Annotated in this window: 51 protein-coding genes (1 of these 51 only partly in view); 25 read left to right on the top strand and 26 right to left on the bottom strand. The window is 60.0% G+C overall.

The genetic code is table 11. The annotated features are described in order from the left end of the window. The 3 genes from rpoD to rpsU form a co-directional block, all read right to left on the bottom strand. Positions 1 to 1,599, bottom strand: the 5' portion of a protein-coding gene (rpoD, locus tag CRO59_RS17035) for an RNA polymerase sigma factor RpoD (RefSeq protein ID WP_027610709.1). Its footprint begins 249 nt before the window's first position; 1,599 of the gene's 1,848 nt are visible here — the first part of the coding sequence; the start codon lies at positions 1,597 to 1,599; its stop codon lies off the left edge, out of view. Positions 1,600 to 1,666: 67 nt separating this feature from the next. Beyond that, positions 1,667 to 3,631, bottom strand: a complete 1,965-nt coding sequence (gene dnaG, locus CRO59_RS17030; RefSeq protein ID WP_007966496.1) for a DNA primase — start codon at positions 3,629 to 3,631, stop codon at positions 1,667 to 1,669. Positions 3,632 to 4,112: 481 nt separating this feature from the next. After that, complete coding sequence (gene rpsU / locus CRO59_RS17025; protein WP_002551877.1) at positions 4,113 to 4,328, bottom strand: 30S ribosomal protein S21; 216 nt, start codon at positions 4,326 to 4,328, stop codon at positions 4,113 to 4,115. Between the two features lie 199 nt (positions 4,329 to 4,527). Here rpsU and tsaD point away from each other — a divergent pair, with 199 nt between their 5' ends. Next, positions 4,528 to 5,553 carry a tRNA (adenosine(37)-N6)-threonylcarbamoyltransferase complex transferase subunit TsaD gene (tsaD, locus tag CRO59_RS17020; protein ID WP_097089121.1) on the top strand — a complete coding sequence of 342 codons (1,026 nt, stop codon included), beginning with the start codon at positions 4,528 to 4,530 and terminating at the stop codon, positions 5,551 to 5,553. A gap of 35 nt (positions 5,554 to 5,588) precedes the next feature. Here tsaD and plsY read toward each other — a convergent pair whose 3' ends face one another. Continuing rightward, complete coding sequence (plsY, locus tag CRO59_RS17015; RefSeq protein WP_097089123.1) at positions 5,589 to 6,158, bottom strand: glycerol-3-phosphate 1-O-acyltransferase PlsY; 570 nt, start codon at positions 6,156 to 6,158, stop codon at positions 5,589 to 5,591. Positions 6,159 to 6,232: 74 nt separating this feature from the next. On the opposite strand from plsY, the gene folB reads away from it, so the two are divergent. Together folB and folK are read left to right on the top strand one after the other, a co-directional pair. Further along, entirely contained in the window at positions 6,233 to 6,589 is a 357-nt protein-coding gene (gene folB, locus CRO59_RS17010) for a dihydroneopterin aldolase (protein ID WP_003228857.1), read from the top strand. Further along, positions 6,580 to 7,098, top strand: a complete 519-nt coding sequence (folK, locus tag CRO59_RS17005) for a 2-amino-4-hydroxy-6-hydroxymethyldihydropteridine diphosphokinase (protein WP_097089125.1) — start codon at positions 6,580 to 6,582, stop codon at positions 7,096 to 7,098. Before folB ends, folK begins: the two co-directional genes overlap by 10 nt. A gap of 80 nt (positions 7,099 to 7,178) precedes the next feature. Here folK and CRO59_RS17000 read toward each other — a convergent pair whose 3' ends face one another. The 11 genes from CRO59_RS17000 to CRO59_RS16950 all read right to left on the bottom strand — a co-directional run bounded on the left by CRO59_RS17000 (position 7,179) and on the right by CRO59_RS16950 (position 21,263). Further along, complete coding sequence (locus CRO59_RS17000; RefSeq protein WP_097089127.1) at positions 7,179 to 8,408, bottom strand: multifunctional CCA addition/repair protein; 1,230 nt, start codon at positions 8,406 to 8,408, stop codon at positions 7,179 to 7,181. Between the two features lie 64 nt (positions 8,409 to 8,472). After that, positions 8,473 to 10,035 carry a SpoVR family protein gene (locus tag CRO59_RS16995; protein WP_003228850.1) on the bottom strand — a complete coding sequence of 521 codons (1,563 nt, stop codon included), beginning with the start codon at positions 10,033 to 10,035 and terminating at the stop codon, positions 8,473 to 8,475. Then, positions 10,032 to 11,303, bottom strand: a complete 1,272-nt coding sequence (locus CRO59_RS16990) for a YeaH/YhbH family protein (RefSeq protein ID WP_003228849.1) — start codon at positions 11,301 to 11,303, stop codon at positions 10,032 to 10,034. Before CRO59_RS16990 ends, CRO59_RS16995 begins: the two co-directional genes overlap by 4 nt. 107 nt (positions 11,304 to 11,410) lie before the next feature. After that, the gene (locus CRO59_RS16985; protein WP_003228848.1) at positions 11,411 to 13,333 is read right to left on the bottom strand and encodes a PrkA family serine protein kinase; all 1,923 of its coding nucleotides are present in this window, start codon (positions 13,331 to 13,333) and stop codon (positions 11,411 to 11,413) included. A 294-nt stretch (positions 13,334 to 13,627) separates the two neighbouring features. Continuing rightward, on the bottom strand, positions 13,628 to 13,957 hold the full coding sequence (gene glpE / locus CRO59_RS16980; RefSeq protein WP_027610715.1) for a thiosulfate sulfurtransferase GlpE: 330 nt from the start codon (positions 13,955 to 13,957) through the stop codon (positions 13,628 to 13,630). A gap of 33 nt (positions 13,958 to 13,990) precedes the next feature. Further along, the gene (locus tag CRO59_RS16975) at positions 13,991 to 14,872 is read right to left on the bottom strand and encodes a symmetrical bis(5'-nucleosyl)-tetraphosphatase (RefSeq protein WP_097089129.1); all 882 of its coding nucleotides are present in this window, start codon (positions 14,870 to 14,872) and stop codon (positions 13,991 to 13,993) included. Beyond that, complete coding sequence (apaG, locus tag CRO59_RS16970; protein ID WP_027610717.1) at positions 14,872 to 15,252, bottom strand: Co2+/Mg2+ efflux protein ApaG; 381 nt, start codon at positions 15,250 to 15,252, stop codon at positions 14,872 to 14,874. Before apaG ends, CRO59_RS16975 begins: the two co-directional genes overlap by 1 nt. A gap of 114 nt (positions 15,253 to 15,366) precedes the next feature. After that, a complete protein-coding gene (gene rsmA, locus CRO59_RS16965; RefSeq protein WP_097089131.1) occupies positions 15,367 to 16,185 on the bottom strand; it encodes a 16S rRNA (adenine(1518)-N(6)/adenine(1519)-N(6))-dimethyltransferase RsmA in 819 nt (272 codons plus the stop codon). Beyond that, positions 16,182 to 17,171, bottom strand: coding sequence for a 4-hydroxythreonine-4-phosphate dehydrogenase PdxA (gene pdxA, locus CRO59_RS16960; RefSeq protein ID WP_097089133.1), 990 nt, complete (start codon positions 17,169 to 17,171; stop codon positions 16,182 to 16,184). The genes rsmA and pdxA overlap by 4 nt, the downstream gene beginning before the upstream one ends. Continuing rightward, positions 17,168 to 18,484, bottom strand: coding sequence for a peptidylprolyl isomerase SurA (gene surA / locus CRO59_RS16955; protein ID WP_097089135.1), 1,317 nt, complete (start codon positions 18,482 to 18,484; stop codon positions 17,168 to 17,170). The genes pdxA and surA overlap by 4 nt, the downstream gene beginning before the upstream one ends. Beyond that, positions 18,465 to 21,263, bottom strand: a complete 2,799-nt coding sequence (locus CRO59_RS16950) for an LPS-assembly protein LptD (protein ID WP_097089137.1) — start codon at positions 21,261 to 21,263, stop codon at positions 18,465 to 18,467. Before CRO59_RS16950 ends, surA begins: the two co-directional genes overlap by 20 nt. A 130-nt stretch (positions 21,264 to 21,393) precedes the next feature. On the opposite strand from CRO59_RS16950, the gene CRO59_RS16945 reads away from it, so the two are divergent. From CRO59_RS16945 to CRO59_RS16935, 3 genes are read left to right on the top strand one after another with little or no spacing between them, the layout of a single operon-like run. Continuing rightward, on the top strand, positions 21,394 to 22,413 hold the full coding sequence (locus CRO59_RS16945; protein WP_097089139.1) for an aminoglycoside phosphotransferase family protein: 1,020 nt from the start codon (positions 21,394 to 21,396) through the stop codon (positions 22,411 to 22,413). After that, positions 22,410 to 23,081: an N-acetylmuramate alpha-1-phosphate uridylyltransferase MurU gene (gene murU, locus CRO59_RS16940; protein WP_027610723.1), complete on the top strand. Its 672-nt coding sequence runs from the start codon at positions 22,410 to 22,412 to the stop codon at positions 23,079 to 23,081. The genes CRO59_RS16945 and murU overlap by 4 nt, the downstream gene beginning before the upstream one ends. Before the next feature lies 1 nt (position 23,082). Continuing rightward, positions 23,083 to 23,850 (top strand): TerB family tellurite resistance protein, encoded by a 768-nt coding sequence (locus CRO59_RS16935; protein ID WP_097089141.1) that lies wholly within the window; start codon positions 23,083 to 23,085, stop codon positions 23,848 to 23,850. Positions 23,851 to 23,980: 130 nt separating this feature from the next. On the opposite strand, the gene CRO59_RS16930 is transcribed toward CRO59_RS16935, so the two are convergent. Continuing rightward, positions 23,981 to 24,970 carry an alpha/beta hydrolase family protein gene (locus CRO59_RS16930; RefSeq protein ID WP_097089142.1) on the bottom strand — a complete coding sequence of 330 codons (990 nt, stop codon included), beginning with the start codon at positions 24,968 to 24,970 and terminating at the stop codon, positions 23,981 to 23,983. A 74-nt stretch (positions 24,971 to 25,044) separates the two neighbouring features. Between CRO59_RS16930 and CRO59_RS16925 the strand changes: the two genes are divergently transcribed. The 10 genes from CRO59_RS16925 (at position 25,045) to trpE (ending at position 37,600) form a co-directional block, all read left to right on the top strand. Beyond that, entirely contained in the window at positions 25,045 to 27,441 is a 2,397-nt protein-coding gene (locus CRO59_RS16925) for a PAS domain S-box protein (RefSeq protein WP_097089144.1), read from the top strand. A gap of 113 nt (positions 27,442 to 27,554) precedes the next feature. Continuing rightward, positions 27,555 to 28,196 carry a response regulator transcription factor gene (locus CRO59_RS16920; RefSeq protein WP_177327384.1) on the top strand — a complete coding sequence of 214 codons (642 nt, stop codon included), beginning with the start codon at positions 27,555 to 27,557 and terminating at the stop codon, positions 28,194 to 28,196. Between the two features lie 351 nt (positions 28,197 to 28,547). Then, on the top strand, positions 28,548 to 29,672 hold the full coding sequence (locus tag CRO59_RS16915) for an ABC transporter ATP-binding protein (RefSeq protein WP_097089146.1): 1,125 nt from the start codon (positions 28,548 to 28,550) through the stop codon (positions 29,670 to 29,672). Between the two features lie 48 nt (positions 29,673 to 29,720). Then, positions 29,721 to 30,764: an ABC transporter substrate-binding protein gene (locus CRO59_RS16910; protein WP_097089148.1), complete on the top strand. Its 1,044-nt coding sequence runs from the start codon at positions 29,721 to 29,723 to the stop codon at positions 30,762 to 30,764. 258 nt (positions 30,765 to 31,022) lie between these two features. Beyond that, positions 31,023 to 32,270: an ABC transporter permease gene (locus CRO59_RS16905; RefSeq protein WP_027610728.1), complete on the top strand. Its 1,248-nt coding sequence runs from the start codon at positions 31,023 to 31,025 to the stop codon at positions 32,268 to 32,270. Between the two features lie 12 nt (positions 32,271 to 32,282). Then, positions 32,283 to 33,107: an ABC transporter permease gene (locus CRO59_RS16900; RefSeq protein WP_041070101.1), complete on the top strand. Its 825-nt coding sequence runs from the start codon at positions 32,283 to 32,285 to the stop codon at positions 33,105 to 33,107. A gap of 221 nt (positions 33,108 to 33,328) precedes the next feature. Continuing rightward, positions 33,329 to 34,477, top strand: a complete 1,149-nt coding sequence (locus CRO59_RS16895) for an iron-containing alcohol dehydrogenase (protein ID WP_097089150.1) — start codon at positions 33,329 to 33,331, stop codon at positions 34,475 to 34,477. 80 nt (positions 34,478 to 34,557) lie between these two features. Continuing rightward, positions 34,558 to 35,232: a ribulose-phosphate 3-epimerase gene (gene rpe, locus CRO59_RS16890; RefSeq protein ID WP_003228808.1), complete on the top strand. Its 675-nt coding sequence runs from the start codon at positions 34,558 to 34,560 to the stop codon at positions 35,230 to 35,232. Beyond that, positions 35,229 to 36,047 carry a phosphoglycolate phosphatase gene (locus CRO59_RS16885; protein ID WP_097089151.1) on the top strand — a complete coding sequence of 273 codons (819 nt, stop codon included), beginning with the start codon at positions 35,229 to 35,231 and terminating at the stop codon, positions 36,045 to 36,047. Before rpe ends, CRO59_RS16885 begins: the two co-directional genes overlap by 4 nt. A 71-nt stretch (positions 36,048 to 36,118) precedes the next feature. Further along, positions 36,119 to 37,600 (top strand): anthranilate synthase component I, encoded by a 1,482-nt coding sequence (trpE, locus tag CRO59_RS16880; RefSeq protein ID WP_097089153.1) that lies wholly within the window; start codon positions 36,119 to 36,121, stop codon positions 37,598 to 37,600. A gap of 174 nt (positions 37,601 to 37,774) precedes the next feature. On the opposite strand, the gene estP is transcribed toward trpE, so the two are convergent. Beyond that, positions 37,775 to 39,685, bottom strand: a complete 1,911-nt coding sequence (estP, locus tag CRO59_RS16875) for an esterase EstP (RefSeq protein WP_097089155.1) — start codon at positions 39,683 to 39,685, stop codon at positions 37,775 to 37,777. Between the two features lie 407 nt (positions 39,686 to 40,092). On the opposite strand from estP, the gene CRO59_RS16870 reads away from it, so the two are divergent. The 4 genes from CRO59_RS16870 (at position 40,093) to CRO59_RS16855 (ending at position 43,417) form a co-directional block, all read left to right on the top strand. Next, positions 40,093 to 40,686 (top strand): aminodeoxychorismate/anthranilate synthase component II, encoded by a 594-nt coding sequence (locus tag CRO59_RS16870; RefSeq protein WP_047596412.1) that lies wholly within the window; start codon positions 40,093 to 40,095, stop codon positions 40,684 to 40,686. A 9-nt stretch (positions 40,687 to 40,695) separates the two neighbouring features. Beyond that, positions 40,696 to 41,745, top strand: coding sequence for an anthranilate phosphoribosyltransferase (gene trpD / locus CRO59_RS16865; protein ID WP_003228800.1), 1,050 nt, complete (start codon positions 40,696 to 40,698; stop codon positions 41,743 to 41,745). Continuing rightward, a complete protein-coding gene (gene trpC, locus CRO59_RS16860) occupies positions 41,742 to 42,578 on the top strand; it encodes an indole-3-glycerol phosphate synthase TrpC (RefSeq protein WP_097089157.1) in 837 nt (278 codons plus the stop codon). Before trpD ends, trpC begins: the two co-directional genes overlap by 4 nt. A 137-nt stretch (positions 42,579 to 42,715) precedes the next feature. Next, on the top strand, positions 42,716 to 43,417 hold the full coding sequence (locus CRO59_RS16855) for a lipoate--protein ligase family protein (protein WP_097089159.1): 702 nt from the start codon (positions 42,716 to 42,718) through the stop codon (positions 43,415 to 43,417). A gap of 10 nt (positions 43,418 to 43,427) precedes the next feature. On the opposite strand, the gene crp is transcribed toward CRO59_RS16855, so the two are convergent. Beyond that, a complete protein-coding gene (crp, locus tag CRO59_RS16850; RefSeq protein WP_007966430.1) occupies positions 43,428 to 44,072 on the bottom strand; it encodes a cAMP-activated global transcriptional regulator CRP in 645 nt (214 codons plus the stop codon). 239 nt (positions 44,073 to 44,311) lie between these two features. Here crp and CRO59_RS16845 point away from each other — a divergent pair, with 239 nt between their 5' ends. Next, entirely contained in the window at positions 44,312 to 44,734 is a 423-nt protein-coding gene (locus CRO59_RS16845) for an OsmC family protein (RefSeq protein WP_003228794.1), read from the top strand. A gap of 237 nt (positions 44,735 to 44,971) precedes the next feature. Beyond that, positions 44,972 to 45,766, top strand: coding sequence for an adenosylmethionine decarboxylase (speD, locus tag CRO59_RS16840; protein ID WP_027610737.1), 795 nt, complete (start codon positions 44,972 to 44,974; stop codon positions 45,764 to 45,766). A 116-nt stretch (positions 45,767 to 45,882) separates the two neighbouring features. Here the strand turns inward: speD and coq7 are convergent, their stop codons facing one another. From coq7 to hemJ, 6 genes are all read right to left on the bottom strand, one after another. Then, the gene (coq7, locus tag CRO59_RS16835; RefSeq protein ID WP_027610738.1) at positions 45,883 to 46,530 is read right to left on the bottom strand and encodes a 2-polyprenyl-3-methyl-6-methoxy-1,4-benzoquinone monooxygenase; all 648 of its coding nucleotides are present in this window, start codon (positions 46,528 to 46,530) and stop codon (positions 45,883 to 45,885) included. Positions 46,531 to 46,727: 197 nt separating this feature from the next. Further along, positions 46,728 to 47,066 carry a histidine triad nucleotide-binding protein gene (locus CRO59_RS16830; protein WP_003228789.1) on the bottom strand — a complete coding sequence of 113 codons (339 nt, stop codon included), beginning with the start codon at positions 47,064 to 47,066 and terminating at the stop codon, positions 46,728 to 46,730. 80 nt (positions 47,067 to 47,146) lie between these two features. Then, complete coding sequence (locus tag CRO59_RS16825; protein WP_097089161.1) at positions 47,147 to 47,935, bottom strand: SDR family oxidoreductase; 789 nt, start codon at positions 47,933 to 47,935, stop codon at positions 47,147 to 47,149. Positions 47,936 to 47,996: 61 nt separating this feature from the next. Beyond that, a complete protein-coding gene (locus tag CRO59_RS16820) occupies positions 47,997 to 48,944 on the bottom strand; it encodes a DUF805 domain-containing protein (RefSeq protein WP_027610740.1) in 948 nt (315 codons plus the stop codon). A gap of 79 nt (positions 48,945 to 49,023) precedes the next feature. Next, positions 49,024 to 49,992, bottom strand: a complete 969-nt coding sequence (locus CRO59_RS16815) for a nitronate monooxygenase family protein (RefSeq protein WP_027610741.1) — start codon at positions 49,990 to 49,992, stop codon at positions 49,024 to 49,026. A 34-nt stretch (positions 49,993 to 50,026) separates the two neighbouring features. After that, entirely contained in the window at positions 50,027 to 50,455 is a 429-nt protein-coding gene (hemJ, locus tag CRO59_RS16810) for a protoporphyrinogen oxidase HemJ (protein ID WP_027610742.1), read from the bottom strand. A gap of 135 nt (positions 50,456 to 50,590) precedes the next feature. Between hemJ and argC the strand changes: the two genes are divergently transcribed. Together argC and erpA are read left to right on the top strand one after the other, a co-directional pair. Next, positions 50,591 to 51,625, top strand: a complete 1,035-nt coding sequence (argC, locus tag CRO59_RS16805; protein WP_064589472.1) for an N-acetyl-gamma-glutamyl-phosphate reductase — start codon at positions 50,591 to 50,593, stop codon at positions 51,623 to 51,625. Positions 51,626 to 51,793: 168 nt separating this feature from the next. Next, positions 51,794 to 52,144 (top strand): iron-sulfur cluster insertion protein ErpA, encoded by a 351-nt coding sequence (erpA, locus tag CRO59_RS16800; protein WP_003228776.1) that lies wholly within the window; start codon positions 51,794 to 51,796, stop codon positions 52,142 to 52,144. Positions 52,145 to 52,219: 75 nt separating this feature from the next. Here erpA and CRO59_RS16795 read toward each other — a convergent pair whose 3' ends face one another. Then, on the bottom strand, positions 52,220 to 53,311 hold the full coding sequence (locus CRO59_RS16795; RefSeq protein WP_027610743.1) for an anhydro-N-acetylmuramic acid kinase: 1,092 nt from the start codon (positions 53,309 to 53,311) through the stop codon (positions 52,220 to 52,222). 3 nt (positions 53,312 to 53,314) lie between these two features. Next, on the bottom strand, positions 53,315 to 54,739 hold the full coding sequence (locus CRO59_RS16790; RefSeq protein WP_097089163.1) for a peptidoglycan DD-metalloendopeptidase family protein: 1,425 nt from the start codon (positions 54,737 to 54,739) through the stop codon (positions 53,315 to 53,317). A 212-nt stretch (positions 54,740 to 54,951) separates the two neighbouring features. Between CRO59_RS16790 and tyrS the strand changes: the two genes are divergently transcribed. Beyond that, the gene (tyrS, locus tag CRO59_RS16785) at positions 54,952 to 56,151 is read left to right on the top strand and encodes a tyrosine--tRNA ligase (protein ID WP_097089165.1); all 1,200 of its coding nucleotides are present in this window, start codon (positions 54,952 to 54,954) and stop codon (positions 56,149 to 56,151) included. Positions 56,152 to 56,571 lie beyond the last annotated feature (420 nt).

Below are 56,571 nucleotides of genomic sequence, written 5' to 3'. Positions count from 1 at the left end.
TGGCGACTGCATGGTCGAGTCTTCGATGAAGTCACCCAGATGAGAGTCTTCGTCATCACCGATCGGGGTTTCCATGGAGATCGGCTCTTTAGCGATCTTCAATACCTTGCGGATCTTGTCCTCAGGCATTTCCATGCGTTCGCCCAGCTCTTCCGGGGTCGGTTCGCGACCCATTTCCTGCAGCATCTGGCGGGAAATGCGGTTGAGCTTGTTGATCGTCTCGATCATGTGCACCGGAATACGGATGGTGCGGGCCTGGTCGGCGATCGAGCGAGTGATCGCCTGACGGATCCACCAGGTGGCATAAGTCGAGAATTTGTAACCACGACGGTATTCGAACTTGTCCACCGCTTTCATCAGACCGATGTTGCCTTCCTGGATCAGATCGAGGAATTGCAGGCCGCGGTTGGTGTACTTCTTGGCGATCGAGATCACCAGACGCAAGTTGGCTTCAACCATCTCTTTCTTCGCGCGGCGGGCCTTGGCCTCACCGATCGACATGCGACGGTTGATGTCCTTGATTTCAGCGATGGTCAGGCCGGTCTCGGTTTCCAGCGCGATCAGTTTCTGCTGGCAACGGATGATGTCCGGCTGGACGCGACCAATGGCTTCGGCGTATTTGCTCTTGCCTTTGGCCAGGGCGTCGGACCAGCTTTCGTCGACTTCATTGCCCGGGAACTGACGCAGGAAATCGGCGCGTGGCATACGTGCATCACGTACACACAGCTGCATGATCGCGCGCTCTTGCTGACGCAGACGATCCAGGGCGCTGCGAACACGCTCGACCAGGGCTTCGAATTGCTTCGGCACCAGTTTGATCGGCATGAACAGCTCGGCCAGGGCCAGCAACTCGGCAATCGCTGCCTTGTTGTGACGACCGTGCTTTTTCAAGGCCTTGCGGGTGATTTCCATCTGATCGGACACAGCGCCAAAACGCTGGGCCGCGATGACCGGATCCGGACCGCTTTCGGCTTCTTCTTCGTCATCCGAAGATTCGGCGTCATCGTCGTCGGTATCGTCGTCAGCCTTGGCGGCTTTCGCGTCGATCGGCGGTGGCACTTCGGCGGCCGGCGGCGCAATGCCGTCGTCCGGGTCGATGTAACCGCTCAGAACGTCGGACAGGCGACCACCCTCGGTGGTGACGCGAGTGTACTCGGAGAGAATGTGGTCAACCGTGCCAGGGAAGTGCGCGATCGCGCTCATCACTTCACGGATGCCTTCTTCGATACGTTTGGCGATTTCGATTTCGCCTTCACGAGTCAGAAGCTCGACCGTACCCATTTCACGCATGTACATGCGCACCGGGTCAGTGGTGCGACCGATATCGGTCTCCACCGCTGCCAACGCAGCGGCTGCTTCTTCCGCAGCGGCCTCGTCGGTATCGGCGTCGGCCAACATAAGGGCGTCCGCATCCGGAGCACTCTCGTGTACGGGGATCCCCATGTCGTTAATCATGCGGATGATGTCTTCCACCTGCTCCGGATCTGAAATATCCTCGGGCAGGTGGTCGTTGACCTCGGCGTAAGTCAGATACTTCTGCTCACGACCCAGTTTGATCAACTCAATAATACGAGACTGCTGTTGCGCTTTTCCGGACATAACACCCTATCCACTGAAGGTCTTGGCGGGCAAAAAACAAGCCGAGGATTATACCTGAGCTATGACCTCACGCGCCAGTTGAGGTCGGGTTTGATGCGGAAACATTGCGACTTAAAAGGTCGCGCAGTTGATTTTTCTCTTCGGCGCTCAGTTCGCTTTGACGCGCTTTCCTGAGCAACTGTTCCAGATTTCGCTCGCGTTGGCGGGCTGACAAGCTAGTAATGGTGTCGAAAAACTGTTGTTCAAGGTTTTCTCCGTCAATCAGCCACTCCTTTTCCGCCAGCGCTTTCAACAAGCGACCCTGTTCAGTGCCGTGCCATCGCGCGATCAACTGAAATGAGTTTAGCTTGGGATTCTTCTGTACGGCTTCGAGCAGCGCCACAAGCAACTGTGCGTTGGTCTGATTTTCGTCCGCAATGTGCCCGGCGTCCTCGACGCGCTCGGCCAGTTGCGGGTGATGCAGCAATGTTCGCAGGGCGGTCAGGGTTGGCGATTCGACGCCAATCGGCGTGCGCGGGCGTTGTTGATCGCGATCGCCGCCACGCTTGCCGTTCTTGTCCCAGGGTTTCTTGTCCCATTTCTTGCCGCCGGCGCCGGGTTTCTTCGGCGTCCACTCCTGCTGCGGCACATACATGTCTTGTGCCTGCGGCTGATGGTAGTCGCTGTAATCCGGCATTGCGTCGTAATCGATGCCCGGATCGTAGGCGGGCGGCGCTTCCTGGGGCGCGCTTTGCGCAAGCTGGCTGACGGTTTCGCTGCTCAGGCCGGTAATTTCGGTCAGGCGCTGGCGCATCAGGATACGCAGGTTGGCGCCCGGCACTTTGTCGATCAGCGGCGCGGCAAGGGTGGCCATGTGGGCCTTGCCTTCGAGCGAGCGTGGATCGGCTTCCTCGGTCAGTTGCTGGAAGAAATAATCGGCCAGCGGTTGCGCATGTTGGTTGATTCGGGCCTTGAAGGCATCAGTGCCTTCGGCGCGAACCAGGGTGTCCGGGTCTTCGCCTTCGGGCAGAAACAGAAAGCGCGCGCGGCGCCCGTCCTGCAGGCACGGCAATGTTGCTTCCAGTGCGCGCCAGGCGGCGTTGCGGCCGGCCTGGTCACCGTCGAAGCAGAACAAAACGTTCGGCACTACCCGAAACAGACGCTTGAGGTGTTCTTCGCTGGTTGCAGTGCCCAGGGTCGCGACGGCATTGCGCAAACCTTGCTGGGCGAGGGCGATGACGTCCATGTAACCCTCGACGACGATGATTTCGTCGAGGTTGCGGTTGTTCTTGCGTGCTTCATAGAGGCCGTAGAGCTCCTGGCCTTTATGAAATACCGGGGTTTCCGGCGAGTTCAGGTATTTCGGCTTGTCGTCGCCGAGTACCCGGCCACCGAAAGCGATGATGCGGCCGCGGGTATCACGAATCGGGAACATCACGCGATCGCGGAAGCGGTCATAGCGTTTGCCGGTTTCGGCGTTCTCGATCAGCAGGCCGGCGTCGATCATGGCCTTCTGCTGCAAAGTGTCGCTGCTCAAATGCTTGAACAAGTTGTCCCAGCCCGGCGGCGCGAAGCCGAGACCGAAGTCCCGGGCGATCTCGCCGGTCAGTCCGCGGCCCTTGAGATAATCCACCGCAGCCTTGCGCGCCGGATGACTCTTGAGCGCCTGGCGGTAGAAATCGGCGGCGGCGGTGAGCAGCGGGTACAGCGGCGAATCGGTTGGCTGCCGCGGTTTGTGCGGGCGGCCACTTTCTTCGCGGGGGATTTCCATGCCGGCGGCTTTAGCCAGGTCCTCAACCGCCTGGGGAAAATCCAGGTTGTCGTGGTCCATGAGAAAGCCGAGGGCGTTGCCACCGGCGCCGCAACCGAAGCAGTAATAGAACTGCTTGTCCGGGCTGACGCTGAACGATGGGGTTTTCTCTTTATGGAACGGGCAGCAGGCGGTGTAGTTCTTGCCGGCCTTTTTCAGTTGCACGCGCGAGCTGACCACGTCGACGATGTCGGTGCGGTTCAGGAGGTCGTCAATAAAGCTCTGGGGAATCAGCCCGGCCATGGCGTTCTCGTCTGCGCTGTAATGAGTCCGATGCGAAGGGCGGCCGGACGCAGGTCTTGAGTAAGGCGCACAAAGTGGGCGGCTCGACCGGGTTCGGTTGCGTGATCGCTGTCGGGAAGTGTATCTGCCGAAAAACCACTGACGTTAGTACTCATCAGTTTTCGACTATTTGAAAGTGTTGCGCTGAATCCGCTGACGGCCGATAAATGGCCCCGGATAGCTCAATAAAACGGGCACGCATGCAGGTGCCTTGGGCTGATCGTCGTAAGAGGAATCAGTGGGTGTGCTCGTCAGTAGCCTTGAAAGGCTCGTCAGAAAAGACGTGCACCGCTGGCAAAAGAGCCAGGTCTGACGCGTGAAGCAGATTTGTCTCGGTCGCGTGTGCGGCTTCGACGGTGAAGCATCAAGCGTTTTACGCAAATGCCATTAGCCCGGCTGAGGGCCGGGCTTAGGCAAGAAGCTTGCTACGATCGTCTGTGTATTAGTACAGACGAACGGCGCGGCGCTGTTCGCGCTGAACTTTCTTGGCGTGACGCTTAACAGCGGCTGCTGCTTTGCGCTTACGCTCAGAAGTTGGCTTCTCGTAAAATTCGCGGCTACGAACTTCAGCCAGTACACCGGCTTTTTCGCAGGAGCGCTTGAAACGACGCAGAGCTACGTCGAAGGGTTCGTTCTCTTTAACTTTGACGGCTGGCATCCAGAGCTACCTTCATTCATTACCGGGGTCAACATCCTCGCGGCAAAAGAGCACTTGAAGACGTCGGTTTTTAAGGGTTGCGGATGTTAACCCCTCATCGCTCGGAATGCAAAGCCTCTGATCGAAAACCGCTAGTCGGGGCATCGCATGGCGACTATTATGCGCGCCTTCGAATTCAGCCTAAACAAGGCGCAAACCCATGCTAGTACTGGGATTAGAAACCTCCTGCGACGAAACCGGCGTCGCATTATACGACAGTGAACGCGGCCTGCTGGCCGACGCGCTGTTCAGCCAGATCGACCTGCACCGCGTCTATGGCGGCGTGGTGCCGGAGCTGGCCTCGCGTGACCATGTCAAACGCATGCTGCCCTTGATTCGTCAGGTGTTGGCCGAGGCTGACTGCGTGCCGACCGAGATTGATGCGATCGCCTACACCGCGGGCCCGGGCCTGGTCGGGGCGTTGCTGGTGGGTGCCTCGTGCGCTCAGGCGCTGGCGTTTGCCTGGGGCATTCCGGCACTCGGTGTGCACCATATGGAGGGCCACCTGCTGGCGCCGATGCTGGAGCCAAAACCGCCGGAATTCCCGTTCGTCGCTTTGTTGGTTTCCGGGGGGCATACGCAACTGGTTCAGGTCGATGGTATTGGCCAATACAGCCTGCTCGGCGAGACCCTCGACGATGCCGCCGGCGAAGCGTTCGACAAAACCGCGAAAATGATGGGCCTCAATTATCCGGGCGGGCCGGAAATCGCCAAGCTGGCCGAGAAGGGCGTCGTAGGACGTTTCACCTTCCCGCGTCCGATGTGTGATCGCCCGGGCCTGGATTTCAGCTTCAGCGGCTTGAAGACCTTTGCTCTCAATACCTGGCAGCAATGCGTCAACGCCGGGGACGACAGCGAGCAAGCCCGTTGCGACATCGCGCTGGCGTTCCAGCAGGCCGTGGTGGAGACTTTGACCATCAAGTGCAAGCGCGCCCTGAAACACGCGGGCATGACGCGTCTGGTGATCGCTGGCGGCGTCAGCGCCAACAAGGCCTTGCGCGCTTCGCTGGAAAAGATGCTCGGCGATATGCAGGGCGATGTGTTCTACGCCCGCCCGGAGTTCTGCACCGACAATGGCGCGATGATCGCGTTTGCCGGTTGTCAGCGTTTGCAGGCCGGTCAGCAGGAAAGTCTGGCGATCAGCGTGCAGGCGCGCTGGCCGATGGAGCAGTTGTCGGCACTGTGATTGGCGGTGCGATTGGCGGTGAGGCTGAGCGGTATTTAAAAATGCCGTTCGCGCCCGGCAAACAGGTCGCGTAGATTGCCGCGGTGGCGCCAGACGATCAGCAATGTCAACGCGCTCATCGGCAGCAGCGCCTCCGGTTCTTGCCACGCCAGTAAGGGCAAGGTCAGGGGCGTGGCGATCAACGCCGCCAGCGAGCTGGTACGGGTCAGGTAGAACGTCAGCAGCCAGGCGCACACCGCCAGCAGCGCGGCGGGTGGATACAGGCCCAGCAGCATGCCGGCGGCCGTGGCGACGCCTTTGCCGCCGCGAAAACGGAAATACAGCGGGAACAGGTGACCGATCACGGCGCACACGCCGATCCAGGCCTGATCCTGCAACGAAAGGCCAGCGGCCGCTGCGATCAGCACCGGTACCAGGCCTTTGCACAGATCACCGAGCAGGGTCAGGATCGCCAGTTTGCGACCGGCCAGGCGCAGCATGTTGGTGGCGCCGGCATTACCCGAGCCACTCATTCGCGGATCCGGGTTTCCGGTCAGGCGGCTGAGCAAAATGGCGAAGGACAGAGAGCCGAGCAGGTAGGCGAGAGTCGCCAGTAACCAAAACATGCTAACTATTCCGGGCGAGGACGCCCTGATTCTAACGGCGCATTGCGCCCTTGTCGTGCAGCGGAGAAAAGTGCTTGGACAGAGTGTTTATCGAGGGCCTGGAAGTCGACACCGTGATCGGTGCTTACGACTGGGAGCGGGGCATTCGACAGTGCCTGCGTCTTGATCTGAGCTTCGCCTGGGACAATCGCCCGGCCGCCGCCGGTGACGACCTGACCCTGGCGCTCGATTACGCCAGCGTTTCCACGCGCATCCAGGCCTTTGCCGAGCAATCCCAATATCAACTGGTCGAGACCTTTGCCGAGCGCCTGGTCGAAGTGCTGATGGCCGAATTCAAGATCACCTGGGTTCGTCTGAAGCTGACCAAGCCGGGCGCCGTGCCGGCCGCCAAGGGTGGCGTGGGTGTGGAGATCGAGCGCGGATGTCGCTGACTCAGGTGTACCTCGGGCTCGGTAGCAATATCGAGCGCGAAACCCATTTGCGCGCCGGGCTCGACGCTTTGGCGACGTTTCTGGTGGATATCCGCTGTTCGGCGGTGTTCGAGAGTCAGCCGGTGGGGATCAAGAGCGGGCCTTTCTTCAACTTCGTGGTCTCGGCGTTTACCGATCTGCCCTTGATGGAGCTGGATCGGCGCCTGAAATTCATCGAAGCCGATAACGGTCGCTATGCGCCGGATCGCAAGGGGCTGCCGCTGGATATCGACGTGCTGTTATACGGCGATCTGACCGGTAACTTCGACGGCTTGATCCTGCCGCGTGCCGAAATCCTGAAAAACGCCTTTGTGCTGTGGCCGCTGTCGCTGATTGCGCCGGATCGAGTGCATCCGGGTGTGGGAAAAAGCTTCGCGACGTTGTGGGCCGAGGCGCAGATTGATCAGGTGTTGGCGCCGGTGGCCTTTGAGTGGCGTGGGCAGCAACTGACGTCTTCGGATTTACGTTGAATTAACGGCCGCTTTCGCGAGCAAGCCCACACATTTGGAATGCATTCCCCTTGTGGGAGCGGGCTTGCTCGCGAAGCTTTTCAGGCTGACGCCTTGTCTTTGTAGGCTTTTAGCGCCTTCAGTCGTTCTCGCTTCAGCGCTTCGCCCAGTTCCGGGCCTTTGAATCCCTTCTCCAGCAACGGCTGCACCGCGACTTCCCGCGCAGCCTGGGCAGCGCCGCGTAAATAATCGGCCTGTGGATAACTTCTCTGCTCCAGCCCTTTACGGCCTCGGGCGTCCATTTCGCATGCGCCGATAAACTCTTCAAACCGCTGCGGTCGTCGATACACATCAAAGCTCTGCAACAGCTCCAGCAATGTTGAGGCCTTCAATTCCAGCGCCCGGTGACAGTGGGTGTGGTACTTGCCGACAAGCAAGGCCAACTCCTGACAATCCTTCGGTGCCTTGAAGCGTTCGTTGACCGCTTTGATAAGCTTCAACCCAGTGTGTTCATGGGCGATATGTCGTGGCCACTCTTCTTCTGGCGTCAGGCCTTTGCCGAGGTCATGCAGCAGGCAAGCCCAGCGTACCGTCAGCGGTTGTTTGTGCAGCGCTGATTGCTCCAGAACGCTGAGAGTGTGCAGGCCGGTGTCGATTTCCGGGTGATGCACTTCCGGTTGTGGCACGCCAAACAGCGCGTCGACTTCCGGCATCAGTTCTTTCAGTGCGCCGCAATCGCGCAGCACCTGGATGAATACCTGCGGCTGATCTTCCATCAGTGCGCGGGAGATTTCTTTCCAGCTGCGTTCGGCGGTCAGCGCCTGCAGTTCGCCGGACTCGCTGAGCTGGCGCATCAGTTCCAGTGTTTCTGGTGCGACAGTGAAGCCAAGACTGGCATAACGGGCAGCAAAGCGCGCAACGCGCAGCACGCGGAGCGGATCTTCGGCGAATGCGGGGGAAACGTGGCGCAGGATCCGCGCTTCGAGATCGCGTTGCCCATGATAGGGATCGGTGAGGTTCTGCTGGTCGTCCTCAGCTATCGCATTGATGGTCAGATCACGACGGATCAGGTCTTCTTCCAGAGTGACTTCGGGGCTTGCGTGAAAAGTGAACCCGCCATAACCGCGACCGCTTTTGCGTTCGGTACGGGCAAGCGCGTATTCCTCGCCGGTATTCGGGTGAAGGAATACCGGAAAATCCGCACCCACGGGGCGAAACCCTTGGGCGAGCATTTCCTCAGTGGTCGCGCCCACCACCACCCGATCAACGTCGGTGACCGGTATACCCAGCAAGCGATCGCGTACCGCACCGCCAACCTTGAAAATCTGCATAAAAAACCTCCGTTAGCCCGACAGGATAACCCTTGTGTCGGACTTTCGGAGGTCAGAACCGCATCTAGAGATGAATCACGGCCAGGTCGAGTCGACCGTAATCACCCTCGCTGTGTTCACTTCGCGGCGGTACGTGGTGAGTTTTCATGATCTGGTCGCCCTGAAGGGTTTCCAGGTGAATGTCGAAGCCCCACAACCGGTGCAGATGTTTCAGTACCTCGTCGGTGGAATCGCCCAAGGGTTTGCGGTCATGTTGCTGGTGACGCAGGGTCAGCGAGCGGTCGCCGCGGCGGTCGATGCTGTAGATCTGCACGTTCGGTTCGCGGTTGCCGAGGTTGTACTGCGCGGCCAGGGTTTCGCGGATGATCCGGTAACCGGTTTCGTCGTGGATCGCCGGCACCAGCAAATCGTCCTTCTGGTCGTCATCGAGGATGCTGAACAGCTTCAGGTCGCGGATCACTTTCGGTGACAGGTACTGGAGGATGAAGCTCTCATCCTTGAAACTGCTCATGGCGAATTTGATGCTCGACAGCCAGTCGGAACCGGCGATGTCCGGAAACCAGCGCCGGTCTTCCTCGGTGGGGTTTTCGCACATGCGGCGGATGTCGCGATACATCGCGAAGCCCAGTGCGTAAGGGTTGATCCCGTTGTAGTAAGGGCTGTCGAAGCCTGGCTGGAACACCACGCTGGTATGCGAGGTGAGGAATTCCATCATGAACCCGTCGGTCACCAGGCCCTCGTCGTACAGGTCGTTCATCAGGGTGTAGTGCCAGAAGGTGGCCCAGCCTTCGTTCATCACCTGCGTCTGACGCTGTGGATAAAAATACTGGGCGATCTTGCGCACGATCCGCACGATCTCCCGTTGCCACGGCTCCAGCAACGGCGCGTGCTTCTCGATGAAATACAGGATGTTTTCCTGCGGTTCGGCGGGGAACCTGGCGTTGTCCTTGTCGCTGTACTTGTCCGCGCCTTTGGGGATGGTGCGCCACAGATCGTTGATCTGCTTCTGCATGTGTTCTTCGCGATCCTTCTGCCGCCGGCGTTCTTCCTCGGCGGAAATCGGGTAGGGACGTTTGTAGCGGTCGACCCCGTAATTCATCAGCGCATGGCAGGAGTCGAGCAGGTCTTCCACCGCATCGATACCGTGGCGCTCCTCGCATTGCATGATGTACTGCTTGGCGAACACCAGGTAGTCGATGATCGAACTGGCATCGGTCCAGGTGCGGAACAGGTAATTGCCCTTGAAGAAGCTGTTGTGGCCATAGCACGCGTGCGCCACCACCAGCGCCTGCATGCAGATGGTGTTTTCCTCCATCAGGTAGGCGATGCACGGATCCGAGTTGATCACGATCTCGTAGGCCAGCCCCATCTGGCCGCGGCTGTAGGATTTCTCGGTGCTGAGGAAGTGTTTGCCGTAGGACCAGTGGTGATAGCCCAGTGGCATGCCGACCGAGGCATAGGCGTCCATCATCTGTTCGGCGGTGATCACTTCGATCTGGTTGGGATAGGTGTCCAGGGCATAGCCGGCCGCAATCCGGGCGATTTCGCGGTCGTAGGCCTGGATCAGCTCGAACGTCCATTCGGAGCCGGTGGAAATGGGTTGGCGTTTCTGCTCTTTGGCGGTCATGTCACTAACCTGCGCTGGAAGAGTTCACGGAAGACCGGATAGATATCCCCGGCCGAGACCAGTTGCTGCTGGGCAAACGTGTCGGAAAAGGCTTCGGCGATGCGTTCGTATTCGTACCAGAGGGCCTGGTGTTCGCGCGGGGTGATCTCCACATAAGTGTAGTACTGCACAAACGGCATGATCTGATTGATCAGGATGTCGCGGCAGATCGGCGAGTCATCGTTCCAGTTGTCGCCGTCGGAAGCCTGAGCGGCGTAGATGTTCCATTCGTTGCTCGGGTAGCGCTCGGCCATGATCTCCTGCATCAGCTTCAGGGCGCTGGAGACGATGGTGCCGCCGGTTTCCCGCGAGTAGAAGAACTCTTCCTCGTCCACTTCCCGGGCGCTGGTGTGATGGCGGATGAACACTACGTCGATCTTGTCGTAGTTCCGCTTGAGGAACAGGTACAGCAGGATGAAAAAGCGTTTGGCGATGTCCTTGGTCGCCTGGGTCATCGAGCCGGACACGTCCATCAGGCAGAACATCACCGCTTTCGAGCTGGGGTTGGGTTGCTTGATCAGCAGGTTGTATTTCAAGTCGAAAGTATCGAGGAATGGCACGCGGTGAATGCGCGCGCTGAGTTTCTCGATTTCTGCTTCCAGTTCCTGAATATCGCCGAAGTTGTCCGGCTCTTCGCGCTTTAATCGCGCCAGTTCCTCTTTGGCCTCGCGCAGTTTGGCACGGCTGCTGCCGGACAGCGCAATGCGTCGGGCGTGGGCCGAGCGCAGGGTGCGGATGATATTGATCCGTGACGGGTTGCCCTCGTTGCTGATCCCCGCGCGCACGGTCTTGAAGGTGTCGGTACCGCTCAGGTTGCGTTTCACCAGATTCGGCAGTTCAAGGTCCTCGAACATGAACTCGAGGAATTCCTCCTGGGTGATCTGGAAAACGAATTCGTCCATGCCCTCGCCGGAATTGCCAGCCTTGCCGGGACCGCGTCCACCGCCGCCCCCCGGAGGCCTGGCGATGTGTTCGCCAGCAGTGAATTCCTTGTTGCCGGGATGAACCACGGTCTGCTTGCCGCCGCGACCGTGGTGAAGCACCGGTTCGTCGATATCGCGACCGGGAATGCTGATCTGTTCGCCGTGCTCCATGTCAGTGATGGAACGGCGGCTGACTGCCTCTTCGACAGCCTTCTTGATGTGATCACGGTAACGCCGCAGGAAGCGCTGGCGGTTAACCGTGCTCTTGTTCTTGCCATTGAGACGTCGGTCGATCACATAGCTCATACGTGGCCCTCCGGGCAGCTTCAAGTTGTGAGCTGCGAGCCGCAAGTAGAAGCACAGCGTTCACATGCTTTTTTCTTGCAGCTCGTAGCTTGAAGCTTGTAGCTGTTTTACTGCGATTTCCGGACCCGTAGGTACCATTCGGACAGAAGTCTTACCTGTTTGTCGGTGTAGCCGCGTTCGACCATTCGAGTAACGAAGTCGTTGTGTTTCTGTTGATCCTCTTTGCTCGCCTTGGCATTGAAGCTGATGACTGGCAGCAGGTCTTCGGTGTTCGAGAACATTTTCTTCTCGATGACCACCCGCAGTTTCTCGTAGCTGAGCCAGGTCGGGTTCTTGCCGTTATTGTTGGCCCGAGCGCGCAATACGAAGTTGACGATCTCGTTGCGGAAATCCTTCGGATTGCTGATGCCCGCCGGTTTTTCGATTTTCTCCAGCTCTTCGTTCAGGGCGACACGGTTGAGAATCTCGCCGGTCTCCGGATCGCGGTATTCCTGATCCTGGATCCAGAAGTCCGCATACAGCACGTAGCGGTCGAAGATGTTCTGCCCGTATTCGCTGTAAGACTCCAGATAAGCGGTCTGGATCTCTTTGCCGATGAATTCGATATAACGCGGCGCCAGGTACTCCTTGAGGTAGCGCAGGTAGCGTTCGCGGGTCTCGGCCTGGAACTGTTCCTGCTCGATCTGTTGTTCCAGTACATACAACAGGTGCACCGGGTTGGCGGCGATTTCATGCGGATCGAAGTTGAACACCTTGGACAGAATCTTGAACGCGAAGCGGGTCGAGAGACCGTTCATGCCTTCGTCGACGCCCGCCGAATCGCGGTATTCCTGGATCGACTTGGCCTTTGGATCGGTGTCCTTGAGGTTTTCCCCGTCGTAGACACGCATCTTCGAATAGATGTTGGAGTTTTCCGGTTCCTTGAGGCGCGACAGCACGGTGAACTGCGCCAGCATCTTCAGGGTGTCGGGGGCGCAGTGGGCCTTGGCCAGAGAGCTGTTGAACAACAATTTGTCGTAGATTTTCACCTCGTCACTGACCCGTAGGCAGTACGGTACTTTGACGATGTAGATCCGGTCGATGAAGGCTTCGTTGTTCTTGTTGTTGCGGAAGGTGTGCCACTCCGATTCGTTGGAGTGCGCGAGCAGGATCCCGGTGAACGGAATCGCCCCCAGCCCTTCGGTACTGTTGTAGTTGCCTTCCTGCGTGGCGGTCAGCAATGGGTGCAGCACCTTGATCGGTGCCTTGAACATTTCGACGAATTCCATCAGGCCCTGGTTGGCCCGGCACAGCGCACCGGAGTAGCTGTAGGCGTCGGCGTCGTTCTGTGGGTATTCCTCGAGTTTGCGGATGTCGACCTTGCCCACCAGCGCCGAGATGTCCTGGTTGTTTTCGTCGCCCGGTTCGGTCTTGGCCACGGCGATCTGGTTGAGGATCGACGGATACAGTTTGACCACACGGAACTGGCTGATGTCGCCACCGAATTCGGCCAGGCGTTTGGTCGCCCACGGCGACATGATGGTGTTCAGGTAGCGCCGCGGGATGCCGAAGTCTTCCTCGAGGATCGCGCCATCTTCGGTGGCGTTGAACAGACCCAGAGGCGATTCGAATACCGGCGAGCCCTTGATCGCGTAGAAGGGCACTTTTTCCATCAGCTGTTTCAGCTTCTCGGCCAGGGACGATTTACCGCCACCGACGGGGCCGAGCAGGTAGAGGATTTGTTTCTTCTCTTCCAGGCCTTGGGCGGCATGGCGGAAATACGAGACGATCTGGTCGATGCATTCTTCCATCCCGTGGAAGTCTTCAAAGGCCGGATAGCGACGAATCACCTTGTTGGAGAAGATCCGCGACAGCCGCGAGTTGGTCGACGTGTCGAGCAGCTCGGGTTCGCCGATGGCCATCAATAGACGCTCGGCGGCGGAAACGTAAGCGCTGCGGTCCTTTTTGCACAGCTCCAGGTACTCCTGCAGCGAGAGTTCTTCCTGGCGTGTGGACTCGAAGCGTTGTTGGAAGTGGCTAAAGATACTCATGACGTCACCTCGCTCGATACGTGGAGCCGACGCCGGATCACTCAGTCGATGCTGGCAAGCAGCCGTGGTGGCCGCTTGTTTACCCCCCAGAACACTTTCGCGGTCGACAACCTTGAAAGTCACTCCCGATGACCCGTGCGCCGGTGTACCGGCTCTCCCCTGTTTTGGATGGCCTGGGCTTAAGGATAGTTGGGAATTCGAGAGGTAAAGGCGAGATACGTAATTAGTTGTGGCAGACCGTTCGTCTGCCGCGCGCAGGCCCACGGCAGCCGGGGCCTGCGCGTGACAAAAAAATTATTCGGCGGTGCCTTGCGCGGTTTCCGACGGATAAGTCGCACGCCACAGCTCGAAGCCGCCGTCCATGCTGTAGACGTCGGAGAAGCCCTGGCTGATCAGGTAGGCGGCCGCGCCCTGGCTGGAATTGCCGTGGTAGCAGACGACAACGGTCGGTGCATCGAGGTCGGCGCCTTGAATGAAGGCGTGCAGCGAGTGGTTGTCCAGATGCTTCGAACCGCTGATATGCAGGGCGGCAAAAGTTGCAGGATCACGGACATCGACCACGACTGCGCCTTGCTCACGCAGGGCATGGGCCTGTTCCGGGGGGATTCGTTTGAATTCGCTCATGGCGGGTTCCTGTAGCTCGGCAGAGTGCGCAGTCTAACGCGGGGCGCTGACTGGCGGAGTTTCGCGGATAAGTGGTGCGACTGATGGCGCAAGCCCGCCGTGTTCATCGCATTTGCATGACACGCGCTCGCCGCTGTCGACGTTCATCAGGGTCAGGCTGCCGCCCCAGACACAACCGGTGTCCAGTGCCGAGATGCCCGGTTCACGGACATCGCCTTCCAGCGCGGCCCAGTGGCCGAAAATGATGCGCAGACCGCGGGTCTTGCGCTCTTTGTGCTGGAACCATGGCTTATAGCCGGGCGGGGCAGTGTCGAGACCTTCCTTGCTCTTGAGGTCGAGCTTGCCCTCGGCGGTGCAGAAGCGCATGCGGGTGAAATAGTTGGTGATGACGCGCAGGCGGGTCACGCCCGTGAGCTCGCTGTCCCACTTCGCCGGCTCATTGCCGTACATGCCATCGAGATACAGCGGAAACAGGTTGTCGTCACGCAGTGCCGCTTCGGCCTCGGCCGCGTACTTCAGGGCCTTGCGCAAGGACCACTGCGGTGGGATGCCTGCGTGCACCATGGCTACTTCGCGTTGTTCGTCGTAGTGCATGAGTTTCTGCTGGCGCAGCCACTCGAGCAGATCGGCTGCGTCGGGGGCTTCAATGATCTCGCGCAGGGTATCGGACTTCTTCAGGCGCTCAATGTTGTTGGCCGCAGCGAGCAGGTGCAGGTCATGGTTACCCAGTACGCAAACCAGCGAATCGCGCATGCCGTAGAGAAAACGCAGGGTCTCCAGCGATTGCGGGCCGCGGTTGACCAGGTCGCCGACCAGCCACAGCCGATCGAGCTTCGGGTCGAAAGCCACTTGCTTGAGCAGACATTTGAGCGGTTCGAGGCAGCCTTGCAGGTCGCCGACGGCGTACGTCGTCATCAGTGCAGGGCTCCGGGGACGGCGAGGCGGAAAGGTTTGATGATCGCGTCGAAATGCTTGCCGTCATCGGCGACCATTTCGTAAGTGCCCTCCATGGTGCCGACCTTGGTGGTCATCACCGTGCCGCTGCTGTAGGTGTGGCTTTTGCCAGCCTCGATCAGCGGTTGCTGGCCGACGACGCCAGCGCCGCGAACCTCTTCGACATGCCCGTCACCGTCGGTAATCACCCAATGTCGTGACATCAGCTGGGCAGGGCGCTCGCCATTGTTCTGCACGGTGATGGTGTAGGCGAAGGCGAAGCGGTTGTGCTCGGGTTGCGATTGTTCTGCCAGGTAGCGGGTAACGACACTGACGTCGACCTGATAACGAGAATCGGACATGCAAAAGGGCCTTAAGCAAAGCGGAACGCGAGGCGTAGCTGATGGGGAATCAGTCTAGGCAAGTATCGGGCAGTAAACCAGAGTGGCGGCCTGCCCGATAGCGTTCATCGCCGGTCAGTCGGCGGCGGGGGCGGCAGGAACCTGCTCGGCGAGCTTGTCGGCCAGGCGCACGAATGCGGCCAGGTCCAGTTGCTCGGGGCGCAGGCTGCCATCGACACTGGCGGCTTCGATCTCGGCAGCGGTCATCAATTGCTTGAGGGTGTTGCGCAGGGTCTTGCGACGCTGGTTGAAGGCTTCGCGCACCACACGCTCGAGCAGGCGATGATCCTTGGCCGGATGCGGCAGTACCGCGTGCGGCACCAGACGGACGATGGCCGAGTCGACCTTCGGCGGCGGGTTGAACGCGCCCGGGCCGACGTTGAACAGGTGTTCCACACGGCAATGGTACTGAACCATAATCGACAGGCGACCCCAGTCGCCGCCACCCGGGCCAGCCGCCAGACGCTCGACCACTTCCTTCTGCAGCATGAAGTGCATGTCGCGAATGATGCCGGCGTTGTTCAGCAGGTGGAAAATCAGCGGCGTCGAGATGTTGTACGGCAGGTTGCCGACCACGCGCAGGCTGTTCGGTGCGGCGTTCAGTGTGTTGAAGTCGAACTTCAGCGCATCGCCCTGATGCAGGTTGAAGTTGCTCTTGCCGGCAAACTGCTGGTTGAGGATCGGGATCAGGTCCTTGTCCAGTTCCACCACGTCGAGCTGCGCACCGGAGTTGAGCAGGCCAGCGGTCAGCGCGCCTTGCCCCGGGCCGATTTCCAGCATGCGGTCGCCGGATTTGGCACTGATGGAGCGCAGGATGCGGTCGATGACGCCGGCGTCGTGCAGGAAGTTCTGGCCAAAGCGTTTGCGCGCCTTGTGTTGGTATTGCTCGGTCATAAACGGGTCTCGGCCATCTGGTAGGCGGTTTCCAGCGCGACCTGCAGGCTGCCGCTGTCGATCTTGCCGCTGCCGGCCAGATCCAGGGCGGTGCCGTGATCGACCGAGGTGCGGATGATCGGCAGGCCAAGGGTAATGTTGACTGCGGCGCCGAAGCCTTTGTACTTCAGCACGGGCAGGCCCTGGTCGTGGTACATCGCCAGCACTGCGTCGCAGTGCTCCAGATATTTGGGGGTAAACAGAGTGTCGGCAGGCAGCGGGCCACGAAGGTCCATGCCCTCGCCGCGCAGGCGCTCTAAGGTAGGTTCGATGATGTCGATTTCTTCATGGCCCAGGTGTCCGCCTTCACCGGCGTGCGGGTTGAGTCCGCAGACCAGGATGCGTGGCCGGGCGATGCCGAATTTGTCTTGCAGGTCGGCGTGCAGAATCCGCGTGACCCGCTCCAGCCGTTCCGGCGTGATCGCATCGGCGATCTCGCGCAACGGCAGGTGGGTGGTGACCAGTGCCACGCGCAAGCCGCGGGTGGCGAGCATCATGACCACTTGGGCGGTATGAGTCAGGTCGGCGAGAAATTCCGTGTGTCCGGAGAACGGGATGCCGGATTCGTTGATCACGCCCTTGTGTACAGGGGCGGTGATCATCCCGGCGAAGTCGCCGTTCAGGCAGCCGTTGCCGGCACGGGTCAGCGTTTCCAGAACGAAGGCAGCGTTAGCCTTGTCCAGTTGCCCGGCAACCACGGGTGCGCTGAGCGGGGTCTCCCAGACGTACAGGCTGCCGGCGGGTGCCGGCATATCCGGCCATTGGCCGGGTGCCACCTCCAGCAAAGAGACGGCCAGCCCCAGCTGCGCGGCCCGCTCGGTGAGCAGGTCGCGGCTGGTGATGGCAATCAGGGGGTGTGGCTGGGCTTGCGAGGCGAGCAGCAGGCACAGGTCGGGACCGATGCCGGCTGGTTCGCCGGGTGTCAGCGCGAAACGCTTGGGTTTCACTGCGCTGCCTGGTCTGCACCAGGGAGTTTGATTTCTACGTAGGCTTCTTCACGAATCTGACGCAGCCAGTTTTGCAGCTCTTCATCGTATTTTTTGTTACGCAGAACGGTCATTGCTTGTTGCTCGCGAGCCTGCTCGGTGCTGTCGGTGGCGCGGCGGCCAAGGACTTCCAGTACGTGCCAGCCGTACTGAGTCTGGAACGGCTTGGACAGCTGACCTTGTGGGGTCTTGGCCATCACTTCGCGGAATTCCGGTACCAGTGCGTTCGGGTCGATCCAGTTCAGGTCGCCACCGTTGAGCGCCGAACCCGGGTCTTCGGAGTAGTTCTTCGCCAGTTCAGCGAAGTCTTCACCGGCCAGGATGCGCTCGTACAGCGACTGCACCAGGGCCTTGGTCTTGGCTTCGTCACGGATCGGGCTTGGCTTGACCAGGATGTGGCGCACATGCACCTCATCACGCATCTGCGCTTCGCCACCACGTTTGGCCAGCAACTTGAGGATGATGAAACCACCCGGGGTACGTGCAGGCTGAGTGATGTCGCCAACGGCCATGCTGCTCAGCTCACGATCGAACGGCGGTGGCAGTTGCGCAGCTTTACGCCAGCCCATGTCGCCGCCTTCCAGGGCGTTGTCGCTGCCGGATTTGGCAACGGCCATCTGACCGAAGTCAGCACCTTTCTTGAGCTGCTGGTAAACGTCCATTGCCTGACGGTAAGCGCTCTGAATCGCTTCAGAATTGGCGCTTTCCGGCGTAGGAATCAGGATGTTGGCCAGGTGCAGCTCTTCGGACAGTTGCATCTTGCCCAGGTCGGAGGCGAGGAAGTTCTTCACTTCCTGCTCGGAGACCTGGATGCGCTCTGCCACACGGCGCTGACGCACACGGCTGATGATCATTTCGCGCTTGATCTGGTCACGGGCGTCGTCGTAGGACAGGCCATCGTGAGCCAGAGCCGCGCGGAATTGATCCACAGTCATGTTGTTACGCTGAGCGATAGTGCCAACAGCCTGGTTCAGTTCTTCATCGGTAATGCGGATCCCGGAACGCTCGCCGATCTGCAGTTGCAGGTTTTCGACGATCAGGCGCTCGAGCACCTGCTGATCCAGCACGCTTGGAGGCGGCATGCCGCCGCCACGTTTGGCGATGGTCTGCTGAACTTCGTGGACGCGCTGGTCCAGTTGGCTCTGCATGACCACGTCGTTATCAACGATCGCGACCACTTTATCGATGGACTGTACTGCGGCGTTGGCCGCAGTACCCAGGAACAGCGCGCCCAGCAGCAGCGGGCGCAGAGAATCAGAAAGCTTGGTCTTCACGTTGACGATAACCTTGGATGCCTTTGTCGAGGAAGCTCTCTACCTTGGCGCCAGTCAGGCCGCCGAGTCCCTTCAGAACAATTTGGAGGAAGACGCCGTGGTCGCCTTTTTCGTTTTGCGGAGCTTCCTGACTGAATTCGTCGTAGGAAACCCAGTAACGGTTGATCAGGCGCAGTTTCCAGCAGCAGTTGTCGTATTCGAAACCACCGAAGGCTTCCAGCGTACGGTTGCGGTTGTAGTCGTACTGCCAGCGGCTGATCGCGCTCCACTGCGGAACGATCGGCCAGATGACCGAGAAGTCATGCTGCTGGATCTTGTAGTAGTCCTTCACGTAGCCAGGCTGACCAGGCGTGCCGTAGTCGCCACCACCCACCGACCATTTACCGGTGTTCTGATCGTAACGAACCTGGTCGTTGCGATAGCGATAACCGACGTTGACCACCTTGTTCGGGTTGTCTTCAGGCTGGTAATGGAACATCGCGCTGCCGGAACGAGGGCTGCGGCTGTCCGGATCCCAGTTGTAGTCGGCAGTGGTGCGCCAATCGCGGTTCCAGCGGTATTCGTATTCCAGCGCGTATGGCGATACGTCGGACTGGGCGTCCTTGCGATCCTTGAACGCGATGCCTGGCAGTTGTACTTCACGATCCTTGAAGTAGTAGGCCTGACCGACGCTGATACGCTGGCGCTCGAAACCGTCGTCTTCGATCCAGCGGCTGGTCACGCCCAGCGACAGCTTGTTCTCGTCGCCGACACGGTCGGAGCCTGAGAAGCGGTTGTCACGGAACAGCGACGCGTAGTTGAAGGTGTATTCACTGGTGTCGAATACCGGAATGTCTTCCTGATCAACCTTGGGTACATACAGGTAGAACAGCCGCGGTTCCAGGGTCTGGCGATAGTTCTTGCCGAAGTACGACGTGTTGCGGTCGAAGTACAGACCGCTGTCGACGCTGGCGATCGGTACGCCACGGTTCTGGTTGCTGTCGAACTTGCCATTGAGCTTCTGGTTTTCCGGCGACATTGCAGCAATCTGCGATTTGCCAGTGCCATCCAGATCCAGTTGATACTGGGTGTACTGGTACTTGAGCGATGGCTTCAGGAAACCATATGTCCAGTTCATCGGCAGGCTGACGCCCGGCTTCAGGTTCAGACGATCGCCGTTGGCGCGCGCCAGGCCCTGAACGTTTGTATCCAGGCGAGGCGAGATGGTGCCGTCTTCATTGGTAAAGTTGCCGTTTTGCAGATCACGATCGAACCGAACAATCTCGGTCTCGTAATCGAAGTTCAAACCTTCCGGATGATACGGCAGTTGCCCGTTAAAAGTGATCTGCGGCAGACGGCCGTAAGGCGTGATGTTCGAAACGGTTGCCAATTGGTACTGCTGCGCATTCAGGCGAGCGGTGTAGCTGTCGCCACGATAGGTCACCGAACCTTGCTGATTCACGAAGTCCTGGCTCTTCACACCGATCTGATCAGTGGTCAGGTCCTGGAAGTAGTACGGATCGCTGATCTTGGTGTAGTCGACCTGAGTCATCACACGGGAGTCGAGACCGCCCTTGTGCTGCCAGTTGTACATGTAGCGATTTTTTTCGTAATCGGACTGCTTGCTGCGATCGGTATCTTCGTCGTTCAGATACGCCGCACCAAACTGGCCTTCGCTGGACTTGGTCAGGTAACGGAACTCGCCTTCGACCAGCATGCCGCGCTTGCTCATGTAACGCGGGTACAACGTGGCATCGTAGTTCGGCGCCAGGTTGAAGTAGTACGGGGTCACCAGCATGAAGCCGGTATCGCTGCCGGTGCCGATGGTCGGCGGCAGGAAGCCCGATTGACGACGATCGTCGATCGGGAAGTAGATGTACGGCGTGTACAGGATCGGAATGTCCTTGACCCGCAGTGTCACGTTGGTCGCGGTACCGAAGCCGGTGGCAGGGTTCAGGGTGATGTTGTTGCCCTTGAGCTGCCAGGCGTTGCTGTTCGGTTCGCACGTGGTGTAGGTGCCGTCCTTCAAGCGGATGATCGCGTTCTCGGCACGCTTGGCGTACAGCGCGTTACCGCGGATGCGCGATTTGTGCATCACGTATTCGGCGTTGTCGACCTTGGCTTCACCGGTGTCGAGCTGCACATCGGCGTGGTCGCCGACGATCAGTGCGCCGTTGTCGCGGATGCGCACGTCGCCGTTGAGTTCGGCGCGGCTCTCGGCCTGATACAGGCTGGCCTCGTCGGACTCGACCTGCATGCTGCCCTGACGCAGGACCACGTCGCCGGCCAGCGTACCCACCTGATCTTCGGTGTTGTAGCGCGAGGCTTTGGCGCCGATAAAGGTCGGTGCGTCACTTTTATTCGTCTTGTCATTCATGCCAGGACGAATCGGTTCGATATAGGAACCAGAGCAGTAAGGACCGGTCTCGGCCAATTGGGCGGCGGTGAGCTTCTCGCGCGGAACCCAGTCGAGGTGACTGTAGTCTTCGCTACGGGATTTCAGGCCGCGGCCTTTGGCTTCGGTGACCAGCACAGGCTTGGCGCCGGTGTCGGATGTGGAACCGTTCTGGGTCGGGGCTTCGCCGGCGGCGCTGACAGCGCTGCCGTCATGCACCGGACGCGGCGGCAATGCAGCTGCCGGCGTCTTGGGCGCACACGCCCAGCCACCCGTTGCCGAGACGGCGCAGTCATACTGCTCGGCGGCAACAACGAATTGACTGGCCAGAGGTTGCATAGCCAGCAGACTGCCGGTTACCAACAACGGAAATTTTTTACGAAACGCGGGGGATTTCAATGCCATCTTATTAGTCCGGGCTTCCTGCGTGCCATCTGCCCGCGGTGTGGGCCGCACGCCTCTCGATGGTCTGAAAAAGATGCTGGATAATAAAGCATGACCCGCTTGACGGCTAGCGCCGTCGGAGACCCTTGCAATGCCTGACCAAGATGTACGCTTGCAACACCTGAAAGTTTGGCTCGATGAGCAGTTGGCAATCCTGTTTGCAGATCAGGGCTGGGGCGCCGTGCCCCCGGCCACGTTGACCGCGGCCAGCAGCGACGCGAGTTTCCGCCGGTATTTCCGCTGGGAAGGCGCGGGTCGCAGTTTCGTCGTGATGGACGCGCCACCGCCCCAGGAAAACTGCAAACCGTTCGTGGATATCGCCTTTTTGCTGGCGAAATCCGGAATTAACGTGCCGAAAATTTATGCAGAAGACCTCGAACGCGGATTTCTTTTGCTCAATGATCTGGGCAACAAGACCTATCTGGACGTAATCGACAGCGAAAATGCCGACGCTTTGTTCAGCGATGCCCTGCAGGCGCTGTTGGCTTTTCAGCAATTGCCGATGGTCGCACCGCTGCCGAGTTACGACGTGGCACTGTTGCGCCGTGAGCTGGAGCTGTTCCCCGAGTGGTACGTGAAGCGCGAACTCGGCATCGAGTTCGACGCGGCACAGCAGCAACAATGGCAAGCCGTCAGCGATCTGCTGATCGACAGCGCCCTGGCCCAGCCGAAAGTGCTGGTGCACCGCGACTACATGCCGCGCAACCTGATGCTCAGCGAGCCAAATCCCGGCGTACTGGACTTTCAGGATGCGGTCTACGGCCCGGTCACCTACGACGTGACCTGCCTGTTCAAGGACGCCTTCCTCAGTTGGCCTGAAGAGCGCGTGCGTGGCTGGCTGGAAAGCTACTGGCAGCAAGCCTCGGCGCTGGACATCCCGGTGCAAGCGGATTTCGAAGACTTCCTGCGTGCCAGCGACCTGATGGGCGTACAACGCCACCTGAAAGTCATCGGCATCTTCGCCCGCATCTGCCATCGCGATGGCAAGCCGCGCTACCTGGCCGACGTGCCGCGTTTCTTCGCCTATATAGAAGCGGTGCTTGCGCGTCGTCCTGAACTGGCGGATCTGCAGGCGTTGCTCGCCAGTCTGCGTGGCGGAGCGACTGCATGAAGGCGATGATTCTGGCGGCAGGCAAGGGCGAGCGCATGCGCCCGCTGACCCTGACCACCCCCAAGCCGCTGGTGCGTGCCGGCGGCGTGCCGTTGATCGAATATCACCTGCGCGCGCTGGCGGCGGCTGGTTTCAGCGAGATCGTGATCAACCATGCCTGGCTCGGTCAGCAGATCGAAGATTACCTGGGCGACGGTTCGCAGTTCGGTGTGAGCATCCAGTACTCGCCGGAAGGTGAGCCGCTGGAAACCGGCGGCGGCATTTTCCGCGCCTTGCCGTTACTCGGTGACGATGCGTTCCTGGTGGTCAACGGCGATATCTGGACCGATTACGACTTCAGCGTGCTGCATCAACCGATCAACGGTTTGGCGCATCTCGTACTGGCGGACAACCCGGCTCATCATCCGACGGGCGATTTCACCCTGACTGACGGCCGGGTACAGGATGGTCAGCAAGGCGCGCAAACCCTGACCTACAGCGGCATCGCCGTGCTCCATCCGCAGTTGTTCGATGGCTGCGCGGACGGCGCATTCAAGCTCGCACCACTGCTGCGCAAAGCCATGGCTGACGGACAGGTCAGCGGTGAGCGTCTGAAAGGTCACTGGGTGGATGTCGGTACGCATGAGCGTCTGGCCGAAGCTGAAGCATTGATAGAAGCGAGTCGTTGATATGTTGTGGCCAGGGACTCTGATTGGAGCCGGAGCGGGTTTTGCGATTGCCAGCATTCCGGGGGCCATGCTTGGGGCATTGTTGGGACAGGCGCTGGATCGGCGCCTGCACCTGCAAAGCTGGGGGCACTTGCGGGAAAAACTCGGCGGACGGCCGATGTTGCGCAACGACGAATTGCTGTTCGTGTTGCTCGGGCGTCTGGCCAAGAGTGACGGGCGAGTGACGGACGGCCATATCCAGCAGGCGCGCAATGAAATGAACTCCCTGGAAATGAGCGAACCGGCACGGCGACGGGCGATTGCTGCGTTCAATCGCGGCAAGGCCGGCGGCGACCGCCTGCGCGGTTATCTGCGCCGCCTGAGTGCTCAGCCACACGCCGCCGAGGGCGTGTTGCGCGCCTGCTGGCGGATGGTCTGGGCCGACGGTCGTGCGGGCGTCAGTGAGCGTGAATTGTTGGCGCAGTGGGGCAAGTGGCTGGGTTGGACAACCCACCAGATTCAGGCGCTGGCCAATGATTACGAGCCCAATAAACGGCCGATTGTCAGTGCCGCGGTGAGTTATCAGGAAGCGATGCGCCTGCTCGGGGTGTCGGCGACCAGCGAGCCGGCGCAGATCAAGCGCGCCTATCGCCGGCTGCTCAGTCGTCATCACCCGGACAAGATCGCCGGCAGCGGCGCGACGCCGGAGCAGGTGCGTGACGCGACCGAGAAAACCCGCGAGCTGCACAACGCGTTTACCCTGATTCGGGCGCGGCGGGATTTTCGCTGATCGTTAGAGGTTAGTTGTTGATGAGGGCCTCTTCGCGAGCAGGCACGCTCCCATACTGATCGCATTCCTACAGATGGAATGCATTCAAATGTGGGAGCGAGCCTGCTCGCGAATGGGGCGACTCGGTTTATCAGTCCGTCTTCTGCGGATTCAACCAGCCACGCACCCGCCGGAACAGCTGTTCCTGCTCAGCCTTTTTATCCGGTAACGCCTTGAGCGCCACCTGGCTGAAGGTCGAAGTCTTCAAGCGCTTGCTGGCCTGCATGCGTTCCTGCGCCGCGTTGCGATCCAGCGCCTTGTCCATGTAGAAAATGTCGGCGGTCGGCAACTTCAGGGTCGGCGTCAGCTCGGCCAGTTGCGGCTTGGCCTTGCTCGGCGTTTGCGCATCGACCATCACCAGTTTCTCGACCTGCGAACTCTGCCGCTCGCTGAGGAAACGCGCCGCCCAGTACGCGCCCGTGCCGTGACCGAGGACCACGACCCGGCGTGCGCTTTGCTGCTCGGCGTAGGCGATCGCCGCATCGATCCGCGCAAAGATCCGTTCGGCATCCGCCTTGGATTGTTCTTCAGTCGTTTCGGCAACCACCTGATCCGCCACTTCCGCTTCACCGCCCGCCGCCTGTTCGATCGGTTGCGCAGTGGTGGAATCCTTGCTGCCAGTTTCCGGGGCTTTCGGCGCGGCGGCGGGCGCAATCACCCGCGGTGCGATGACATCGCTTTGCAGATCCGGCAGGGTGATACTCAGGCTGCTCCACTCGACATCGGGCAATTTGCTGCGCAGTGGGCCGATCACTTGCGGCCAGTCAGCGGTTTCGCCGGCGCCGGGGACGATAATCACCGCACCTTTGGGCTCGGCAGTGTTGGCCGGTTTCCACAGGGCGAGGAAAGTATCGGCGCCGGCCTGCAATTGCTGCTGTTCTTGTGCCGGGACTTTGCGTTCCAGTGCTGCGGCTTCTTCCTGACTACGCTCAAGCAGTGGCTGGCGTTCGGCCGGTTTTTCGGCGGCCGGTTGCTCGGCGGTGGAGGCGGGCGCCGGATCGGCGGCTTCGACGGAAAACGCACAAGGCAGGATCAGCGACAGGCACAATGCTGGCATTGCCAGGCGGTAGACAGAGGGCATCGGTTATTCCAGGCCAGAAAAGTATCCCGGCAGCCTAATGGGTTGGTCAGAATTTGTCAGTGCAAGAGACTTCAATGATGCGTTTTTGCTGCCTGTGGGTTATCGGCTGGTTGTGTTTTCCCTTGATGGGCTGGGCGGCGTCTGCGCCGGCGGCGCATGCAGCGCTGTTGACGCCCGGCGAGCAGCAATGGCTGGCGCAGCACCGTGAGCTGCGTGTTGGCCTGGTATTGCAGGCGCCGTACGCGCAATACGACCGGCGCTTGCAGCGACTGTCCGGGGCCAATGTCGAATTGATGAAGGCGCTGGCCAAAACCCTGAACGTCGAGCTGAGCTGGCGCAATTTTCAGGACCTGGCGCAACTGGAAGACGCCGCCCGCGAAGGTGAAATCGACATCGCCCCGGGCCTGACCCAGACCCCGGGTGCGCTGCGCCTGTGGCTGTTTTCCGATCCTTACATGCGTGTGCCGCAACTGGTGGTCAGCGACCAGAAGAGCGGCGGCGTGGTCGAGCTGGAAAAGCTCGACAGCCTGTCCCGCGTCGCGGTGCGCATGCCCAGCGTCACCGCCGATTATTTGCGCAGCAATTATCCGCACCTGAATCTGCAAGGCGTGCCGCTGGAGCGTCAGGCGCTGCAACTGTTGTTGACTCAACAAGCGTCCTACGCCGTGATAGATGAAGCGCAACTCGGGCGTTTGTCCGCCGAACCTGAGTTCGCCGGGTTGGTGGTGGTCGGCGATATCGGCTTGCCGCAGCTGTTGCGGGTTGCCACGCGGCGCGACTGGCCGCAATTGGCCGGGATCATCGAAAGCGCCTTGCGAGCGATCCCGGCCAAGGATCTGGAGCGCCTGCACAACCAATGGCTGCAACCCAAGTACCCACGGCTGACGGAATCGCCGGGGTTCTGGCAGAACCTCAGCCTGTTGTTTGCGGTGTTGTTGCTCAGTTGCCTGGCCATCGTGGTCTGGCAACGACGCCAGCAACACAGCCTCGAACAGCGTCTGCTGGCTGCACGTGAAGACATCGCCCTGCGCGCGGCCAGCGAAGAAGCCTTGCGCCTGACCCAGTTTTCCATCGATCAAAGCACCGTCGGCATTCTCTGGGTCAACTGGGACAGCCATGTGCGCTACGCCAACCGCGCGGCGGAACACATGCTCGGTTATCCACAGGGCGCGCTGATCGAACGGCCGCTGATCGACTTCGAACCCGGCCTGCACATGGATCGCTGGCTCAACCTGTGGAAACGCGCGCGGGCCAGTGAAGAAGGGCCGCTGAGTTTTGAAACCAGTTGCGTGCGCGCCGATGGCAGCATCCTGCCGGCGGACGTCTCGCTGAGTTTTCTGCGTTTTCGCGACAGCGAGTATCTGGTGGTTTATCTCACCGACGTCACTGAGCGTCGCCGCGCCCTGGCCGCGTTGCAGGAAAGTGAAGCGCGCCTGCAAGGCATCGCCGCCAACGTACCGGGGCTGGTGTTTCGCCTGGAGCGGGCGCCGGTGACCGGGCAGATCGATTTCGCCTACATCAGCGAGGGCAGCGAGAGTCTGGTCGGCTACGCGCCAGCCGCCATCGCCCATCGCGACATGGGCTTGCGCAGTCTGGTGCACCCGGACGACAGGGCCAGTTACCACCAGACTCAGGATCAAGCGCTGGACACTGACAGTGACTGGTCGTGGCAGGGTCGCATCCTCACCCGTCAGGGCGAGCAGCGCTGGGCCGAGATCAAGGCAATCACCCGACAGCTGGAGGATGGCGCCTATGTCTGGGACGGCATCGTCTGGGACATCAGCGAAAGCAAACGTATCGAGCTGGAGCTGGCCGCCTCCCGCGAGCAACTGCGCGAATTGTCGGCGCACCTGGAAAGCGTGCGCGAAGAAGAAAAGGCACGCATCGCCCGAGAAGTGCACGATGAGCTGGGGCAGATGCTCACGGTGCTGAAGCTGGAAACATCGATGTGCGAACTGGCCTATGCGCAGCTCGACCCGGGGCTGCACGAGCGCTTGAACAGCATGAAACGCCTGATCGCCCAGTTGTTCCAGCTGGTGCGTGATGTGGCGACGGCGTTGCGCCCGCCGATTCTCGATGCCGGGATTGCTTCAGCGATCGAGTGGCAGGCGCGGCGCTTCGAGGCGCGTACGCAGATTCCGTGTCTGGTGCAGGTGCCGGACAATCTGCCGGCGCTCAGCGATGCCAAGGCGATCGGGCTGTTCCGCATCCTGCAGGAGGCGCTGACCAACGTCATGCGCCATGCTCAGGCGCATACTGTGGAGCTGACACTGGCGCTGGAAGGCGACGAGTTGTGTCTGACGGTCAGCGACGATGGCGTAGGCTTTGTCGCTGCGGCGGATCGGCCGACGTCCTTTGGTTTGGTCGGTATGCGCGAGCGGGTGCTGATCATGGGCGGACGCTTGTTGCTTGAGAGTGAGCCGGGGGAGGGCACCAGTCTGAATGTGTGGGTGCCGGTGAATGAGGTTTGAAGGTTGTGGTGTTTGAGCTGACGCTATCGCGAGCAGGCTCGCTCCCACATTGGAATGCACTTCCCTGTGGGAGCGAGCCTGCTCGCGAATGACCTTGGCGCTGAATAAGAATAATGGAGAAGAACGTGATCCGTGTATTGGTAGCCGAAGACCACACCATCGTCCGTGAAGGCATCAAGCAATTGATCGGCCTGGCCAAGGACCTGCAAGTGGTGGGGGAGGCGAGCAATGGCGAGCAGCTCCTCGAAACCCTACGCAGCGTGCCGTGTGAAGTGGTGTTGCTGGACATCTCGATGCCTGGCGTCAATGGGTTGGAGGCGATTCCGCGGATTCGCGCGCTGAACAATCCACCGGCGATTCTGGTGCTGTCGATGCACGACGAGGCCCAAATGGCCGCCCGTGCGCTGAAGGTCGGCGCCGCGGGCTACGCGACCAAGGACAGCGATCCGGCGCTATTGCTGACGGCGATTCGCAAAGTGGCGGCCGGCGGGCGCTACATCGACCCGGAACTGGCCGACCGCATGGTCTTCGAAGTCGGCCTGACCGACACGCGTCCGTTGCATTCGCTGCTGTCCGAGCGTGAGTTCTCGGTGTTCGAGCGCCTGGCCCAAGGCGCCAACGTCAACGACATCGCCCAGCAACTGGCGCTGAGCAGCAAGACCATCAGCACCCACAAGGCGCGACTGATGCAGAAGCTCAATATCACCTCGCTGGCCGAACTGGTGAAATACGCGATGGAACACAAACTCCTCTAAAGATTACCGCAATCAAAATTGTGGGAGCGGGCTTGCTCGCGAATGCGGTGGGTCATCCACTCATTCATTGACTGACACACCGCATTCGCGAGCAAGCCCGCTCCCACAGGGAATCTCAATCTGGCCTGCCATTGCGGGCATATCCATTAGCGACAGGCGCTTTTGCCTGTTCTTGCGGCTCGCAGCATGGCGCTCGTCGCTCGCTTGCCAAAACGCGCCATCCTTGTAGGGCAATCCCTACCCCCAACCTTCCATCCGGCTGAGGCGATTCTCTCCTGCGCCCCGATTTGCGTGGCTGGCGCCAGCCACTAGGCTTAATCCACAGCAGTTACCAATAACAAAGGTGTGGGTATGAGCCAGGTCGATTCAAACGCAGGGGCCAGTGACGTGCTGGTCAGCTTTCGTGGAGTGCAGAAGAGCTACGACGGCGAGAACCTGATCGTCAAAGACCTCAACCTGGACATTCGCAAAGGCGAGTTCCTGACTCTGCTCGGACCGTCCGGCTCGGGCAAGACCACCAGCCTGATGATGCTCGCCGGGTTCGAAACCCCGACCGCCGGCGAAATCCTCCTGGCCGGCCGTGCAATCAACAACGTGCCGCCGCACAAGCGCGACATCGGCATGGTGTTCCAGAACTACGCGCTGTTCCCGCACATGACCGTGGCCGAGAATCTGGCCTTCCCGCTGACCGTACGTGGCCTGAACAAGAGCGACGTCAGCGACAAGGTCAAGAAGGTCCTGAGCATGGTCCAGCTCGACGCGTTCGCTTCGCGCTATCCGGCACAACTCTCCGGCGGTCAGCAACAGCGTGTGGCGCTGGCCCGGGCGCTGGTGTTCGAACCGCAACTGGTGCTGATGGACGAACCGCTGGGCGCACTCGACAAGCAACTGCGCGAACACATGCAGATGGAGATCAAGCACCTGCACCAGCGTCTCGGCGTGACCGTGGTCTACGTGACCCACGACCAGGGTGAAGCCCTGACCATGTCTGACCGCGTCGCCGTGTTTCATCAGGGCGAGATCCAGCAGATCGCGCCACCGCGCACGCTCTACGAAGAGCCGAAAAACACCTTCGTCGCCAACTTCATCGGCGAGAACAACCGTCTCAACGGCCGTCTGCTCAGCCAGAGCGGCGAGCGTTGCGTGGTCGAGTTGGGTCGCGGCGAGAAGGTCGAGGCACTGGCGGTCAACGTCGGCCAGACCGGCGAACCGGTGACCCTGTCGATCCGCCCGGAGCGCGTCAGCCTCAACGGTTCGAGCGACCAATGCGTCAACCGCTTCTCAGGGAGGGTGGCGGAATTCATCTATCTGGGCGACCACGTCCGGGTGCGCCTGGAAGTCTGCGGCAAGACCGACTTCTTCGTGAAACAGCCGATTGCCGAGCTCGATCCAGCGCTCGCGGTCGGCGACGTGGTTCCGCTTGGCTGGCAGGTCGAGCACGTTCGCGCGCTTGATCCTCTTCTAGAGGTGCACTAAGCGCCCCGGCAATACCAACACCAACCCTGCACGTGGAGAGAACAATAAATGTTGAGATCCCTGAAGTTCACCGCCCTGACTCTGGGCCTGATGGGTGCGACCGGCGCAATGGCCGCCGGCCCGGACTTGACCGTGGTGTCGTTTGGCGGGGCGAACAAGGCGGCGCAAGTCAAAGCCTTCTACGCACCGTGGGAAGCGGCGGGCAACGGCAAGATCGTTGCCGGTGAGTACAACGGCGAAATGGCCAAGGTCAAAGCCATGGTCGACACCAAGAGCGTGTCGTGGGATCTGGTGGAAGTCGAATCGCCAGAGCTGTCCCGTGGTTGCGATGAAGACATGTTCGAACAGCTCGACCCGGCCCTGTTCGGCAAAACCGAGGATTACGTCAAAGGCGCAATTCAGCCGTGCGGCGTGGGCTTCTTCGTCTGGTCGACCGTGCTCGCGTACAACGCCGACAAGCTGAAAACCGCGCCAACCAGTTGGGCCGATTTCTGGGACACCAAGAAATTCCCGGGCAAGCGTGGCCTGCGCAAAGGCGCCAAGTACACCCTGGAATTCGCGCTGATGGCCGACGGTGTTGCACCGAAAGACGTCTACAAAGAGCTGGCGAGCAAGGGAGGACAGGATCGCGCGTTCAAGAAACTCGATGAACTCAAGCCGAGCATTCAGTGGTGGGAAGCCGGCGCGCAACCACCGCAATACCTTGCTTCCGGTGACGTGGTCATGAGCTCGGCCTACAACGGTCGCATCGCCGCCGTGCAGAAAGAATCCAACCTGAAAGTGGTGTGGAACGGCGGCATCTACGACTTCGATGCGTGGGCCATCCCGAAAGGTCTGGACGCCAAGCGCGCCGAAGCGGCGAAGAAATTCATCGCCTACTCGGTTCAGCCGCAGCAACAGAAGACCTACTCGGAAAACATCGCCTACGGCCCGGCCAACACCCAAGCCGTACCGCTGCTGAGCAAGGACGTGCTGAAAGACATGCCAACCACCCCGGAAAACATCGCCAACCAGGTGCAGATCGACGTCAGCTTCTGGGCTGACAACGGCGAGCAACTGGAGCAGCGCTTCAATTCCTGGGCTGCGAAGTAACCACAATCTGAAGGAAGACTTTGTGGCGAAGGAGCTTGTGTGGTGAGGGGATTCATCCCCGATGGGTTGCGAAGCAGCTCCCGGAGCCATACCCGCTCGGTGTGTCAGATAAACCGGATTCTCAGGTTTTACGACTGCTGCGCAGCCGATCGGGGATAAATCCCCTCGCCACAAAAACTCATCTGAGAGTTTTGGTGTTTCAACACAACAGAGGTGGTTCGCCACCTCTGTAACGATCAAAGATTTGCGGAGTACGTCATGGCCATCGCCGTTCCCCTGAACGAGGGCGCCAGCCCCACCTTGAAGCAGAAGCTCAAGCGCGCCGAGCGGGTCAACCGCTGGAAGGCCCAGGCGTTGATTGCGCCGCTGGTGCTGTTTCTGTTGCTGGTGTTTCTGGTGCCGATCGTGGCGCTGCTCTACAAAAGCGTCGGCAACCCGGAAGTGGTCGGCGGCATGCCGCGCACCGTGGCGGCCATCGCCAGTTGGGACGGCCGTGGCCTGCCCGCTGAACCGGTGTACAAAGCGGCCGGCGAAGACCTCGCCGAAGCCCGCAAAAACCAGACGCTGGGCGATCTGTCCAAGCGCTTGAACATGGAGTTGGCCGGCTATCGCAGCCTGCTGACCAAAACCGCCCGGGCGCTGCCCTTCGCCAGCGAACCGGCCTCCTATAAAGAAGCCCTCGAAGCGCTCGATGAGCGTTGGGGCGATCCGGCCTATTGGCAAGCGGTCAAACGCAACACCAGCAGCATCACGCCTTACTACTTGCTGGCGGCGGTGGATCACCGTATCGATGATCTCGGCGAACTGGCCCCGGCCACCCCGGATCAGGCGATCTACCTCGACATCTTCGCCCGCACGTTCTGGATGGGCCTGATCATCACCGTGATCTGCCTGCTCCTCGCCTATCCACTGGCCTACCTGCTGGCGAACCTGCCATCACGGCAGAGCAACCTGCTGATGATTCTGGTGCTGCTGCCGTTCTGGACCTCGATTCTGGTGCGGGTCGCGGCGTGGATCGTGTTGCTGCAATCGGGTGGACTGATCAACAGCGCACTGATGGCGATGGGCATCATCGATAAGCCGCTGGAGCTGGTGTTCAACCGCACCGGGGTCTACATCTCGATGGTGCACATCCTGCTGCCGTTCATGATTCTGCCGATCTACAGCGTGATGAAAGGCATCTCGCCAACCTACATGCGCGCCGCCATCTCGCTGGGCTGCCATCCGTTCGCCAGTTTCTGGCGGGTGTATTTCCCGCAGACTTATGCCGGCGTCGGTGCCGGTTGCCTGTTGGTGTTCATCCTCGCCATCGGTTACTACATCACCCCGGCGCTGCTCGGCAGCCCGAACGATCAGATGGTCAGCTACTTCGTCGCGTTCTACACCAACACCAGCATCAACTGGGGCATGGCCACTGCGCTGGGCGGCTTGTTGCTGCTGGCGACCGTGGTGCTTTATCTGATCTACAGCTGGCTGGTGGGCGCCAGTCGCCTGCGCCTGAGCTAAGGGGAATTTGAAATGCTGAGTCCTTACATGTCGCCCATCGAACGGGTGTGGTTCTACAGCTTGCGGATCCTCTGCGGCCTGATCCTGCTGTTCCTGATTCTGCCGGTACTGGTCATCGTGCCGCTGTCGTTCAACTCGGGCAGTTTCCTGGTGTATCCGCTGCAGGGCTTTTCCCTGCACTGGTATCAGGACTTCTTCGCCTCGGCGGAATGGATGCGTTCGCTGAAGAACAGCATCATCGTCGCCCCCGCGGCGACCGTGCTGGCGATGGTCTTCGGAACCCTGGCCGCGATCGGCCTGACCCGTGGCGACTTCCCCGGCAAGGCGCTGGTGATGGCGCTGGTGATTTCGCCGATGGTGGTGCCGGTGGTGATCATTGGTGTGGCGAGTTATCTGTTCTTCGCACCGCTGGGACTGGGCAATAGCTTCTTCTCGCTGATCGTGGTGCACGCGGTGTTGGGTGTGCCGTTCGTGATCATCACCGTGTCGGCGACGTTGCAGGGGTTCAACCACAATCTGGTGCGGGCGGCGGCCAGCCTTGGCGCTTCGCCATTGACCACGTTCCGTCGGGTGACCCTGCCGCTGATTGCGCCGGGGGTGATTTCCGGGGCGTTGTTCGCCTTTGCCACTTCGTTCGATGAAGTGGTGGTGACGCTGTTCCTCGCCGGCCCCGAGCAGGCGACTCTGCCACGGCAGATGTTCAGCGGGATCCGCGAGAACCTCAGCCCGACGATTGCGGCGGCGGCAACCTTGCTGATCGCTTTCTCGGTGATCCTGCTGCTGACCCTTGAATGGCTGCGTGGCCGCAGCGAAAAACTGCGTACCGCCCAAGTCTGAGGACGAACCCGGTCAAAACTGTGGGAGGGGGCTTGCTCCCGAAAGCGGTGGATCAGTTGAAGCAGATGTCGACTGACACACCGCTTTCGGGAGCAAGCCCCCTCCCACATCAGAGGTATGTAGCCCTTTCCACTCAGTCATTCATGGAGTGAATACCAGACAACCCCAAACCCTCAGCTACGCTTGTGCTCAGCTCCCACATCTATAAGAGGCTGCGCACAATGAGTCTGTCCCAGTTCAAAATCGCTCACAAACTGATCACCGGCGCCGGGGCCATCGAGCAACTGGCCGCCGAACTCACCCGCCTCGATATCGACAACCCGCTGATCGTCACCGACGCCGCGCTGGTCAAGTCCGGCACCGTGGAGCTGGCGCTGTGCCAATTGGGCGGGCGCGAGTACGAGATTTTTGACCGGGTGCTACCGGACCCGGAAATCGCCATCGTCGAAGATTGCATGCGCGTCTATCGCGAGGGCGGGCATGACGGCTTGATCGGTCTCGGCGGCGGCAGTGCCATCGACATCGCCAAGAGTGTCGCCGCGTATGCCGGATACCACGGCGCGCTGGAAGACCTGTTCGGCGTTGATCAGGTGCCACGCAAAGGTCCGCCGCTGATCGCCATCCCGACCACCGCCGGCACCGGCTCGGAAGTGACCAACGTCGCCATCCTCTCCGACAAGGTCGCGCAACTGAAGAAAGGCATCGTCAGCGATTATCTGTTGCCGGACGTGGCGCTGGTCAGTCCGCAGATGACCCTGACCTGCCCGCGCAGCGTCACCGCCGCCAGTGGCGTCGATGCGCTGGTGCATGCCATTGAATCCTATCTGTCGGTCAACGCTTCGCCGATCACCGATTCGCTGGCGCTCGGCGCAATCAGGTTGATTGCCAGGTCGCTGCCCAAGGCCTATGCCAATGGCGCCAATCTGCAGGCCCGTGAGGACATGGCCACCGCCAGCCTGATGGCCGGGATGGCGTTCGGCAATGCCGGAGTCGGCGCGGTGCATGCGTTGGCCTATCCGTTGGGCGGGCGCTTCAACATCGCCCATGGCGTCAGTAACGCCCTGTTGCTGCCGTACGTCATGACCTGGAACAAGATGGCCTGCGTCGAGCGCATGCAGGATATCGCCGAGGCCATGGGGGTGAAGACGGCTCATCTGAGCGTCACCGAGGCGGCGGACAAAGCCGTGCAGGCGATGACCGACCTGTGCGCTGCGGTGGAAATTCCGGCCGGGCTGCGCAGTTTCGGTGTACCCGAGGAGGCGATCCCGGCCATGGCCGTGGAGGCCGCGGGAATCGAGCGTCTGATGCGCAACAACCCGCGCAAGCTCAGCGCTGCGGATATCGAGAAGATCTACCGAGCGGCGTACTGATCATCGCGGTCACGGTGCGCGCACGGAAACTTGAGGTATACAATGCGCGCCATCGTGATTTAGCTCAGAAAAGGTGCGTCATGCAGCCCTTCGTAATTGCTCCGTCGATTCTCTCCGCCGACTTCGCCCGCCTCGGCGAGGAAGTGGACAATGTTCTGGCCGCCGGTGCCGACTTCGTTCACTTCGATGTCATGGACAACCACTACGTGCCGAACCTGACCATCGGCCCGATGGTCTGCGCGGCACTGCGCAAGTACGGCATCACCGCACCGATCGACGCGCACCTGATGGTCAGCCCGGTGGATCGCATCGTCGGCGACTTCATCGAGGCCGGCGCGACCTACATCACTTTCCACCCGGAAGCCACGCTGCACGTCGATCGTTCGCTGCAACTGATCCGTGAAGGAGGCTGCAAATCCGGCCTGGTGTTCAACCCGGCGACCCCGCTGGACGTGCTCAAGTACGTGATCGACAAGGTCGACATGGTCTTGCTGATGAGCGTCAACCCGGGCTTCGGCGGGCAGAAGTTCATTCCTGGCACCCTCGACAAACTGCGCGAAGCGCGGGCGATCATCGATGCCTCGGGGCGTGACATCCGTCTGGAAATCGACGGCGGCGTCAACGTCAACAACATCCGCGAAATCGCGGCCGCTGGCGCTGACACCTTTGTGGCCGGTTCGGCGATCTTCAATGCACCGAACTATCAGGAAGTCATCGACAAGATGCGTTCCGAACTGGCGCTGGCGCGCCCATGAGCGGTTTTGAGCAGCTGTTCCCGGGGCAACTGCCACGGTTGGTGATGTTCGATCTGGATGGCACGTTGATCGACTCGGTTCCCGACCTGGCGGCGGCGGTGGACACCATGCTGCTCTCCCTCGGCCGCAAACCCGCCGGCATCGAGGCGGTACGCGAGTGGGTCGGCAATGGCGCACCGGTGCTGGTGCGCCGGGCGCTGGCCGGTGGCATCGATCATTCGGCGGTGGATGACGTCGAGGCCGAGCACGCGCTGGAAGTATTCATGGAAGCCTATGGCGCGAGCCACGAGTTGACCGTGGTCTATCCCGGCGTACGCGACACTCTCAAATGGCTGCACAAACAGGGCGTGGCCATGGCATTGATCACCAACAAGCCGGAGCGTTTTGTCGCGCCGCTGCTGGATCAGATGAAGATCGGCCGCTACTTCAAGTGGATCATCGGTGGCGACACCCTGCCGCAAAAGAAACCCGACCCGGCCGCGCTGTTCTTCGTGATGAAAATGGCCAACATTCCTGCCTCGCAATCGCTGTTCGTCGGCGATTCGCGCAGCGACGTGCTGGCGGCGAAAGCGGCGGGGGTCAAGTGCGTGGCGCTGAGCTACGGCTACAACCACGGTCGACCGATTGCCGAGGAATCCCCGGCACTGGTGATCGACGATCTGCGCATGCTAATTCCCGGTTGCCTCGGTACAGCCGCTGAGATAACGTTGCCCGACGCTGCTCAATCCCATTCTGGAAACGCCATCGTGGTGGTCACCCGCAAACTCTGGATGAAAGTCATCAAGGCCCTGGCCCGCTGGCGTTGGCGCGCCTGACTGATACCTGGCCGGCTTGCCGGCGCGTTTGCACACCTGACTGATTTGCCCCTCACACCACGAGGCACCCCATGATCCGCGAAGAATTCCTGCGCCTGGCCGCTGACGGCTACAACCGCATTCCGTTGGCCTGCGAAACCCTGGCCGACTTCGACACCCCGCTGTCGATCTACCTGAAACTGGCCGACCAGCCAAACTCCTACCTGCTCGAATCGGTGCAGGGTGGTGAGAAATGGGGTCGTTACTCGATCATCGGCCTGCCGTGCCGCACCGTGCTGCGGGTGCACGACCATCACGTGAGCATCACCGTCGATGGCGTCGAGACCGAAAGCCATGACGTCGAAGACCCGCTGGCTTTCGTCGAAACCTTCAAGTCCCGCTACAACGTGCCGACCATCGCCGGTCTGCCGCGTTTCAATGGGGGGCTGGTCGGCTACTTCGGTTACGACTGCGTGCGCTACGTGGAGAAGCGTCTGGGCAAATGTCCGAACCCGGATCCACTGGGCGTGCCGGACATTCTGCTGATGGTTTCCGATGCGGTGGTGGTGTTCGACAACCTCGCCGGCAAGATGCACGCGATTGTCCTCGCTGACCCGGCGCAAGCCGATGCTTACGAGCAGGGGCAGGCGCAATTGCAGGCACTGCTGGAGAAACTGCGCCAGCCGATCACCCCGCGCCGTGGCCTGGATTTCAGCAAGCAACAAGCGGCTGATCCGCTGTTCCGCTCCAGTTTTACTCAGGACGATTACGAAAAAGCCGTCGACACCATCAAGGAATACATCCTCGCGGGCGATTGCATGCAGGTCGTGCCATCGCAGCGCATGTCGATCGACTTCAAGGCGGCGCCGATCGATCTGTATCGTGCGCTGCGTTGCTTCAACCCGACGCCGTACATGTACTTCTTCAACTTCGGCGACTTCCACGTCGTCGGCAGTTCGCCGGAAGTGCTGGTACGGGTCGAAGACAACCTGATCACCGTGCGCCCGATTGCCGGCACTCGTCCACGCGGAGCCACCGAAGAAGCGGATCTGGCGCTGGAAGAAGACCTGCTGTCGGACGATAAGGAGATCGCCGAGCACTTGATGCTGATCGATCTGGGTCGTAACGACACTGGCCGGGTTTCGGAAATCGGTTCGGTGAAGCTCACCGAAAAAATGGTCATCGAGCGCTATTCCAACGTGATGCACATCGTCTCCAACGTCACCGGCCAATTGAAGGCCGGGCTGACCGCGATGGACGCGCTGCGGGCGATTCTGCCGGCGGGCACCTTGTCCGGCGCACCGAAGATCCGTGCGATGGAAATCATCGACGAACTGGAGCCGGTCAAGCGTGGCGTGTATGGCGGTGCGGTCGGTTACTTCGCCTGGAACGGCAACATGGACACCGCGATTGCGATTCGTACCGCAGTGATCAAGAACGGCGAACTGCACGTGCAGGCCGGTGGCGGCATCGTTGCCGACTCGGTGCCGGCGCTGGAGTGGGAAGAAACCCTGAACAAGCGCCGCGCGATGTTCCGCGCCGTGGCCCTGGCTGAGCAGACCCCGGAAAGCTGAGTCCACACAATCCCCCTGTGGGAGCGGGCTTGCTCGCGAATACGGGCTGGCATTCAAAATTGATGTCGGCTGATACACCGCTTTCGCGAGCAAGCCCGCTCCCACATTGTGTTTGTGATCAGCCATAAAAAAACGCGGCGCCTGTGAGGGCGCCGCGTTTTTTATGCCAGTAGATCAGAAATCAAGGCTGACCCCGACGTTCACCCCCTGCTGGGTAAAGTCATCATCCTTGCGCACGTTGTAGCTGGCGCGCAACGCCAAATCCTGCGTGAGCTTATGGCTCACGCCCAGGTTCAGGCGATTGAGGTTGGTCTGCGGCTCGTAGCCTTCGAGCGTGAAACGGTTGCCCGGCAAGCTGTTGAGGTTGATGGTCAGATCCTGGCGGTCGTCGTTGTACTCACGTTCGTGAGCGAACTCACCGAACACTTCAGTCTGCGCGGTGATCTGGTACTTGCCCTGGATACCCACGCCCAGACGCCGCGAGTTGCGCGACTGGTCGTCAAAAGTCAGCGCCGTGGAGTCAGCGCCTTTTTCCGAGTAGCCATCGACTTCGGTCTTGCCAAAGTCGGCACTGACGAACGGCGACAGGTGCCACGGGCTGCTGGCCTGCTGCGCGATGTCGTAGCCGAGGCGGCCGCTGATCGCCAGCACGTAACCGTCGGTATCGCCTTTCTCTCCGCGCTCGTTGACCCCAAGCTGGAATTTACGCTTGAGGCTGTCGTAGTCGAGTTTGCCGGCGGTCATCGCCAGATCGCCCCACCAGCGGTTTTGCTGATACTGGGCGAACGCGGTGCCCATGTAGGAGTTGAGTTTGTATTCCGAGTCGGCGTCGCCGGCTTCGAGTTTCTGGTGATAGAAACCTGCGGCCAAGCCGACACGCCAGGCTTCGTTGACGCGATAGCTGCCGCCGATGTTCAGGTTATACCCGTTGCCATCGGCACTGGCCGCACTGTGCTGGCTGTCGAAATCCTGATGTTGACCGCCGCCGGCAACGATGGCGCGCCATTGGCCCACGGCTTGCCAGTTTTCCCAATCGGCCAGCCATTGATTGCGCAGTTCATCCTGATGCGCGCGCAACGAACCCTGGGCCATTTCCGGCAGCAGGGTCAGCTCCCAAGGGGCGGCCAGCAGCGAGTAGGCGTAGTCGGCAATCAAGCGCTGGCCGGCTTCGGTCGGGTGCACTGCGTCGTTGTAGATCAGCTTGGTCGGATCCGGCGTGGCGCTGTTGATGCCGTATCGGGCGTTCTCGGTGCAACTGTTGCCGCTGAAGCAGGTGGCCGTCAGGTTCTGGTCGGTTGCGAGGCCGAACTGCGCCGGGTTGGCGAACGCTTCTTTAAGCAGCACCGGGATGTTCAGCGGGATGATTTCGGCGTTGATGCCCTGCAACTGCCTGACCAGCTCGGTGTTGAACTGGGCGCTGAGCTGCGAGGTGAAACCCTGCAGCGGCGAGCCGTTGATGGCCGGGGTCAGGCCGATGTCCGGCAGCAGCCAGACCATGATGTATTTGGCGCCGGCGCCTTGCAGCGTGCGGGCGCTGTCGGCCAGGCGATCGGCTGCGGTGCTGGCCTGATCGAGACTGAGTACGCGGCCCTGAAGGAAGTCGTTGCCGCCCCCCGACAGGTAATACAGCGCGTTCGGGTCGGCACGGAAGCCGTTCGACGGCAGGTAACCGCTGCGGGTGCGTTCGCCGGTGGCGGACTGGGTGGTGATCGAGTCGAGAATCTGGTCGGTACGGTAACCGCCCACCGCCCAGTTGTTGCCATCGGCCAGACCTTCACCGGCGCGCACGGCCGAAGACGAGGAGGCGGTCTGGTCGGGGCTGAAACCGAGTTTGCCGCCGATGATCTGGGTGGCGTTGAGGTCACGGTTTTCTCCGGTGCCGTCCTTGTACAGCGGGCCGGTGCGGTTGGTGTAGCGCTGCGTGGCGCCGGCCGGGCCGCCGCTGTCCCTGAAGGTTCCGGCGTCGTTCAAACTATCGCCGAAGACGATGAAGTTGGAGTAGGGCGCGGGTGCTGCGTACGCCTGGGCGCAAGCCATGGCGAGCAGGCAACCGGCGAGCGGTACAAACAACGTCTGTTTGATCATGAGCAAGTCCGTTTATTTATTGTTGTAGGTGAACGAAACGACAGTACCAAAAACTCCCGGCGTTTTGCCATCGGTCGCGAAGCCTCCCTTAGTTTTGTCCCCCGTCAGCCCCGCCATATTGCACGCTCCGTCCAGCTAAGTTACTGTGCCGGAACGTATGAACGAGACCTTCCCCGTGTTGATCGTCAGCAAACTTCTGGATCAAGTCATCAAGGCACACGCCCGTTGGCGTTGGCGCGCCTGAATCTTTTCTGCCGGCCCGGCCGGATCTGTATCGCTTTGCCTTCCTTACCCGTTTGAAATGCCGCTGTGCCGACGCCACCTGCGCGTCCGACATCGTGCAGCGCCCTGCGGGCAAGTCATTCGAAGGCTGTCTTCAAGTCAGAATTCAAGAGGTTCGAAACGCCATGTTGCTGATGATCGACAACTACGACTCCTTTACTTACAACGTTGTGCAGTACCTCGGCGAGCTGGGTGCCGAGGTTAAAGTCGTGCGCAACGACGAACTGACCGTCGCCGAAATCGAAGCGCTCAACCCCGAGCGCATCGTGGTCTCGCCAGGCCCGTGCACGCCGACCGAAGCCGGCATTTCCATCGAAGCCATCAAGCATTTCGCCGGCAAACTGCCGATCCTCGGCGTCTGCCTCGGCCATCAATCGATTGGCCAAGCGTTCGGCGGCGATGTCGTGCGTGCCCGTCAGGTGATGCACGGTAAGACTAGCCCGGTATTCCATGAGGACAAGGGCGTTTTCGCCGGTCTGAATCATCCGCTGACGGTTACCCGCTACCACTCGCTGATCGTCAAGCACGATACTTTGCCCGAGTGCCTTGAGCTGACCGCGTGGACCCAGCACGATGATGGTTCAGTCGACGAAATCATGGGCCTGCGGCACAAGACCCTGAACATTGAGGGCGTGCAGTTCCACCCTGAATCGATCCTGACCGAGCAGGGCCATGAACTGTTTGCCAACTTCCTCAAACAAACCGGCGGCACGCGCTAAGGACTTCCCATGAATATCAAGACAGCCCTGAGCCGTATCGTCGAACACCTCGACCTCAGCACCGAAGAAATGCGTGACGTGATGCGCGAAATCATGACCGGCCAATGCACCGAGGCGCAGATCGGCGCATTCATGATGGCCATGCGCATGAAGAGCGAGAGCATCGACGAAATCGTCGGCGCCGTTTCGGTGATGCGTGAGCTGGCCGATCAGGTCGAACTCAAGACCCTCGACGGTGTGGTCGACGTGGTCGGTACCGGCGGTGACGGTGCGAACATCTTCAACGTGTCGACGGCGTCCGCGTTTGTCGTCGCGGCAGCCGGTTGCACCGTGGCCAAGCACGGCAACCGCGCAGTATCTGGCAAGAGCGGCAGCGCCGACTTGCTCGAAGCCGCCGGCATTTATCTGAACCTGACGCCGGTGCAGGTTGCCCGTTGCATCGACAACGTCGGCATCGGTTTCATGTTTGCCCAGACTCACCACAAAGCCATGAAGTACGCCGCCGGCCCGCGTCGCGATCTCGGCCTGCGTACGCTGTTCAACATGCTCGGCCCGCTTACGAATCCGGCCGGTGTCAAACATCAGGTGGTGGGCGTGTTTACGCCCGCGCTGTGCCGGCCATTGGCCGAAGTCTTGCAGCGCCTGGGCAGCAAGCACGTACTGGTGGTGCATTCGAAGGACGGTCTGGACGAGTTCAGTCTTGCCGCGCCGACTTTTGTGGCTGAGCTGAAGAACAACGAAATCACCGAATATTGGGTCGAGCCGGAAGATCTGGGCATGAAGAGCCAGAGCCTGCACGGTCTGTCGGTCGAAGGCCCGGAAGCGTCGTTGGCGCTGATTCGCGATGCGCTGGGCAAGCGCAAGACCGAAAACGGCCAGAAGGCTGCCGAAATGATTGTGCTCAATGCCGGTGCGGCGCTGTACGCGGCTGACCTGGCGACCAGTCTCAAAGAAGGCGTGGCGCTTGCGCACGACGCACTGCACACCGGTCTTGCTCGGGAAAAACTCGAGGAGTTGGGTGCCTTTACCGCGGTATTCAAAGTGGAGAATGAGGGATGAGTGTACCGACGGTTCTGGAAAACATTCTGGCGCGCAAAGTCCAGGAAGTCGCCGAGCGCAGCGCTCGTGTCAGCCTGAGCGAGCTGGAAAGTCTGGCCAAGGCGGCCGATGCACCCCGTGGTTTTGCCCAGGCATTGCTGGCGCAGGCCAAGAAGAAACAACCGGCGGTGATTGCTGAAATCAAGAAGGCTTCGCCGAGCAAAGGCGTGATCCGCGAGAACTTCGTGCCTGCCGACATTGCCAAGAGCTACGAGAAGGGCGGGGCGACCTGTCTGTCCGTGCTGACCGATATCGACTACTTCCAGGGCGCCGATGCCTACCTGCAACAGGCCCGCGCCGCGTGCAAACTGCCTGTAATCCGCAAGGACTTCATGATCGATCCGTACCAGATCGTCGAAGCCCGCGCGCTGGGCGCCGACTGCGTGCTGTTGATCGTCTCCGCACTGGACGACGTGAAAATGGCTGAGCTGGCCTCGGTCGCCAAAGGCGTCGGTCTCGATGTTCTGGTGGAAGTGCATGACGGCGATGAGCTGGAACGCGCGCTGAAAACCCTCGACACGCCGCTGGTCGGGGTCAACAACCGCAACCTGCACACCTTCGACGTCAGCCTGGAAACCACCCTCGACCTGCTGCCGCGCATCCCGCGCGACCGTATGGTGATTACCGAGAGCGGCATCCTCAACCGTGCCGATGTCGAGCTGATGGAAATCAGCGACGTTTATGCGTTCCTGGTCGGCGAAGCGTTCATGCGCGCGGAAAGCCCGGGCACCGAACTGCAGCGCCTGTTCTTCCCGGAGCGTGGCGTTCCGGTCAGTGGTTCGACCCTCGACTGATCTGCTTCAGACCGAGTCGACCCCTTCGCGAGCAAGCCCGCTCCCACATTTGGAATGCATTTCCCCCTGTGGGAGCGGGCTTGCTCGCGAAAGGGCCTTCAAATTTCCCGAAGATTTACGATCTGCCGGAGTTCTCCATGTCGCTGCCAACCCCCCTGACCATCGAAGCCGGCCTCAAGGCCGAACAAGACCTGTTGGCCTCGATCTGCGCCGGCAACGCCGAATCCGGTCTGCTGTTCTGGCAACCCAGCGATCGCGCTCTGGTCATGCCGCGTCGCCTCAATCGCCTGCCCGGTTTCGAGCATGCCTGCGAAGTCTCCGCTGCTGCCGGCTGGCCAGTCTTGCTGCGGGAAACCGGCGGTGAACCGGTCCCGCAATCCGCTTCAACCATCAACATCGCATTGGTTTACGCCCCGCCCCGCAGCGAGGGCGATCTGAACCGCATCGAAACCGGTTACCGGCGCCTGTGTGATCCGATCTGTGAATTGCTCGATGAGTTGGGTGGTGTGTCGTCGTTGGGCGAAATCGACGGCGCGTTCTGCGACGGTCGTTTCAACGTCAATCTCGACGGCCGCAAGATGGTCGGCACCGCTCAGCGCTGGCGCCAGAGTCAGGGCGGTCAGCGTCCGGTGGGGCTGGTGCACGGGGCGATGCTGATGGATAACGAGCGCGAGTCGATGGTTGCAGCGGTCAATCGCTTCAACGAGGCTTGCGGTCTGGAGCAGCGGGTGCGCGCCGAAAGCCACATCGCCCTGCATGAGAAGTTCGTCGCGCCAACGGCTTTGGCGCGTCTGGATGAGCTGTTTCGTCTGATGCTGGCGCAGGTCTACAGCGCCTGATTTTGCGCGCTTAGCGCGTACCGAAGACCACCATGGTCTTGCCTTTCACATCGACCAGATTGCGTTCTTCAAGATCCTTGAGCACGCGACCGACCATCTCCCGCGAACAACCGACAATCCGGCCGATTTCCTGACGGGTCACCTTGATCTGCATGCCGTCCGGGTGGGTCATCGCGTCGGGCTGCTTACACAGCTCCAGCAGGCAGCGGGCCACGCGACCGGTAACGTCGAAGAACGCCAGGTCGCCGACCTTGCGCGTGGTATTGCGCAGACGTTGGGCGATTTGTCCGCTGAGGACGTAAAGAATGTCTGGATCCTGCTGCGACAGTTCGCGGAACTTCACGTAGCTGATTTCGGCGATTTCGCATTCGACCTTGGCCCGCACCCAGGCGCTGCGTTGCTGTTCCTGGCCTGCCTGTTCGAACAGACCCAGCTCGCCGAAGAAGTCCCCGGCGTTGAGGTAGGCGATGATCATTTCGCGGCCGTCGTCATCTTCGATCAAGATGGTGACCGAACCTTTGATGATGAAGTACAGCGTGTCCGAGCGATCGCCGGCGCAGATGATGTTGCTCTTGGCCGCATGGCGACGGCGCTGGCAATGCATCAACAGCTTGTCGAGGTTCTTGATTTTGGGTGTGGGGGTAATAGCAACCATGGTTGTATCCCGAAAAGACTGCACGGTGATGTTTGATTTTTTTATGAGGCGCTGAAGGCGGTCGCTACACAGGCTGACAATTGGCGCCAGCGAATTGGCGCCAGCTTACCAGACACTTCGTCGAAAATTCGAGAAATTACCTACGCAGCTGAGGCATCCGTCCTAGGAACGCCGGGCGCTGCCAGAGCAAAGGCCTGTGCTAAGCTGGCGACCCTTTTTTCTACAGTGGAGTCTTGGCGATGAAGGCACGCATCCAATGGGCTGGCGAAGCCATGTTCCTCGGCGAATCCGGTAGCGGTCATGTTGTGGTCATGGACGGACCACCGGACGCCGGTGGTCGTAATCTGGGTGTTCGTCCGATGGAAATGCTCCTGCTGGGCGTTGGCGGTTGCAGCAACTTCGACGTGGTCAGCATCCTGAAGAAGTCGCGTCAGGCGGTTGAAAGCTGCGAAGCGTTCCTCGAAGCCGAGCGCGCGACCGAAGATCCGAAGGTGTTCACCAAGATCCACATGCACTTCGTGGTCAAGGGCCGTGGCCTGAAAGAAGCCCAGGTCAAGCGCGCCATCGAACTGTCTGCCGAGAAGTATTGCTCGGCTTCGATCATGCTCGGCGCGGCCGGTGTGGCGATCACTCACGATTATGAAATCGTCGAGCTCGGTTGAATCGACATTCAACTATCATAAAAGCAGTGCAGACTCTGGCGATCCCTCGCTGACGTCTGCATAATGCGCCACTTTTTTCAGGGCAGTGATCGGTCAACCGACGGATCGTCCGCCTGAACAGATAACCAAAATCGCCATCGCGAAGAGGTGTTAACCGTCCTACGCAGGTGCGTTGTTCGCACTTGACGGGCATGCTTGATCACGCGGCTGCGCCGCATACATAGAGAGTTTTTAACGGTGAAAAGCAAACTCAAGCTCCACGGGTTCAATAACCTGACAAAGACCTTGAGCTTCAACATCTATGACATCTGCTACGCGGAAACCCCGCAAGACCAGCAGGCTTACGTCGAGTACATCAATCAAGAGTACAACGCCGAACGCCTGACGCAGATCCTCACGGAAGTTGTCGAAATCATTGGTGCCAACATTCTGAACATCGCGAGTCAGAACTATGAGCCTCAGGGTGCCAGCGTCACGATTCTGATCTCGGAAGAGCCGGTGACCCCGACTGACAGCCAGATCGAAGAGTCCCCGGGTCCATTGCCCGAAATCATCCTTGCCCACCTCGACAAGAGTCACATCACGGTGCATACCTATCCGGAAATCCATCCGGACGCCGGTATTGCGACGTTCCGTGTGGACATCGACGTGTCGACCTGTGGTGTCATTTCACCGCTTAAAGCGCTCAACTTCCTCATTCACCAGTTCGATTCGGACATCGTGACTGTGGATTACCGTGTGCGCGGCTTCACCCGTGACGTTGAAGGCAACAAGCACTTCATCGACCACGAGATCAACTCGATCCAGAACTACCTTTCCGAAGACACTCGCGACGCGTATCAGATGACCGACGTGAACGTGTACCAGGAAAACCTGTTCCACACAAAAATGCTGCTGAAGAACTTCGAACTGGATAACTACCTGTTCGGCGACGCAACCAGCAACCTGTCCTCCGAGCAGCGTGCTCAGGTGACCGAGCGTGTGAAACACGAAATGCTGGAAATCTTCTACGCGCGCAACATGCCAGCGTAAGATTCCCGGGCACAAAAAAGGCGACTACCGTGCGGTAGTCGCCTTTTTTATTACCGAAACAGAACCCTGTGGGAGCGAGCTTGCTCGCGAAGGGGCCCTGCGAGACAACACTGAAGTCAGATCCTGTAGGTACTCTTGGTCATCACCTTCGCCAACAGACTCATCCCGAACTTCACCGGCGCCGGAAAACGGAAACCGCCCGCATCCAGTGCGCTCTCCGCATGATGCTCTTCATCAATGCGCATCTGTTCCAGAATCGCCCGGGACTTCTCGTCCTCGGCCGGCAATTGTTCCAGATGCTCGTTCAAGTGCTTACACACCTGATGCTCGGTAGCCGCGACGAAACCAAGGCTGACCTTGTCGCTGATCAGACCGGCCACGGCGCCAATGCCGAACGACATCCCGTAGAACAGCGGATTGAGCACGCTGGTGTGACTGCCCAGCTGATGGATGCGCTGCTCGCACCACACCAGATGATCGATTTCTTCTTCGGCGGCATGCTCCATGGCAGCACGCACCTGCGGCAACTTGGCGGTCAGCGCCTGGCCCTGATACAGCGCCTGGGCGCAGACCTCACCGGTGTGGTTGATGCGCATCAGGCCGGCGACGTGGCGGGTGTCTTCATCGCTCATCTGCACATCCGGCTGCACAATGGCTGGCGACGGACGGTACGGCTGGCCACTGAAGGGCAGCAGAGTGCGCATCGCGGCATCGGCTTGCAGCAGAAGACGGTCAATCGGCGAGTAGTGACGTTGGGTAGTCATGCTGACCTCCGGGAAAAATCTCGACCGCCAGTTTAACCGAATCGGCCGGGGAAGGTTTGCGCTGGGTCATTTGCCACGCGGTCATGCTTTTGGTGGGAGCGGGCTTGCTCGCGAAGGCGTCGGCACCTTCAGAATATCAATGTCAGACACTCCGCTTTCGCGAGCAAGCCCGCTCCTACAGGGGCGGATGCAGTGAATCAGCCCGGCGGCCAGTTCATCTGGCGCTGACCCAGTACGTGCATATGAATGTGATAGACGGTCTGACCACCTTTTTCATTGCAGTTCATCACCACCCGGAAGCCTTCCTCGCAGCCCAGCTCCAGCGCCAGACGCTGGGCAGTGAACAGGATGTGCCCGGCCAGTGCCTTGTCGTCTTCGGTCAGGTCGTTGAGGGTGCGCACCGGTTTCTTCGGGATCACCAGAAAATGCACCGGTGCCTGAGGGGCGATGTCGTGGAACGCCAGAACCTGGTCGTCCTCGTAAATGATCTTGGCCGGGATCTCCCGGTTGATGATCTTGGTGAACAGAGTATCCACTGCTGTTTTCTCCGTTGTGGGGGCTGGCCTGAGTGTACTCATGGGAAATGACCCCGCCCAGTGTTTTGCCGTAGGACAGTTCAGCGTGGGCAGTAAGCCTTGTTGACCATGCCGACGATGGTGCGATTGAGCCAGCGCGAGCCGAGGCGTGGCAGGAAGGCCAGCCAGCGGTTGCGTCGTCCCGGAATGATGATGGCGCGGTTTTTCTCCAGTGCACGCACGGTGTAAAGCGCGACTTCCTCGGGACTCATCAGCAGTTTGCTGTCCTTGAGTTTGTCGCTGTTGAGCTGCGCGGTGCGGAAGAATGCGGTGCGGGTCGGGCCGGGGCAAAGTACCGAGACTTTGACCGCGCTCTGTTTCAGTTCAACCCGCAGCGCTTCGGAGAAGTGCAATACGTAAGCCTTGCTGGCGTAGTAAGTGCTCATCCACGGGCCGGGATTGAACGCCGCCACCGAGGCGACGTTGAGGATCTGTCCGCCGCCCTGCAGCGCCATGCTGTTGCCGATGGCGTGGCACAGGCGGGTGAGGGCGAGGATGTTGACTTCGATCAGATCCTGCTCGGTCATCCAGTCTTGGGCGAGGAACGGGCCGCAGGTGCCGATGCCGGCGCAATTGACCAGCAGATCGATCTGCCGGTCGCCTTCTTCCAGTTCCAGCAGGAAGCCGGACAAGCGCAATGGCTCGCCCAGGTCGCAGGCGCGGAACAACACCTCCACGCCAAAGCGCTGGGTCAGTTCGATCGCGAAACTTTCCAGCTGATCACGCTGGCGGGCCACCAGAATCAGGCTGCGACCGCGCCGGGCCAGCGCTTCGGCCATGGCCAGGCCGATGCCGCTGGAGGCGCCGGTGATCAGAGCGTAACGGGTCATGCAATTCTCCATCGCAACAGCTCCGCGCCAGCGACGCAGGTGTCACGGCGGGGAGCGTTGTTCATTCTTTCGCAGAGTCTACAGGGGCCGGGGGCGCTTCGGCTGCATCGTCCACGGAATTCGCCGGTTCAGTCTCGACCTCGACTTCATCGGTGGTGACCGAGCCGCTTTCATAGCTGCTCTCGAGGTTGGTTTCATATTCTTGCTGAATGGCCGAAATACCGCCGAGCATGCCGCCGGCAAACACCAGGGCGAAGAACACGATCCAGAGCGAGCACAGCACTTTGACCGCAGTACTGTTGGGTGGCGGTGGCGGGCCGTAGCGGTTGGCGCCGGTGTTGCCCGGCACGACCATGATCACCAGCGGGAAGAAGCTGCCCACGAACGGCACCAGGTTCAGCAGCCACAGCCAGCCGGACCAGCCGATATCGTGCAGGCGCTGTACGCTGAACAGAATGCTTACAATGATGAAGCCGAGGAACAGGAAGAACGCGAATATCCCGCCAATGATCAGGCCGGTGGTGGAGTCGCCACTGACTAGTCCGAGAGCGAGCAGGGCGAATATGCCCACGATCGGCAGGGTCACCAGGCTCAGCACCATCGTCCAGGCCAGAAACCGCAGGCGACCGATCCGGCCTTCGACGCTGAAGGGCTTGAGCACTGCGAATGCTGGCAGGTTTTCGCCGACGTTGGCCCGAGGTGGCGCATAGGGTGATGCGGGTTCGTTGAAAGTCGCCGGTTGTTCATGCACGTCCGACAGACTCAGTTCGATCGCCGTTTCGCTTTCGATCCGTGCATCGATCCCGGTCTTGCTCAGTGCTTGCAGATAAGTCTGCGCATCGCTGTGGGTCAGGTCGCGTTTGAGGGCGACGGTGCTGCCGTTGAACAGGCGCTCGATGGCGGCAACATCGCTTTTGAACAGGGCCGCCAGATTGAGCTTGGCGGTGGTGAGATCGACACCGGGCTGGAGAGCACCGTCGAAAACGATCTTGTAACGAGGTTCGCTCATGGCCGAGGCATCCTTGTCGCGAATGAATTGAAGGTCAGCAAGTGTAAGGCCAGTCCGTCGATCACTGGTCTGATTTTTCTCAGCGTGGCCAGCGTTTTGGCAATTGCGCCGCGCGTTCCAGCGCCTGACGATATTCCGCGTCGAGCCGGGCGATCAACTGGTCGACGCTCGGCAGGTCGTCGATCTGGCCTACGCCCTGGCCGGCCGACCACACGGTCTTCCAGGCCTTGGCTTCATCGTTGATCGGTTTGAGCTTGTCACCGAAATTGACCTCGCCCTTGCCTTGCAGCGCGGCCATGTCGAAACCCGCCGCCTCCAGGCTTTGACGCATGAAGCTGGCCGGTACTCCGGAGACTGCAGGAGTATGAATGATGTCCGCCGCCTTGGCCGTCAGCAGCATGTCCTTATAGGCGTCAGGCGCATGACTTTCGGTGGTGCCGATAAATCGCGTACCGAAGTAGGCCAAATCCGCGCCGAGCAGCTGTGCGGCCAAAATCTCATGGCCGTGGTTCAGACACCCGGCAAGCAGCAGGGTTTTATCGAAGAACTCGCGGATCTCGGCGATCAGTGCAAACGGACTCCAGGTGCCGGCATGGCCGCCGGCGCCCGCCGCGACGGCGATCAAGCCGTCGACTCCGGCTTCGGCGGCTTTCTCGGCATGCCGGCGCGTGGTCACGTCGTGGAACACCAGTCCACCATAGCTGTGCACGGCATCGACCAGTTCCTTCACTGCGCCGAGGCTGGTGATGACAATCGGCACCTTGTGCTCGACGCAGATGTTCAGATCCGCCTGCAGGCGCGGATTGCTGTTGTGCACGATCAGGTTCACTGCATACGGCGCCGGGTTATCCAGTGTCGCCAGGCCCGCTTCAATCTCCTCCAGCCAGGCCTTGAAGCCGCTGCTTTCACGCTGGTTCAGCGCCGGGAAGCTGCCAACCACGCCGTTACGGCAGCAGGCGAGCACCAGCTCCGGGTTGGAGATCAGGAACATCGGCGCCGCCACTATCGGCAAGCGCAGACGTTGTTCGAGCAAAGCGGGCAGCGACATTGGAAATCCCCCGAGGTGTGATGCTGTTATGAAGTTAGAACGGCTTGACCACGACCAGAATTACGATAGCCAGCAATATCAGAACCGGCACTTCATTGAACCAGCGATAAAAGACATGGCTGCGGGTGTTCTCGCCACGGGCGAAGCGTTTTACCTGCGCGCCGCACATGTGGTGGTAGCCGATCAGCAAGACCACCAGGGTCAGCTTGGCGTGAATCCAGCCGCCCATGCTGAAGATGCCCGGATTGAGGTAGATCAGCCAGCCGCCGAAGATCAGCGTGGCGATCATCGCCGGGCCCATGATGCCGCGATACAGCTTGCGCTCCATGAGGCTGAAGCGTTCCTTGCTGATCGCGTCTTCACTTTGCGCGTGATAAACGAACAGCCGCGGCAAGTAGAACAGCCCGGCAAACCAGCAGACGACGCTGACGATGTGAAACGCTTTGATCCATAGATAGAGCATTTTTGGTTATTCCCAGGTTCACGGTAGCCGGGATAGTAGAGGCTTGAGCGTCCGCACGTCACCTTGATGGTTGTCGCAGGGGCGCGCGGCCCCTATTATCGACGGCTTTCCAGTGGGTTCGTTGAGGGCAGGTTTATGGTCAAGGTCGGTATCGTCGGCGGCACGGGTTACACCGGTGTCGAACTGCTGCGTCTGTTGGCACAGCATCCGCAGGCAGAAGTGGTAGTGATCACTTCCCGATCCGAGGCCGGTCTGGCCGTGGCTGACATGTACCCGAACCTGCGCGGTCACTACGACGGTCTGGCGTTCAGCGTGCCGGACATCAAAACCCTGGGTGCGTGCGACGTTGTGTTCTTCGCCACCCCGCACGGCGTTGCCCATGCGTTGGCCGGTGAACTGTTGGCGGCGGGCACCAAGGTCATCGACCTGTCAGCGGACTTCCGGTTGCAGGACGCTGAAGAATGGGCCAAATGGTACGGACAGCCGCACGGTGCGCCGGCGTTGCTGGACGAGGCGGTCTACGGTCTGCCGGAAGTCAATCGCGAGCAGATCAAGAAGGCTCGTCTGATCGCCGTGCCGGGCTGCTATCCAACCGCCACGCAGTTGGGTTTCCTGCCGCTGCTTGAAGCGGGTCTGGCTGACACTTCGCGCCTGATTGCCGACTGCAAATCCGGCGTCAGCGGTGCCGGTCGTGGCGCAGCTGTAGGCTCGCTGTATTCCGAGACGTCGGAAAGCATGAAGGCTTACGCGGTGAAAGGTCACCGTCATCTGCCGGAAATTCGCCAGGGTCTGCGTCGCGCTGCCGGTAAGGATGTCGGTCTGACCTTCGTCCCGCACCTGACCCCGATGATTCGTGGCATTCATTCCACGCTCTACGCGACCGTGGTTGATCGTTCGGTGGATCTGCAGGCACTGTTCGAAAAGCGTTATGCCAACGAGCCGTTCGTCGACGTGATGCCGGCCGGCAGCCATCCGGAAACCCGCAGCGTGCGTGGCGCAAACGTCTGCCGCATCGCTGTACATCGTCCGCAGGATGGTGATCTGGTGGTGGTGCTGTCGGTGATCGACAACCTGGTCAAAGGCGCGTCGGGTCAGGCGGTGCAGAACATGAACATTCTGTTCGGCCTGGATGAGCGCTTCGGCCTCTCCCACGCCGGTATGCTGCCGTAACACGTTCGGCAACACAGCAAAAAGGCCCGTCAAACGGGCCTTTTTGCATTCTGGGCAGTTGGTCGGGTTTATTGATATACCGTAACAATAGTTGACCGATTTTCTAGGACAAGCGGATAATGCGCGTCATCACGCATTATGGCGGCGTAACGCCGGGAGATAGTCAGCATGAGCGTCGAATCCTTCACCCCCACGGCTTTGCAATTCACCCAAGGTGCTGCCCACAAGGTGAAGAGCCTGGTCGATGAAGAGGGGAATGATCGCTTGAAGCTGCGCGTATTCGTTACGGGCGGCGGTTGTTCAGGGTTTCAGTACGGCTTCACCTTCGATGAGGATGTGGCCGAGGACGACACCATCGTCGAGCGCGAAGGCGTGAGTCTGGTGGTCGATCCGATGAGTTTCCAGTACCTGGCGGGTGCCGAAGTGGACTATCAGGAAGGTCTGGAAGGTTCGCGCTTCGTGATCAAGAACCCGAACGCCACCACGACCTGTGGTTGCGGCTCTTCGTTCTCGATCTGATCGCACCTTGCTGCACACAATAAAACGCCGCAGAGCCTTACGGTTCTGCGGCGTTTTTTGTTGCCTGTCTTTTGTTCAGTTCGGGTAGATGGCGCCGAGTACCCGCAGGCCTTTGGCGCCGGTGACGCTCGGGCGATTGGCGGCAATGCCTTCGAGGCAGCAATGGGCCAGCCAGGCGAAGGCCATTGCCTCGACCCAGTCCGGATCGACGCCGTGAGTGGCGGTGCTGGCGACGGTGGCGTTAGGCAGCAGGTCGGCAAGACGTTTCATCAGCGTAGCGTTGTGAGCGCCGCCGCCGCAGACCAACATTTCCCGCGTATCGGATTGAGCGCTTTGCAGCGACTCGACGATGGTCTGCGCCGTCAGTTCGAGCAGCGTTGCCTGAACGTTTTCAGCAGCGAAGCTCGGCAAACTTGAGAGGTGGTGCTCCAGCCACGGCAGGTTGAACACTTCCCGGCCAGTGCTCTTCGGGCCTTTGGTCACGAAGAACGGGTCGCCGAGCAGAGCTTTCAGCAAGACTGGCTCGACCGTGCCGGTGGCTGCCCACTGGCCGTTGCGATCATAGTTCTCGCCGCGTTGTTGATGAATCCAGGCATCCATCAGCACATTCCCAGGGCCGCAGTCGAAACCGGCTACAGGCCTGGTCGGCTCTATCAGACTGAGATTGCTGAAACCGCCGACATTCAGGACTGCACGGTTACCGTTACGCTCTTCGAACAAAGCCTCATGGAAGGCTGGTACCAGCGGGGCACCCTGACCGCCAGCAGCCACGTCGCGGCTGCGGAAGTCGCTGACCACGGTGATGCCGGTCAGCTCTGTCAGGAGTGCGGGATTGCCGATTTGCACAGTGAAGCCACGAGCGGGCTCATGACGAATGGTCTGGCCATGGCTGCCGATTGCACGAATGGCCTCAGGCTTTAGTTGCTGCTGATCGAGGAGGGTATGGATGCCCTGTGCAGCGAGTTTGACCCAGTGCTGCTGGGCGATCGCCGAGCGGGCAATCTCGTCGGGGCCGCTGGCGCACAAGCCAAGCAGCTCGGCGCGCAGGGGTTCAGGCATGGGGATGTAATGCGTGGCGATCAGTTTGATCGCCGAGGTCTGCTCGATCAGGGCGATGTCCAGCCCATCGAGACTGGTGCCGGACATCACGCCGATATAAAGAGCCATGGCTTAGCGCTTGCTCGAAGCCAGCATGGTGGCCTTCTCTTGATCCATGCGCGCCATCAGCGGTTGGCTCTGCGCAAGGAAGCGTGCGCGCTCGGACTTGGCGATCGGATCTGCCATCGGCAGCTTCTGGCCCAGCGGGTCGACGTGAACACCGTTGACCTGGAACTCATAGTGCAAGTGCGGTCCGGTGGACAGGCCGGTGGTACCAATGTAGCCGATCACCTGGCCCTGCTTGACGCTGCCGCCGGTTTTCACGCCTTTGGCAAAGCCTTGCATGTGGCCATACAGCGTGCGGTAGGTGTTGCCGTGCTGGATGATCACCGTGTTGCCGTAACCACCGCGGCGGCCGGCCAGCAATACTTTACCGTCGCCGGCAGCCTTGATCGGCGTACCGCGTGGCGCTGCGTAATCGACACCTTTGTGGGCGCGGATCTTGTTGAGGATCGGGTGTTTGCGGCCCATGGAGAATTTCGAACTGATGCGGGCGAAGTCCACCGGGGTACGGATGAACGCCTTACGCATGCTGTTGCCATCAGCGGTGTAATAGCTGCTGTTGCCTTGTTTGTTGGTGTAACGCACGGCGGTGTAGGTCTTGCCGCGGTTGGTGAAGCGTGCAGACAGAATCGGGCCGGTGCCCACTGCCTTGCCGTTGACCACTTTCTGCTCGTAGATCACGTCGAATTCGTCACCTTGACGGATGTCCTGAGCGAAGTCGACGTCGTAGCCGAAGACGCTGGCCATATCCATGGTCAGGCTATGGGACAGGCCTGCACGGGCAGCGGATTGTGACAGGGAGCTATTGATCACGCCGTGCACGTAAGCCGTGCGAACGGTCGGCTTGGCTGTTACTCGGTTGAATGCGTAGCCCTTGTCATTCTTGGTCAGGGTAATGGTTTCGACGTCGCTGACCTTGCTGTGCAGGCTGGTCAGTTGGCCTTCCGGGTTCAGTTCGAACTCCAGCTTCTGGCCGTGCTTGAGCTGGCTGAACTGTTTGGCTTGTTTGTCGCTGGCCAGCACTTCGTGCACAGCAGCGGCTGGCAGACCGACTTTCTCGAACAATGTAGAGAGCGTATCGCCTTTGGATACGACGACTTCGCGGTGCCCCGGGGCTTTTGATTTCTCTGCAGCCGGAGCTGGGGCAGGTGCGGCTTCAGCGGTTTTCGGGGTTTCTTCGGTGCTGTTTTCGATCTGGGCGAAAGGTGAGGCTGCTGGCTCATTTGTGGCTTGAATCGCGTCAGCAGCGTCTTGATCTTGTATCAGTTGTTCAGCAGGACTTTCCAGTTCCAGGCTCAGGGTCGTCTTTTTGGCTTCAACATCACTGGAAGGAAATACCAGGAGCGCCAGGCTGAGAAGGGCGGCGATTCCACTTGCGGCGAGCAGGTGGGTCTTCGGGTAAAGCGGTGGCGCTTTAGACGGTTCAGTGGTCATAAGTAATTTTGACTTTGAAAAAAGATGAATTGGAAAAGATGAATGACATGATGAAGATGAAATAACTGTATAAAATATAACCAAATCATCCCCGAAGCAAGTCTACAGACACCCTGTCTGCAGATTGGTGTCCGTGCGCCGGGCAAAACTTGTAATTGGTGCACGATCTTGTATGGTTGGTTCCCTTTGAATCTGAGCCTTGCGGGTCTGTTATGAAGTCGGTTGAAGAGCAGCTAGCGCTGATTAAACGTGGTGCGGAAGAACTATTGGTCGAGTCCGAGCTGATCGAGAAGCTCAAGCGCGGCCAGCCGCTGCGTATCAAGGCTGGTTTCGATCCAACCGCCCCGGATCTGCACTTGGGTCACACCGTGCTTATTAATAAGCTGCGCCAGTTCCAGGAATTGGGGCATCAGGTGATCTTCCTGATTGGTGACTTCACCGGGATGATCGGTGATCCAAGCGGCAAGAGCGCTACGCGTCCTCCGTTGACTCGCGAGCAGGTTCTGGAAAACGCTGAGACATACAAGACTCAAGTATTCAAGATTCTTGATCCGGCGAAAACCGAAGTTGCCTTCAACTCCACCTGGATGGATCAGATGGGTCCGGCTGACTTCATTCGTCTGACATCGCAGTACACCGTCGCACGTATGCTTGAGCGTGATGACTTCGATAAGCGTTACACCACCAATCAGCCGATCGCTATTCATGAGTTCCTCTATCCGCTGGTTCAGGGATATGACTCGGTTGCTCTGCGCGCGGATGTTGAGTTGGGCGGTACCGATCAGAAATTCAACCTGCTGATGGGGCGTGAGCTGCAGCGTGGGTATGGCCAGGAAGCTCAGTGCATTCTGACCATGCCATTGCTGGAAGGTCTGGATGGCGTGAAGAAGATGTCCAAGTCGTTGGGCAACTACGTGGGTATCCAGGAAGCGCCAGGTGTGATGTACGGCAAGCTGGTTTCGATTCCGGATGCGCTGATGTGGCGTTACTTTGAGCTGCTCAGCTTCCGTTCGATGGATGAGATCAATGCCTTCCGTGCAGATGTCGAGGCGGGGGCTAACCCGCGCGACATCAAGATCAAGTTGGCGGAAGAGATTGTCGCGCGCTTCCATGGTGAGGAGGCTGCGGCCAATGCTCATCGCGCTGCCGGTAACCGTATGAAGGATGGCGAACTGCCGGATGATCTGCCGGAGATCGAACTGGCCTCTGCTGAAGATATGCCAATTGCGGCCGTCCTTAATAAGGCAGGCCTGGTGAAGAACTCGGCGGCTGCGCGTGATCTGTTGGCTTCCGGCGGTGTGCGTGTGGATGGTGAGGTGGTTGATCGCTCCTTTATATATGTGCTGGGCGCGACCCACGTTTGCCAGGCGGGCAAGAAGGCATTTGCACGTATCACACTGAAAGCTGGATAAAGTTTGAAATAAGGGTTGACGGCGAATTTTAGAAGTCTATAATTCGCCCCACTTCCGGCGCAGTCGAAACGGAAAACTCCTTGAGATTCAACGAGTTACGCAGTTTTCGGCAGCGACTTGCTTCAGTTCATCGAAGCCTGGAAAGAGTTGAAAGAGCGGTGATGTTTGGCTCTTTTGACGGTTCGATCTTCTCGGTCGAAAGCGGAGAAAAAGAGGTGTTGACAGCAGCGTGTAACGCTGTAGAATTCGCCTCCCGCTAACGAGAGATCGGAAGCGCAAGTGGTTGAAGTTGTTGAAGAATTCTTCGAAAACTTCTGAAAATAATCACTTGACAGCAAATGAGGCTGCTGTAGAATGCGCGCCTCGGTTGAGACGAAAGATCTTAACCAACCGCTCTTTAACAACTGAATCAAGCAATTC

It is taken from the genome of Pseudomonas sp. LAMO17WK12:I5, from assembly GCF_900215165.1.
Lineage (GTDB): Bacteria > Pseudomonadota > Gammaproteobacteria > Pseudomonadales > Pseudomonadaceae > Aquipseudomonas > Aquipseudomonas putida_A.
Note: the sequence above shows the minus strand (reverse complement) of the source record. Positions and strands in the feature narration are given on the sequence as shown.

Bases quoted from the DNA above. Each gene is read 5' to 3' on its own strand.
- dnaG (WP_007966496.1), bottom strand. From the start codon at position 3,631: ATGGCCGGGCTGATTCCCCAGAGCTTTATTGACGACCTCCTGAACCGC.
- rpsU (WP_002551877.1), bottom strand. From the start codon at position 4,328: ATGCCAGCCGTCAAAGTTAAAGAGAACGAACCCTTCGACGTAGCTCTG.
- tsaD (WP_097089121.1), top strand. From the start codon at position 4,528: ATGCTAGTACTGGGATTAGAAACCTCCTGCGACGAAACCGGCGTCGCA.
- plsY (WP_097089123.1), bottom strand. From the start codon at position 6,158: ATGTTTTGGTTACTGGCGACTCTCGCCTACCTGCTCGGCTCTCTGTCC.
- folK (WP_097089125.1), top strand. From the start codon at position 6,580: ATGTCGCTGACTCAGGTGTACCTCGGGCTCGGTAGCAATATCGAGCGC.
- CRO59_RS17000 (WP_097089127.1), bottom strand. From the start codon at position 8,408: ATGCAGATTTTCAAGGTTGGCGGTGCGGTACGCGATCGCTTGCTGGGT.
- CRO59_RS16995 (WP_003228850.1), bottom strand. From the start codon at position 10,035: ATGACCGCCAAAGAGCAGAAACGCCAACCCATTTCCACCGGCTCCGAA.
- CRO59_RS16990 (WP_003228849.1), bottom strand. From the start codon at position 11,303: ATGAGCTATGTGATCGACCGACGTCTCAATGGCAAGAACAAGAGCACG.
- CRO59_RS16985 (WP_003228848.1), bottom strand. From the start codon at position 13,333: ATGAGTATCTTTAGCCACTTCCAACAACGCTTCGAGTCCACACGCCAG.
- glpE (WP_027610715.1), bottom strand. From the start codon at position 13,957: ATGAGCGAATTCAAACGAATCCCCCCGGAACAGGCCCATGCCCTGCGT.
- CRO59_RS16975 (WP_097089129.1), bottom strand. From the start codon at position 14,872: ATGACGACGTACGCCGTCGGCGACCTGCAAGGCTGCCTCGAACCGCTC.
- apaG (WP_027610717.1), bottom strand. From the start codon at position 15,252: ATGTCCGATTCTCGTTATCAGGTCGACGTCAGTGTCGTTACCCGCTAC.
- rsmA (WP_097089131.1), bottom strand. From the start codon at position 16,185: ATGACCGAGCAATACCAACACAAGGCGCGCAAACGCTTTGGCCAGAAC.
- CRO59_RS16950 (WP_097089137.1), bottom strand. From the start codon at position 21,263: ATGGCATTGAAATCCCCCGCGTTTCGTAAAAAATTTCCGTTGTTGGTA.
- CRO59_RS16945 (WP_097089139.1), top strand. From the start codon at position 21,394: ATGCCTGACCAAGATGTACGCTTGCAACACCTGAAAGTTTGGCTCGAT.
- murU (WP_027610723.1), top strand. From the start codon at position 22,410: ATGAAGGCGATGATTCTGGCGGCAGGCAAGGGCGAGCGCATGCGCCCG.
- CRO59_RS16935 (WP_097089141.1), top strand. From the start codon at position 23,083: ATGTTGTGGCCAGGGACTCTGATTGGAGCCGGAGCGGGTTTTGCGATT.
- CRO59_RS16930 (WP_097089142.1), bottom strand. From the start codon at position 24,970: ATGCCCTCTGTCTACCGCCTGGCAATGCCAGCATTGTGCCTGTCGCTG.
- CRO59_RS16925 (WP_097089144.1), top strand. From the start codon at position 25,045: ATGATGCGTTTTTGCTGCCTGTGGGTTATCGGCTGGTTGTGTTTTCCC.
- CRO59_RS16920 (WP_177327384.1), top strand. From the start codon at position 27,555: ATGGAGAAGAACGTGATCCGTGTATTGGTAGCCGAAGACCACACCATC.
- CRO59_RS16915 (WP_097089146.1), top strand. From the start codon at position 28,548: ATGAGCCAGGTCGATTCAAACGCAGGGGCCAGTGACGTGCTGGTCAGC.
- CRO59_RS16910 (WP_097089148.1), top strand. From the start codon at position 29,721: ATGTTGAGATCCCTGAAGTTCACCGCCCTGACTCTGGGCCTGATGGGT.
- CRO59_RS16905 (WP_027610728.1), top strand. From the start codon at position 31,023: ATGGCCATCGCCGTTCCCCTGAACGAGGGCGCCAGCCCCACCTTGAAG.
- CRO59_RS16900 (WP_041070101.1), top strand. From the start codon at position 32,283: ATGCTGAGTCCTTACATGTCGCCCATCGAACGGGTGTGGTTCTACAGC.
- CRO59_RS16895 (WP_097089150.1), top strand. From the start codon at position 33,329: ATGAGTCTGTCCCAGTTCAAAATCGCTCACAAACTGATCACCGGCGCC.
- rpe (WP_003228808.1), top strand. From the start codon at position 34,558: ATGCAGCCCTTCGTAATTGCTCCGTCGATTCTCTCCGCCGACTTCGCC.
- CRO59_RS16885 (WP_097089151.1), top strand. From the start codon at position 35,229: ATGAGCGGTTTTGAGCAGCTGTTCCCGGGGCAACTGCCACGGTTGGTG.
- trpE (WP_097089153.1), top strand. From the start codon at position 36,119: ATGATCCGCGAAGAATTCCTGCGCCTGGCCGCTGACGGCTACAACCGC.
- estP (WP_097089155.1), bottom strand. From the start codon at position 39,685: ATGATCAAACAGACGTTGTTTGTACCGCTCGCCGGTTGCCTGCTCGCC.
- CRO59_RS16870 (WP_047596412.1), top strand. From the start codon at position 40,093: ATGTTGCTGATGATCGACAACTACGACTCCTTTACTTACAACGTTGTG.
- trpD (WP_003228800.1), top strand. From the start codon at position 40,696: ATGAATATCAAGACAGCCCTGAGCCGTATCGTCGAACACCTCGACCTC.
- trpC (WP_097089157.1), top strand. From the start codon at position 41,742: ATGAGTGTACCGACGGTTCTGGAAAACATTCTGGCGCGCAAAGTCCAG.
- CRO59_RS16855 (WP_097089159.1), top strand. From the start codon at position 42,716: ATGTCGCTGCCAACCCCCCTGACCATCGAAGCCGGCCTCAAGGCCGAA.
- crp (WP_007966430.1), bottom strand. From the start codon at position 44,072: ATGGTTGCTATTACCCCCACACCCAAAATCAAGAACCTCGACAAGCTG.
- CRO59_RS16845 (WP_003228794.1), top strand. From the start codon at position 44,312: ATGAAGGCACGCATCCAATGGGCTGGCGAAGCCATGTTCCTCGGCGAA.
- coq7 (WP_027610738.1), bottom strand. From the start codon at position 46,530: ATGACTACCCAACGTCACTACTCGCCGATTGACCGTCTTCTGCTGCAA.
- CRO59_RS16825 (WP_097089161.1), bottom strand. From the start codon at position 47,935: ATGACCCGTTACGCTCTGATCACCGGCGCCTCCAGCGGCATCGGCCTG.
- CRO59_RS16820 (WP_027610740.1), bottom strand. From the start codon at position 48,944: ATGAGCGAACCTCGTTACAAGATCGTTTTCGACGGTGCTCTCCAGCCC.
- CRO59_RS16815 (WP_027610741.1), bottom strand. From the start codon at position 49,992: ATGTCGCTGCCCGCTTTGCTCGAACAACGTCTGCGCTTGCCGATAGTG.
- hemJ (WP_027610742.1), bottom strand. From the start codon at position 50,455: ATGCTCTATCTATGGATCAAAGCGTTTCACATCGTCAGCGTCGTCTGC.
- argC (WP_064589472.1), top strand. From the start codon at position 50,591: ATGGTCAAGGTCGGTATCGTCGGCGGCACGGGTTACACCGGTGTCGAA.
- erpA (WP_003228776.1), top strand. From the start codon at position 51,794: ATGAGCGTCGAATCCTTCACCCCCACGGCTTTGCAATTCACCCAAGGT.
- CRO59_RS16795 (WP_027610743.1), bottom strand. From the start codon at position 53,311: ATGGCTCTTTATATCGGCGTGATGTCCGGCACCAGTCTCGATGGGCTG.
- CRO59_RS16790 (WP_097089163.1), bottom strand. From the start codon at position 54,739: ATGACCACTGAACCGTCTAAAGCGCCACCGCTTTACCCGAAGACCCAC.
- tyrS (WP_097089165.1), top strand. From the start codon at position 54,952: ATGAAGTCGGTTGAAGAGCAGCTAGCGCTGATTAAACGTGGTGCGGAA.